Below are 56,442 nucleotides of genomic sequence, written 5' to 3'. Positions count from 1 at the left end.
ACGATAAAATCGGACACCATGGACGGCGCATTCTGGCGCACGGACTTGGACCTCGCCTTGTCGAACGGAATGCTCGCGAGTTTCAACGCTATGAGCTCCGGGCAAATTCCGAACCAGGAAAAGTTCGAGAAGTTTCTCACCAACGTCGCGTCGACTCCCCTGACCAACAAGACTTCAGCCGGAGAAGGTGCCGATGCGGCCCGCCAACGCAAGGCGATTTGCGGCACCCGCCTCATTCAGGCGACCGAAGCTAAGGACGCCAACAGTAAAGCCCCAGGTCTGTCGGTCCGTAAGACCTTCCGTTTCGATCCGGGAGATTGCCCCGCCGGCTTTAAAGAGCTCCCCGACAAAACGTGCATTTTGAGCGGCGAAGTCCTTCTCTCGCCGCTCCTCCTGGAGGGAGGAGCCGCGTCGGACGCCCTCAATCAGAACTCAATCGAAATCCGCACTACGCGTTTCAGGACGACAGCAGGAAAACAACCACAGAGCGGAGTCGTCTATCGCATCCCGGGCAGCGCCAATGTCGAGGTGTGCAGTCCAAAGTGCGATCAGGCGGGACGCACAATTGCGGCGAACACCTTCGTGGTACCGCAGTTCGGAGCCATCGGGGCAATCTCCGTGGAACGCCGGATGTTTTCGGATCGAACGGCCCAGCTAAAATTCGGCTCATGGGGCGAACTGACGGAAGCAAAGTTCGCCGACGCAGCAAGCGCCTCTGCAGACAAGAGCGGGAAATAAGCCTCGAATTCGAACGATGGGCCGTCGGCGCTTGGGCTTCCAAAGCCAGCTACAAGCCACGGCTGCGAAGCGTAGATCCCGAAAACGGCCACCGCGCATCTGCAAAGAACGGGGAGTAAAAAGGGGGGAGGTCGTCAAAGGCTCGTCGGAGCCAACTTTGCCGCACATTAGATTGCGGCCATCCCAGCTTCAGGATCGCAGGGGAAGCGCGTTACTTTTTGCGGACCGGCGGCGTCGCCGGGACTTCTTCGATTTCACGAAAATTGATCTGTGCCGAGAGAGCCTGCTCGTACAGATGGTAGCCGGGCATCTTTTTTCCCGCGATTATCGCGGGCGATTCTGCGAGCTTCTTGCCTCGTTCGGCAAGCTCCTCGACAACTTTGCGGGCGACCAAGATCATTCTAAAATCCTCGTAACATCAACAATTTAAGCATCGGCATCTTATCTTGCAACCCATTAACGCGGTCTGAACGCCTTCACAGGGCTCATTTGTAACGCGTCACTATGTCACTTTGCTGCTGATATCAAGGATATACACAACCTTTGCGTGATCCCCATCACGGAGCGGATGCTCACCGATTTGAGGGTTGGAGCGCAAGGTCATCCGGCCCGAGGACATCCGAGAATTCCTTTGTGATGCCGTTTAGGCACACCGGTCTGTGATGGGCATATCTCCAAGCGACTGCGCTGCGATCCTCCCGGCCATCCAACGATCGGTCGACGACCGGAAGGCCTGATAGCGTCAGACGCACCGCGTGGCAGTCCATCGGGCATTCGATTTCGATCGGGTTGTTTTGCTCGTCGTCGCGCCAGAGAGCGACGATCCGATCGGCACCACCTGACGACATGAATTTCCCCAGCCGATGTTGACGGGTCATCAGTCCGCGGGAAGTCAAGGTCAGCACCGCAGATCCCGGGTCCTCGGCCAGAATAGTCGCGTACCGCGCCGGCCACCTCGCCTTCAGTTGCGGGGCGTCCATGAGGAGAGCGAAAACGATGCTCGGCCCGATTGCCCTGATCACCTCCTGGCATGGATCGACTCGCGCAAGATCCTCGCAGATCATGGCCGAGATCACGGACGACTGCCTGATGACTGAGAAGTCGACGCGGCGACTGAGCAAGTCGATATCTTCAGCCCAGGCGAGAGATGGACTGAGACGGCCTTCCAATCCATATGCAAGGATCTCGTCGCGATCCAAGGTCCAGCGATGATGCTTTTCGCGGGTCGACAACATGACGATGCGGCTCGTTTGATCGATTGGACCGCTCGTCGCCGGCCCCCGCTGAAACACGACCACTCTTACGAAATTTCCGTGCCGGCCATTCTCCGCGGACACACCGCCTACGATGAATTCGAGCTCCGGAAAGGTGCTCGGTAGAGAGCTCTGAAGGTGCTCCCAAACTTCTTCGTTCAAGGCGAGCTCCGGAAAGATGATGCCGTGAATCGCATCGACCTCTCGACAGGACTCGACGACCAACGCCTTTACGAACTCCAGAAGCTTGTCCTTCGTCACCGACGAAAGCCAAGTCTGCTTCATGCCGAACGAGCCCCAGCGTTTGGCTCCCTCTCCGGCGTAGCCCTGCATGGGATCGAAAGCGTTTGCAGGTATCGTGAATGGGAACGGAACGAGGAGCAGGTTCATGTGCCGCTCGTCGGGCGGCGCCGGAAACCAATAAGGGGTCCAAGCCGCTCGTGCGATGCCCCTCGGCGGCAGCAAAGCCAGATGATGGGACAATGACCTCAACGTGCAGCCGACGGGGGTCGTTCTTGCTTTCGGGACGACCGATACGACATCTTGGTTCGCCGCTGAAATCGTGCTGACGCCGTCGAAGACTACGGTGGCACCGCGACCTTGCGAACCAAGCGTCTTCGCCTTGTTGAAATACACGTCGTCGGCGGCCGAGATCAGCCAAGGCCGATCCGGCTCCTCAGAAACAGTAAAGCCGAGATTTCGAGCGGCCTCATCCGCGGCTATGAACAGGAACAACGCGTCGACCCACCATTCGGCAGGCTGATCCTTCGACGACACTTGCTTGAATATGGGCGGAGATGGATGAACCCCGAAGATGCTGTCCCATGCATCGTAAAGCTTAAGAAGAGCAGCCCCCTCGCCCTCGATCCACGAGGCGAACACGGAAGCGTTCTCGTCGTCATGATGCGGCCCAGGCGTGAAATCGCGCCACGTCTTGGCAACCTCTCTGGCCGACCTGATGAAGTCGAGCGACACCTCAAGCTGTCGCGAAGAGCGCTTCGGCCTCCCCACGATCTCCGGAACGATATGATGATAGGCGCCGCTATGCTGCAGCAGATGACCGGCGACGGCGAATACGTCCGCCGGCATCAACGGCGGCATCTCGTACGGCGGCTTCATGACGCCATCTCGACCGGGCCAGGCGAAATACGGCGCGGCCGAAGACGGAAAAATTCGTTTCAGACAGTCGAGTAGAGTTTCTTCCATTATTGCGATCCCGAGCGCGAAAGGGATCGCTTGTCGCCGATTCCCAAGCCGGAACTTCCGTCACTTTCGTCAGGATGAACAACTAGGGATCGTCCTAGGATCTACGTACCGTTTATCTTCAAAGTAACTCCAGTTTCGGTGCCCACTTTCACTTCAAGCTCGAACGACTTTATCCCGTCAGGGAAGATGTAGGGCCTCCGGTCCGGTAGGGTCTTGCCGCCCTCCTTGGGAGTCAAGGCCTGGAGAGCGGTCGTCAGGGCCTGCGTGAACGGTTCGGCTGCTCTGTTACCCCCATAGTCGAGCCCGAAGGATACCCTTTCGGCGAGGTACGTCGTAGCCTCGGGCGGCAACACAAGACCCGCCTGAAGCGCCGTGACCTGCGCTGGGTTCGCAACGTTGCAATCAATGCCGACGCATTCCTGCGCAAACTGCCAGGCGAGCACCTCGCACCCCGTCGGAATGCCGGCTGGAACGGCATCTCTATCACTCCACTGCGGCGTAGCTACGCAACCCGTGTTTTTGAGATAATGAGCAACCCACAGACCGGCACATTCTGCGCCTCTCGTGACGGCATGAGACAAACCTTTCCAGGTCGCTGCCGAACTCTTGTTGCCGTAAACCGCCGGAGCGAATATCTCCGGACTTGCGTAGCCGCGAACGGCCTCGGACCAGCCGAAATAGTAGTCCGCGCTGAGCGGGTGTTCAGGCTCGACGTCCAGGAAAATTAATGTCTTCGAGCCCCGATGCGTCAGATATTGCAGGCCGAAGGCTTCGACGATGGCCGCTGCATTCCTTGCACCGTCCGTCCGCCCGTCTGCCTCCGACCCGCCGACGTGATTGGTCTGTCGCGCGATGCACAGTACCGGAATGCCGTGCGCCCGCAGGATCGGGTTCTCGATGGTGGCCTTATATTGAACCGAGCCGGTATCTTGCGGTCCCTTGAAATAACGCCCCCAGAAGGATGGCTTGCTGCCGAGCTGAGCCTCGGCTGCAGCGATCACCTTGTCGTTCACTACGTAGCTCGTATCGGCCCCCGTGGCGACCGCCTTGGTCTTCGGCATAGCTGGATCTCCTCTTGGCGTCAGGCGTGGGCTGTGTCTTTCGAATTGGATGGCTATTCGAGTGCCGCCTTCGGTTCGTCGGCTCCCTTGAACTGCCGCGCCGGCTCGTCGTCCTCCTCGAACCCTGCGACGCTGGCGTCCGGCCGCCTTATGACGACGGGCCTCGGGCCCGACATCGGAGGCATCCTGGGAAAGAGTTCACGCAGAGCCGCTTCGCCACCCCAGCCGTCGAAAGCTTGCTTCGCCTGCTGTTGGGTGGCTGAGACCGGCCAGGGAGGCGGCACCACGATCGCCGGAAAGACCAGATGGAAGATTCGCTTGTCCGATGTACCGCCTCCGACTTTGGGGAAGTACCTTCGGCTAAACGGGTTGATACTGAGCATCAGCGCCAGGGCAAGCGAAGCTTCTCCCACCGCTCGTCCTACGTCCGCGTAAATCGCCCCGGAATAAATGCCCGTCTTCGTATCTACGACAAAGGCAAGGCACCCCTTTCTCAGAGCCGCCGAGCCAGCAGGCAAGGGGAAGGAGGATCCCGTCAGCACCACATAGGGAATAGAGCTTGCATCGACATAGCACCTGGTGTCGTCGGCCGAGTGGTGCGCGGCGTCGGTGAGCGCAGTCCCGGAGATCACGAAGCCGGGGGCCGGTCCTACCGCGCCGTTCTGTCCCTGAATGCCGTGTCTGTCGCTGACGTTGAGGTTGTCCAGCCAGTCGAAACAGTCGTGATTATTGGCTGGATAGTTCTCACCGGGATAGTAACCCTTGGGAGCTCCATCGGCATCGATCGCCATCTTTGTCGTGAAGAAATAGGCGTTGGTACCCGGCCTTTGATACACAGCCGCCTGGGATGCGCAGCGCCCACGCTGGTAGTCCCATTCGTCGCAAACGCTTCCGATCTGGTCGGTCATACCCCCTCCTCGTCGCGCTCCGCGCACCTGATGTCCAGAAACCTGTCACGGAACGAGCGGCGCCCCTACTCGGGATGCGCCTAGGTGGCCGAAGAACATCAAGCCCTGCTCGCGCGGGCTTTACTAGGAAACTCCCTAGTGTTTCGTCGATCCTTGCAATCCTAAGGTCCTGGCGGTCGGCCTACCGCGGCCGCTCTGCGAGAAAACGGGAGTCACCCGCCTTGATGCGAGCCGTGGACCGACTACGATCGACGTCGAACAAGGGGGGGCATTCATGGCCAAGGGATCGAAGAAAGCGGCGCGAAAAGCGGTGACTGCCGCGGTCGCACGACTGACGTCAACGACGCGAAAGTTAACCGAAAAGACTAAGCTGGATAGCGTCGGTCTTAGCGGAGATCTGAGGAAGGTGCTCAACTCCTCGGTGCTGCTTCACGCGCGTCTTGACGGCGTTGCATTGAGCGGCCGCCCCAAGCAATTGAGTGGAAACACCATCGGCGAGCTTTCGGACAGCCTGTCCCAAATCATTGCCGATGGCCCAGCCCTCACCGCGACCAGATATCCAATGTCCGCCATCAAAGCGGACGTAAAGCTCGTGATGGCGCGGATCAAGCACGTCAATCCGATCGAAATCAAGGATACCGACCAACTCAAGGCCTGGAATTTCACCCGCATCGATTGCCGCGGCTTGGCTCAAATGCTGAACCTTTACTACTACAACGAGAAGAACATGGTCCTGACACCATGGATCCATCCCTCCGAAATCGACGATCCGGAGAAGACCGTCAGCGACGTAGCCGCCGTCGTCGACGCGCACAATCCCGCCAGACGAGGAGCCGGCGCAGGCTCGCCGTTTTGACGATTTGAATGCACACGACGGGGGACATGATGCCGGGCAGGAACATAAAGGTCATAGGGACGATATCAGTCGGTCTGTGCTGTCTTGTGGCGCAGCCGTCCTCGGGAAAGGATCTGAGCCAGCAGGATCTGCAGGAGCTCCTGCGCAACTATTCGGACCTCAGTCCGAAGGAGCGGGCCCAACTGATGGGACCAGTAGAGGCGGCGCTGGCTCGCCTCAAGAAAAAGCCCGTTGTTGCGGGAGCGGCCGCCGGTATCGCGAAGGAAGTGAGATCGGCGAATGCTGCTGCCGCGCCGAAGCCGATCGACCTAAAGAAGGATAACGACATAAGCACGGAATTTCTGATCCGCGAGTCCTATGCTCCGATCGCCTACATTACGCTCGACGGAGACATCTCAGATAACGGCGCCTCGTTCACATACACGCGCAATCTGGACGGCAAGTTCGACACGTTCGTCGGCAAGGGAGCCCTCATTGCAGCCGTGCACGGCAACACGAACCTGAACTACACGGGAGACCCCAACAAGCCGCGGATGACCTATTTCAATTTCGCGCCCGGCTTGGAATTCGACACGACCATCTCCAAAGGCAAAACGACCGGCTCGATATCCGGAATGGCTGGGTTTGAGGCCGAAATCCAGAGCGGAGGTCCTTTACCGATGCAATATCTTCGGACCAACGCCACCTATACCACGGACTACGATCAACAAGCCCGCATCTATGGATTGGAGTCCATGTGGCAGCCTTGGGCGCCGGATCTATACATCGGTTCGAGTTTCAGGGCGAACGAGACGCTCGGAATGTGGGTCAGCTTCTTCCCGACCCTAGCCTCGGATTACTACCGGGTAGAGAACGCCGGCACGTTCGATCAACTCAAGAACCGGGACTATTTCTGGGCCGGAACGAAGATGAGCGGGAACGTTTGGTTCGATAAGGGCTTCCTCAAGCCCGTGTCTCTCTACGTCCGCTACTACTATCTGTACGACATGCTCCATCCTAGCCATAACGACGTGAATTACTTTCAAGGTGGAGTTAAATACAAGCTGACGCCCGACGGGCGTATCGCGCTCGATTTTCGTTACACGAACGGAACGACACTCCGCACGCTCAATCGGGTCAACGAGTTCTACACTGGGCTCACGGTGAAGCTTGGAGAGCTCCAGAGCTCTGGCGAAGTACCTAAGTAGCAGCGGCATGCCGGCCCGATGCGCCCCGTCGATGAACGGAGACGGACCTCGGGCGGCTGAGCACAGATGCGATCCATCCTAGGGACTTCACGAGGTCTTCGCACGCAGGTGGAATTGTATGCTGGCGAGCGATCCAAATGAAGGAAGCCTGCCATGCCCCTCCTAAGCCCTCCGGCACGTATCGACGACTTCGCTCACTGCAAGGATCCGCAGGGGGCTGCGCAGAGGTATCATGACAAGGTCATCGGACGGTACGTCTCCGACGCGTTGGCAAGCTCGAAGAACTTCTTCTCTCCCCTAGATATGAAGGCTGGGGCTCCTGTGGCGGGAGTGCCGTGGAATGGCTTCCCGAAATCGATCGATCGATGGATGGAGGTCGTCACCCATGTCGGTGATGTCGCGAAAATGGAGGCAGCCGAAGCGGTCGCCGACGTCCTGCGTCCTCAGGCCTTCGTAGTAGGCGACACACCCGACGGCCCGGATCTACTCCAGGTGGATTTGGACGCCGTGCCGCACTTCCGAAAGGACGATCTCAGGTCTCAGGCTCGTCCGTTGCGGACAAAATCTGGAAAGAACGTCACGATCCGGATCCGGCAACAGGACGAGTATCTGGAATGGTACGCGAAGCGGGACGGCAATGGGGCCGTCGAGCGTATCGATCTCACCGCCGAACCTTATGATTACTGGCAGTTTCTCGCCAAGGAAGACATCGATCTCGTCACGAGATTGTATCAGCGTTTCGTGGACGGAAGCGTCAAGAAGGAGGAGCTGCAATTCCAGGAGGACATCTTGGTTTGGTATCCTCCGCAGAATACTTGGCTGACGCTCTACCAGAAAGACGCCTACAATCCGTACAATAAGTGGAACACTACCCATGGTGCGATGCACTTGACGCATCCGGCCAACTCCTTGGGTGCCGAGGTGAACCTGGCCGGTGGAGCATCCATCGTGTGGGATTCCGATGGCAAGCCACCGGATCCTGCCTTCGACAACGACCGGGCGACAACGCGCATTGCATGCGCCGGTTACGGGGACATCAACCGCAGCAGTGATCCATCGATCGGTGACGGAGTAGGACTGCAGGTCGCGGCTGGAAATCGCGTGACGTTGGTGGATCCGGTCGGCCTGTATATTCACGACATCGACCTATCCAGTCTGAGCGACCCGAAGGGCGCTCCCATTTCCGACGCTCTCACCATCCAACGTCAGGATGCATCAGACCCGCACAATCCTCGCATTTTGCGTGCCCGGATAGTCCTGCCGCAGAATTCGCCTCTCAAGCTGAGCGACTGCTCGTTGGACAACAGGCAATTGAGCCGCGGTGGACAGATCGCACGTGCCACTACGATGACGATCTACGCTTCCATTCTGGCGGGTGATGTCGATCGCGACGGGAGCGCCTGTCGAAATGTGCTGTACTGCAAACACCCCATACACCGTTCCTATTACGGCAATTGGGGTAAGAACCAGATCTCCTCTTGCGCCGATGTGACCGAGGACGACTGGAAAACCCAAGGGCATCTTGAAAGTGCGATCGGCGACGCGACCGGTCTCGTCCTCGATGCCGACCCGGCGAAGGAAATCCTTCCCTCAGGGGAAGTCCCGAGCAGTGCGTTCTCCTTCAAAAGAAAGACATCATGAGCGAGGACCAGCTCGAAGCCGACGACATCCAAGGCCACGTCCTTGTCGGCTTCGGGGGCGGTTATCAGACGATTCTTGGGCTGAAGCTGGTCGCTGGCGCCGAGGCAGAGGCGAAGCGCGCATTGCTTTCGCTATGCGATCGCGTGGCCACCACGCGTCAATTGATGCCGCTGAAGACGGCGCGGGCGCTGGCCCGCGCTGTCCAAGCCATCGAGCCGCTCCCCTCGAGCGTTCTCATGGCGATGGGTTTCACGAATTCCGGCTGCACGGCGCTGTCTTTCGCCGATTTACCTCCGGATGCCGCTTTCAAGGTCGGCGCCGCGCGGGATGCCCGGTCTTTAGGAGACGAATCCGATGCGCAGGGACGGCCGGTAGGATGGTCGTTCGGCACGACACCCGAGACGACGCCGGACGTCGTGTTCATCTTTGGAAGCGGCATGCCGGGCTTGCCCGACCAGGCCGCTGACGAAATCCGTCTTCTGGCAGCCAATTGGGCCACCGTAGTTTTCCGTGAAGTCGGCCAGCGACTCTCCTTCGATACCGAACATTTCGGTTTCGCGGACGGCATCTCTCAGCCAGGTACCCGCGGTATCTTGAACGACGGCAGCTTCCTCACTCCGCGGTCCTACCGCGAAGACGACCCGCTTTCCCGCTATTTTTCGCGCCCTGGCCAGCCGCTCGTTTGGCCTGGCCAATTCGTCTACGGCTACTCCTCGCTCGACCCCAGCGATGTGCTGACTCCCGGGCCGCGAAAGTTCGGCGATCGTCCCTTGCTGAAGAACGGTTCGTTGCTGGTGCTGCGCAAGCTTAGTCAAGACGTCGATTCCTTTCGCAAAGCCATGATCAATCTTGGCGACCAATTGGCGCAGCGTTTCGGCATTCCAGCCTCTTCCGATCTCGCCGGCGTGCTGTGCGTCGGTCGATGGCGGGACGGTACGCCCGTGACTCAATCTCCTGGCGGGCCCGATCAAGTCATCTCGGGCGCCAAGCTTCGGATCAACGGCTTCAGATACGATGCCCCCTTCCCGCCGGCAACACTGGATTACCAGGGCGAACTCGTCGAATTCCCCGGATCGCTGGCCGACCCTCTCGGGTCGGTTTGTCCGTTCTCAGCTCACATACGGAAAGTGAATCCCCGAGATCAGACGACCGACCTAGCCTTGCCCGCGGATACTCTCGCCACGCAGATGCTGCGAAGAGGAATTCCGTACGGCAAGCCCTTCGACGAAGATCCGACGGGCCAGCGTGGATTGCTGTTCATGAGCTACCAGACTTCGATCGACGGGCAATTCAGGCAGCTCATGCAACGCTGGGTAAAGAAAGCGGATGCGCCGAAGGCTCCAAGCTCGATCGACCCGATCATCGCGAGGGCGCCAGCGGAAGGGCGCATGATTTCGGTGACACTCCAGGGCAGGACCGAGAAATTCACGATTGCAGGCGACTGGGTTAGAGCCGCGGGCGCGGCCTACGTCTTCATGCCGGGTATCGACGAAATGCGATCGCTTCTGAGCGGTCCTACGGTCTGAATCGTCAGCGGGATGCCTATCCGGCGTCCGGGTTCGGGGTAGTCCTCGGGACTCTCCTAGTCCTCTGGAGAGGCATGTTGCCTTAGGATCGTCATGCGGACGTACGGTAGTCCGCTCGTGACGACACGGTTCGATCCGGAGATACGCATGGGCCTTCTCGCTACGCAGACGGTAGTTCCCGCCGCCAAACTGGACGTTCTGGGTATCGAGATCTGCCAGACAATTCAGAGCCCTGCGAACGACGTGCCTCTCGTACGCGGGAAGCGAACCCTAGTGCGGGTCTACGTAGGACCGACGGGCTTCACCAGCGGGACCGAAGTTCAGGGCGAGATCGAGGTCGCGCCGACCGCATCTGCTGCGGCCAAGTACGTCGCGTCGACTGGGACCATTTCCGTCAAAGCGAATGCCCATCCCGATCTGAATGCGCAGCGACGGGACATCCGTACGAGCCTCAACTTTAATCTTCCTGCCGACGTACTCTCCTGGTCCAGCCTGAATGTACGCGTAAAACGCTTGTTCGCGGGAGGCTCCGACATCCCCGTGGGCGCGAATCCGCCGGTAGCCGTTCCACTGGTCGACGCCGCTCCATTGCGTATCAAGGCCATCGGACTTCGCTACGTGCTCCAGACGCCTGGTGCCCCGCCGAAGCAGATCGCGCCGGCCGCCTATCACTTCGATCATCTTCGTTCCTTCCTCGACAGGGCGTACCCCGTTTCGACGATCGAATGGTCGCAGCTAGTGTTGCAGGCCGACGCGCGTCTGGCACCGCCTTTCTCGGGCCCGACGACCCCTGATGGCAACGACCCGTTGTGGCTGGGTAAGCTCAACGTCGCGCACAATCAGCTCTCGGCGATCCGAGCGAAGGACATCGACGCCGGGACGGATCCGCGCACCCACTACTACGGGCTGATCTCGGACGCTGACCAGGGACTGTTCTTCCGGGGGGCCGCAAAGGATATTCCTCAGCAGCCCAATCCTTCGATTGTAGCAGTCGGGCCAACTGGCAATCCGGCCCAGTACCCGTCGCTCTCATGGGACACCGAGCGGTCATATGGCGGCTGGTACGGGTCCCACGAACTCGGACACACATTCGGAAGATATCACCCGGGCTTCTGCAATCAGGATGCGAGCGACCCGCACTTTCCGTACGCGGACGGCCGGATCGGAGACTCGGCGAACGGAGACATGATCGGCCTCGACATGGGAGACCCATCCCTGGGAATTCCCATGAGGGTCATGGCGAATGAGAGTTGCCATGATATCATGACCTACTGCGACAACCAGTGGATCTCAGCCTACAGCTACCGGGCCATCCTGGATCGTTTGAGCGCAGAGGATACGCTCTTCGCACCAGTGGCCGGAGCATAGGAGGACGCGATGGGCGCCGGAGTGATCGACGGAAGCTTCGCTCACGTGAGCGGTACCTTCGACCTTGACCGCAAGAAGGGAACGATCGACTACGTCACGCCGGTCAAGACGGCGGTGCAGTCGGAAGATTTCCAGGACGAAGGGATCGTGTTGATCGGCCTCGACGGCGCAGACAACGAGATCTTCGACAAGAAGGTGAACCCTCAGCGCAATTCCTGCGCTCCGCATGCATCGTTCGGCACCTTCGACGAATACGTTCCTGTTTCGCCGCAATTGCGCCGTGTCAAGCTCATGATCAACGGGGTCGAGGCCGCGCAGTTCGCCCGGGCTGCTTCCGTTCCGGCCGGAGCGGTGGCGATGGGCGGCCCCAATCCCGGTTCGCCGAACCGTTTTAAGCTCGATGCAGCGCATACCCTCGCGCCCTCTCCCGGCGTCACCTACACCGTCCAGGCCAAAGCCGAGCACGAGCCTAATTGGCAGACCATAGCCGTAGGTCTTCCCGTTCCGAGCACGGACATCGATGTGAACCAGTTTCCGGGAGCCAAGAGCGTATCCGTTCGCGTCCTTCAGTCGGACGGCTTCTCAGAATCTAAGGTTTTCGAGGACAAGAAGACCTTCTAGCTTCTAGAGTCGGAAAGTGCCGCATAGGACGCCCGGCGTCCGCGTTCCGCGTTCTCGAAGGTGCGCCGGACGGCCTCAGAGTAGGCTCGTGCGGCAGGCTCTCCCATTCCGTTGTTGGAAACCACCGCACCCGCGACGGTGAGCGCGGTCGACAGTGCGTTCGCGATCCCTTGCGAGCAGAGCGGGTCGAACGAGGCAGCCGCGTCGCCGATGGCGGCCCATCCCGGACCAGCCGGCGGGAAGCAGAGCACAGATGACGCGTCCACGACTTGGCACCTCGATCCGCGTCCACCGTCTTTCGTACCCACGTGCCACCCCTCACATCTGCCGTCCGGTCCCGTCAGCCGGTAGCTCCAGCCAGCCGAATTGCCCTCAACCAGCAAGCGGCCCCGCGTGTCGTTCGCCAGGGATTGCGTCCCGTGCGCCAATAGCACTTCGTGAACCGTCCTTTGCGCGCCCATGCGGCGCGCCAGAGCAGCCGCTCGCCCCGATGCGTCGAGCATTGTACGAGCCGTCACCGTGATGTTCTGGCCATCCCGACGTACGTGCACACGGAACATGGATTCCTCTCGTTCAATCGCGATAACCCTGCCACGGATGAGGCGCGCGCCCGCCTTTTGACTCAGCCCTCGAACAACTGCGTCCAAGCGGCGCCGGTCGACGACGTAGCCTGCTCCGCCCCGATGACTGATGAATTCCTCGACCGAAACCTTGCCGCCCCAGTCCCGCCGGATACCGGAGCAAAAGCTTACCAGGTCGGGATCCCGTAAGAGAACCCCGAGACCGACCGCATCGAAGAGCCTGGCGGTGGAAGGGGCGATCAGCTCGAGCCGTTCGGTCGTCCTGACCAGCGGATCCACGACGGCAACCTTCATTCCGCCGTTCGAAATCAACGCCGACACGGTCGCGCCGGCGGGTCCGGCTCCGCAGACCAGCACGTCGAACATCAGATCTCGCCCTGCCGATACTGGCGCTTCGGCGCTTGCGGCACCTGCAAAACCAAGCCTCTGGACACTTGCGCCACTTGCGTTGGTTGATCGTTACGCAGATCTTCGACGAACGCGACGAGCCCCGGCTTCGGATCGGATCCGGGAAAATCGCGGTTTCGCCCCTGCTCGACACGCAAACCGTCGGGAAAATCCAGCGATGGATTCTTGACCGCGAGCACCATTCCCAATTCCCACCATTCTCCGACCATGTGGGCGATACGCGTATAGTAGTCGAAACCTCGGACATCTCGGAGCCAGTCGGAGCGGGCCATCAGGTATTTCGAGAATTGCTCTTCGTTCCCCTTCTTCCCAATCGCCGCCGCGATCAAATAGTTTTCGAACGACATCACCTGGTCGGGAACGCGAGCACCCCAGAACGTGGGCATGGACAGGAACGTGCTCGGACTATAGTCCGCGTCGGAGTTGCAGGACGCTCCGTCGGTTTGCCACGGCACGCCGAGAAATCGCGTCAACGCACCGGCGGCCACGCCGTCGAACGGTCCTCCAGGGCCGCAGCATACCTGGGGCGACAATTCCGGTCCGAAGTCCTGCTTGGCCGGATCGTCGGTCGGTAGCACCTTCAGTCGGTACGCGGCCGCCCAGATGTGCGGAATGCGCATGGTCCACGTCAACTCGATGCCCGGATGGAAAGGTCCTCCCAAGCACTCGTGCAGAGGCGCGCGGTTCAGATGGTCGATCTGCTCGGCCGGCGAGAGCTTACCGAATTCCGCGATCGCCGGAACATCGGTCCAGTCGTCGACAAAGTTTCCGGCCGCCCAACGCCCAAGATGCTCGAATTGCGTGCGCGTGACCGAAAGATAGTTGAGCGCGTCGGGAGGCGTGCCGCTTGGGTTCTCGCCATATGCATCTCCGAATATTTGCGGCAAGGCGGCTTCATCGAAGGCTCCCGCCGCCGCCGGATCGCGGAACAGCTTGAACACCCTCGCCCGCCACGGCGCCATCGCCGCGCCCGGATCACGCATTTTGGCGATCACCTGCACGCTTCGGGCGTCGAGAGCCGAACCAAATCCATGCATGACGAATAGGCCATGGTTCACCCACTGCAGCCCCGTCATCCGATCAAAGATTGGCCAAATGTCTTTCGTGAAAGAAGTCGAGGTCGGAGCTGAGATCCAGCCTTGGCTTCGGAAGACCTCTTTTACCGTGTCGTCCATCGTGACGAGCCCAAACGTCCCCGGCGCGAAGTTCGGTGGCGTGACCGCGACGTAGGCGGGCTGCGCTTCCTTGGACGAGCCGTCGGCGAAGGTGACGGTAGCGCGCACCGGTCCGTCGCATACGTCGTCATGCCAACCGTCATTGTTGGCGAAAGTCGTTGGCATGAAGCCCTTGCGAAATGGGCCGGAAGTGCCTCGGCCGCCGAGGAAGATCAGGCGCCCCGCATCGTCAGTTTGCAATTCGCCGAGATAGACCGGCATGGCGGCCCAGAACGTGCCGTCGTCGAGGGTGAACTCCGGACCCGACTTGTTGAGCCCTTCGATCTTTTTGGGTGTCGGAACGATGTCCAACCGGGCGCTTCGACCCGGCACCGGTATCCTTACATTTCGCTTCTGCGCAGGCTTGGAGATACCCCGTGGCAGATCCAACGCCTGATTGAATTCATACCACCCGGCCTTCAGATTGGCGACGCCGACCTTCCATTCGATTCGTATCCCATCGCGGGCAGTGACCTCAAAAATATCGCCGTCAGTCGATGTCGCATAGATGCGGAAACGGACTGCTTGGCGCTTGATCTTTCCGTCGGCTGTCCTGAAATCGGCTTCGTACATGGCGGCGTCGCCATTCGGTAACATCGGCCATCCGCCCACGACTTCCGACGCGATCACGTATTCGCCTTCGCCGTCCGCGTTTCCGACCCTGGCCACTCCCAATGGCGGGAATATCGCGAGAGAAGCGATTGTTGCGCTGGATAGCTTTGTTGAACGAGATGCTGCTTCGGGCGCGGCCATCAATGTCCCCTACAAGTTTTGCAGAACCGGTTGCGGCCGCGCTCCGCTGGCGGCCGCTCGCGTTTGCCAGATCGTGCCACAGGTGGAACGTTTACGCCCTAGGAGGCTCCCTAGGCGACAAGCTGTACCAGGCAGTTGTCCTGCTCTCAGCTCGTGCGACCACAGTCACATTTCCAAGCCAGGGAGCGAGCAGACCGGGCCAGACAGGACAGCACTTGATGGCCCCGAAGCCGAGAGGCTGATCGAGAGAGAACGTGCTGCGGTTTTGAGCAAGCTCAGCGCCTTCTCAAAATAGGCAGATTTTAAGTTTCCGGCGTCACTTCCTTCGCGACCCGGATGAGCTTCGCGATCACGTGCGCGTGCCGCCTGGTGCCATTCCAGACTGAGGAGACGGCGTCATCGATCAATTTGGCTCCGGCGGCATCTCTTTGCGAGGCTTCCTCAAAAATCGGAATACTCGCATATTTCCCCAGAAGCAGTACGGCCCTCGTAGGTCGCTTGAAGTTTCCCGCCAATATCCTGCTGATCCAGGATTGGCTTACAGATCTTCCCTTGTTTCTTTGCGCAATTCGCTTGGACAGCTCAAGTTCGGTGAGCCCCTGCTCATCCAGCCAGGCTCGCAGGTCCGATCCAATAAGATTGGGTTGCCGCATTCTCATTTGTGATTATAATTAGCATATTCGAATATTTGGGGATATACCTGTTTCATGCACAGCGAATGGATCTCAGACCGTACGGCTAAGAAGCGGCTGGACCAGTTGCTGGTGAACGTGCACGCGGGCGATCGCATTACGGCAAGCAAGTGGTTCGGCCGGATTGCGGAGGGCGATATCGCGCCTTCGAGCAACGTCGAGGCGCAGAACTTGCCTTTTCAAAGGTGGTATCGCTTCAAGGAGGCCTTCAGTCCCAGGTTCGTGTCGAGCGCTATCGGATCGTTGAGCCAGCGGCCTCACGCCTGTGTCGACCCATTCGGGGGTTCGGGGACCACGGCGCTCGCTTGCCAATTTCTGGGAGTTCGGCCGGCGACGATCGAAGTGAATCCGTTTCTCGCCGACCTGATCGAAGCGAAGCTTTGCCGATACGACGTCGCGGCGCTCACGCGCGACTATGCGCGCGTACTTCAAGCCGCCCGGGAGCTGCGGGTGGACCCGGTCAAGCTGCTCAAATCCGGTCCGGCGACGATGGTCGAGCCGGGGGTAGACAGCCGCTGGATATTTAACAAGAACGTCGCGAAGAAGCTGCTGGCTTACCGGGAGGCTATCGCGACGCTGGACGAGCCTTCCCACCGCCGTCTCTTCCGCGTTCTCCTGGGCTCGATCGCGATCGGCCTGAGCAACGTCGTCATCAGCGGAAAGGGGCGCAGGTATCGCTCCGGATGGGAGGATCGGCCCGAGCCCGTCGCTGCGGTCGATCGAGCCTTCAGGCAGGCCGCCGAACGCGCGATCGAAGACGTGGCACGGTTCGGCCGCCGCGCGGAGCATCAATACGTTCTTCTGCGCGGCGACTCCAGAAAGCTCGCAGGCTCGCTGCCCGAGGCCGAATTCGCATTGTTCTCGCCTCCCTATCCGAACTCGTTCGATTATACGGACATCTACAACGTCGAGCTTTGGTTGCTGGGCTACCTCACCTCGAGCAACGAGAACCGCTCGCTCCGGGAGGCCACACTCCGGTCTCACGTTCAGGTAAAACGCTCATATGACTGCGATCCGATTTCTTCTCCGCTGTTGCGGAAGACTGTTCGGGCCCTGAGGTCGAATGCCGCACGATTGTGGGACGGCAGCATTCCGGAAATGGTCCAAGCTTACTTCGGCGACATGGCTTCCATTCTGACCGGCCTGGCAGCGACGATGTCGCGACGCGCCGACATCATGATGGTGGTTGGAGACAGCCGTTACGCCGGCGTGCACGTCGACGTCGCCGAAATTCTCGCGGAGCTCGCCAAGGAGCTCTCCTTCGAGGTCAAGGCGGTCCGTCCCATCCGGGCGATGAGGGCGAGTGCGCAGCAGGGCGGACATCATGTCCTGAGTGAAAGCCTCGTCCACTTGCGACGCCGCAGATGATCTAAGACGGCACGGTCAGCTCTTGCCGAGTTCGGCCGCCTGGAGACTGCCCGTCGAGCGATGCATGAAGTACTTCCGGTAGCTCACGGAGCGGCTGGCTGCCAAGGCCTCAACATCGGGCATCTTCTTATCGGCGTCGCGGGCGTCGAACGCGCACAAATAAGCGACGGGAGCGCCTTTGTCGCAGCGGTAAAGATCCGCCTGCACGACGCCTTTCATCGCCCAATCATTATTTGACTTGTCGGAAACCTTCCGAGGTTTGCCGTCGTTAGCCAGGCGCTTATGGCGGCTGCGAAGAACCTTGACTTCGAGAACACAAGGTCCGCATCCAGGCGTCAGTACGTCCGAGCAGATGTAGACATCCATTCTGCCCGATGAACTACCGACCTCGGCCAAGACACTTCCCCGTTTGAGTTTGCGGTCGAGATCGTTAGCAAGCGCCTTGCTGATGCGGATTTCAAGCTTTTCGCCGGTGACGCCATCCGTAGCATTGAACCAGGGTTCGAGCACACCGGACGGAGTGCGAGTGTAGTCGCTATGGAAGGTCTGGATTTCTTTGTCGAGATCGACCAGATTCCAGACCGGTGCCCCCACGTTAGCCCTGACCTGTTGCTCTCTGGACACCCCGTTCAATCCCGCCTTGAGCAGGATCAGATTGGCTTCCGATGGCTCGAACACAGCAATGTGCCGATCGCCGAGGCTTAAAGCGCCGATCGCATCGAAAAGATCCTGTGCTGTCTCCACGTCCGCGACTGGAACGGCAATCGCGCGTTCGAGATTCACAGTCGTGAAGACGATGTGACTTTCGACATTCAGCAGCTTCTGGCTGTGGAAAGCTTGGTAAACTTGGCATGCTCCCTGTCCGGCCGTCTCAAGTTCCTTCTTGTCCTGCGAAAGAGAGCGCGACAGAACCATCGCGAATGGCTTTGCGGACTGCGCCGTAGTAGGCCTCCGCGAGATCCAATCTGCCGCATAGCGATAGACTTCAGCTTCGAATGCGAAACCCTCAGCGTCAGGATCCGCCGGCGCCGCCTGTACGCTGTCGCGCCTCTCGATCCGCACGCCTCGCGCGGCGTCGGGGTTCAGTAGAGATTCCGCTTTCTTCCGTTGGTCCTCAGGAGGCACGCCGTTGCTCCTGGGACAGATCCCACGCGCGTTCGAGATACTGGAAATACCGGTGCAGACGAAGCCGACGTACGTTCGGGGCGCCCTCTTCGATCAAGCTTTCCGCAGCCGCGGGAACGAGATTTTGATCGTCGTCTCCATAGTGGACTGGAGCATCGTCGGCAGCATTGTCATAATTCACGTCGGCCAAAGCGACGGCGTCTCGTTCGGTCGTCTCCAAGGAAGCGAATGCGAGAGCAACCTCACGCAAGTACACAGCCTTGGGAAGTGCGGTCTCAAGTTCGATTGCCGTGTCGACGGCCTTCATCCCTTTGCGGGAAAGGCTGTAGTCCGCAGAGATCCAATAGCCGATTTCGTCTTTAATTGGCTGCGAATTGGAGACGTCAACCAAGCCTTGCGCCACGAGGCGCCCGACGTCCCAGTGCACGACCGGAAAGAACGGGCCACGTCGGTATTTGAGAATGTAGCCGTCAGGCAGCAACAAATCGTAGACCGGCGCAAGAGCATTCGCCAGATAAACGAGCCGATGCAATCGCTCGACCGACAACGGCGCTACTCCGGCCCGCTCCGCCGCGTCCAAAAGCATCAGCAGCCAGACACGGGCGACCAGAACCGATCGTTGGGGTCTCTGGCTCATGGTTGTTCCTCGCCCATCGCCCGTCGGAACATCCCGGCATAGTAATTCCTGTGCTGGACGAGAGCAGCGTTCGGCGCGGCCAGTTCTAGTAAGTTGATAATTCTCTTCGAACGGTCGCGCTTCGGAACGACTGGAGCGACAAATCTCTTGGTCGGGGCAGGCCTCAGCTTGGGATTGGTCGGGCTCTGACGCTCGATAGCGGGAGTTCGATTGACGCCTAGAAGTGCGCTCAGCATCTCTTCGTTGTTCAGGTTCGTACTGGCGATGAAGACATTGTCCAACCGTTTGTCCTCAGCGTAGTGGCGGAATGCTTCACCAGCCATCCGTACGAATAGACTGTCGAGGCTCGATTCAGGCGTCTCCAAAACCAGCATGGATTCCGTCTTGCCGGACGTCACAGCACTGATGAGAGCCATCCGGAAAGCTATGTCCAGAAACTCGGCTTGGGACTCGGACACGGCTTCCGCGCTTTGACGCGTGCTCATGCTCTGATTGAAGACCCCCGAGGTCATCATCACCTCGAAATAAGGGAAATCGAACTTCGTCCCCTCTTGTCCGATCGAACGCCGTTCGCTGGCAAGATTGAGCTCGCACCTTTCGGCAAGTACGATACCTGCATACTCTCGAAAGCGCCGACGAATGGTCGCGACAGTATTGTCGATAACCGTCTTTTGCCTGCGGACAATGCGTCCGTACCGAGTTTCCGCTTCAAATTGATCCGTCTCAAGTCGGGCGAGTTCCTTCTCGCCCTCGGCAACGGTGGTGCGCAGGTTCTCGATGTCGGCTTCGTTCGGGATTTCGACGTAGCCGAGCTGATTCAACTCGAGCCTGAGATCTCTCAGTTTTCGCCGGTCCTCCTCTCTCCTGTCCGTAAGCTGTTCGAACTCGGTCTTGGCTTTGTCGGTCTCTTCCGAAGCGACCTGCAGTGCTTCTCTGAGCTGCTCGGTCTTGGCTTTGAGGCGTCTCAACCGGGCATGGCTAAAGTCCGCGGGCGTCGTCACCTTCTCATGACGTTCGGATGGGCTATCGCAGATCGGGCAACGATGCTCTTCGAGCTTCTTGCGCAGATGCTCGGCAACGTCCGGGCCCTCCGTTCCGCATACAAGACAGCCTCCGCCACCCAATATGTTCAAGAAAACATGCTGCGCTGTCTCGCCGATCTCGGGAAACAGGTCTTTGTAGTGTGCCTGCTCCTCGTATTCGAGCGCTATCCGAGCTTCCTGCAAATCAAGAAGAGCCCGCTCTCGACGAAGGCGCGCCTCCTCCATGCTCTCCCGAGCTTCCTCGATGAGCGCAGCTTGTTCGCGGTCCAGCTCTTCTGCCTGAGCGATGGATGCCTGCAAACTCCTGAGATGGGACGCTTCCGAATCCCCTGACGCCGCCTCCAAGGCGGCAAGTCGATCTCGATCGCGCCCCAAGACCGCCCTTCTGTTGCGGTATCTACTGTCGGCCGCTTGCGCGGCATCATAGGCTTCCGACGCTGCCTTTGCGGCTTTTGTGTCAAACAGCAAGACCCGCAGCATGTCGTATTGAGAACGACGATCCCAGATGAGCTCGACGCGATCTTCGAGATAGAACACGAGATATCGCAGTATCGCGAAGAAGTCGAAGAATGTGGCTACGCCCGAGAGCTTCACCACCGTGTCGCTGTATTCCTCGAGCGAAGCCTCCAATGGCTCTCCATCCAACGCAAGGTAGTCAACCTGTAGCGTGCTGAGGCGCCGGCGTACGGTCAGGAGGTTCTTCCCGAAGGCAATGTCCACTTCGACGGTGGCCTGTCGCGCTCCGTCTCTCACTCGGTCGCGGAAGTAGTTGCGATTTCGCCAGGCGCTCAGCTCATGTTGAGACCCCAAGAGACCCGCGTCATCGCTCTTGCTTTGATCGAACGGGCCCAAGAGAGCCCGATAGAGAACGTTGAGGAGGGTCGTCTTGCCTAGCCCGTTGATGCCCACGATCGCATGCACGCCGCGATCGAAAACATGAGAAATGCCTTCGGACTCTTCGTTCTTGAAGAGTTCGTAATTGTGCACCTCTAGACGCCGAATAATCGGAAATCGGATCAATCGAAACGTTTCCCTACACCCCGATCGGACCGGCGTCGGCCAAATCCAAACACTGCTGGCATGTGGCGCGCCGCCAGGAGAGAAGTTCTGGAGGGCGCCGCTGGAAGTTGTGAATATTGAACGACATCTTGCCGAACGATACTAGGGAGATCACTGGGCTTCCCCAGCAAGTTAATGAATTTTGCATGGCTGGCGCGATAGGGCAGGAATTACAGTCGCTTACGCGGGTAACCATACCTTGAAATCGTGCAAGCCCAAGGCTCCTTTCGTCGGGGGTCCTGTCCGCGGCTGGGCACTCGTTCAAGCGGTCCTACTGGGGTTTATCCTAGGGTACCGCCCGATCGCCTGGAGTTAGGATCGCGCTCGCAGCCGGGCGTGTCGCGACACGCTCATTCAGGAGCGCGCAGATGGCCGTCGAGCAGCAGTATCCAGAAATCGTCGAATATCTCGACACGTCCGACAACTACACAAACACGGGAGCCGAGTTCAAGCTTGGCAACGACCGCTATCTCTTGGTCACTCAGAAAGGCGTCGATGGCCAGCAGCTTCTGTTCAAGTGGAACGGCACCAAGTTCGACTTCTGGGACAATGAAACGATAATTGATAGTCGACAGGCTCTCGCGGGCTTCTCCCCTGTGCCCGACATCACAGTCGCCGGCACGATCGCGACCTGTGGGCCAAGCAGCGCGACCGACCACGACAACGTCTATCAGTACGCGCTGACACAGGTGAACGTGTTCGATTCAAGCTCTGGTCCCGATGGTGGAAACCTAGCTTGCTGCTGGACCGTCAGGCACATCGTGTACAACGCCCTCAGACGTTGGATAACGTTGACGGACGGCACTCAGGTTTTTGGGCAAGAGCTGCACGCCTGCTTCCACGCGGGATCGGATGAGGGCCAGGTGCCGCCTGGCGGGATCATTATCTCTCCTACGCAAAACGTTCCTGGTTCGAAGCGCAGAAACATCGGACATGTCGGTATTCTCGGGACAGGCGCTGGCGACCAACGGCTGGTGTACTCGAACTCTTCAAGTCTGGCCAAGTTCGAGCAGAACTACACCGTAGGAAGCTGGAAGCAGAGATATAAGGTCACGAAAGGTCTCGACGTGCTCTTCTACTCCCTGCCGGTAAAGTCGCTGCCGGCAACGTCGTGACAATCCCTAGCGTGGGCTTTCGCTTTGGAGCAGCTCGGCGACCAAATTCGGTTGCCCAGGAGCCTGTCATAATGACGGGCCTTTGGCATTGACCGTGAAATTCTCGCGGAGATCACATGTCCAGACCACATTTCATCGCATTAGCTGCACTGGCCATCCTTGCAGGTCCGGCCGATGCCGAGACGGCTACCGTGTACCGCGAAATGTGCGATGCGTCTGCTGCCGTCGCGCTCGATAAGGACCACTTCGTAGTGGCGGACGACGAACTCAACGTTTTGCGCATCTACCGGCGCGGCCAACCCGACTCCGTCGCTCAGGTTGATTTATCTTCGTTCCTCGGGACGAAACCGGACAAGGAGTCTGACATCGAGGGTGCCGCTACGATCGGCAACACAATATTCTGGATCTCGTCCCACGGTACGAACAAGGAGGGAAAAGTCCAGGACCGTCGACGAAGACTGTTCGCAACTGAAATCGTCGCGGGGTCCGTGCCTTCGGTACAAGCGGTCGGCAAGCCTTACTCCAGCCTCATCGAGGACCTTTCGACAGATCCGGGGCTCGCCAAGTACGGCCTGGCGGAAGCCGCAAAGAAGCCGCCCAAGTCGAAGGGCGCCCTAAATATAGAGGGATTGGCGGACACAGTCGACGGCAAACTCTTGATCGGGTTTCGCAATCCCTTGCTGCCAGGCGACAAGGCTTTGGTGGTCCCGATCGAAAATCCACAGGATGTGATCTCAGGCGCGTCGGCGAAGCTCGGCCCGCCTATCGAGATCAAGCTCGGGGGTCGAGGCATTCGCAGCTTTGAACGAGTGGGCGCCAGTTATCTGATCGTCGCCGGGCCAATCGATGGCAACGGAGGCTTTGACCTGTACCGCTGGTCGGGCGACCCGAACGATGACCCAACGATCGTCGCGAACGCGGGATTGGCCGGTCTGATTCCAGAGGCTTTGTTCGCAATCCCGGACACCGTGGAGGTGCAAATTCTTAGCGACGACGGCACGGTCGACGTCAGCGGAAAGGAATGCAAAGATGCGCAGCGCGCGTCTCAATCCTTTCGCGGCGTGACGGTCAAGCCATAGTCACTTCCGGCTGCAGGTCCCGCCCTTCGACTGCTCTCACTCAGCTCGGCACGACGGCGTCGCCTACGCGGCGGCCAGCAACGAAGTCCGGCAGTCCGTTGCGGAGCAATCTGGAGTCGGATACCGACCCTCCATCGCTCGTTAAGCGGAGCCGAGACAATGCAACCACAGTATCGCTACCTGGCAAAGGAGCGGCTCGAAAAGGCGGGCGAACTTCTAGATACAGGTGACGATGACAGCCTGATCTACGCGTGCCTTGAGCTTCGGAAGTGCCTTGAAGCGCTCTCGTACGAACTCCTAATGGGGTACTTGAGCGAGGTGCCTCTCAAGGCCCTGGAAACCTGGCAGCCTGACAAGGTGATGAGGGAATTGCTTAGGACGGACCCCGGTGCCGACCACAGCTCGGGGCTCCGCATGCGTAGAGAAGGCGCCGACGGCGAACCTGAAGGTGATTGGATCGACCTCGGGGAAGATCGCCGCTTAAAGGCCGACTGGAGCGCCAAGGCTTACCATCAGCTTGGCAGCTATCTTCACGTCCCTACGATCAAGCAGTCGCGCTCAGGTCTATCGCCTGACGTCGAACCGATTCGACAGCGGGTGGAAGCCATACGAGTGCAGTTGACGTATGTTCTGGACACCTCGATCTGGAATGCGAACTTTTCGCTGTCAGTCACGCTTGCTTGCACCGAGTGCGAGGCTCCTATCAAGCGCAGGTCTTCAGTGCTTGAGAAGGGCGCGCCTGTGGAATGTGGCAACTGCGGCCAGCTTTTCGACGCCGAGCCACGGCCCGACGGCACATATTTCTTCGTGCCCCACTCCTATAGTTGGAGCTGCAAGAACTGCAACGAGCCGCGTTCGATTTTGCAAGTCAAAGCAAAGCCGAACGTGGATGTGAGCTGTCCGAAGTGCGGCGATCGCGCGACTTTGCGTATGGATCAACGTTTTATCCTCATACGCGAAGCAGAGAAAGACATCCCAACGACGGACTAGCCGATCGGTCGAACCAGCAATTAGCTGCTCTGCGAGGCGGCGCGATAAACTTTGGATCGCGATTACGATCGCGCGATTAGGGTTCCAGACCTTTGCACGCGAGCCAGTTTTCAAAGGCGCTCAACTGAGGGCGAGCGGATACTTGTAATAGTGCGGGCTCGAAAGATCGTAACGATCTTGCCCATATTGAGCCTTGGCCCACCTCGCCCAGTCTCGAATTTCGGGGCTCGTCGCTTGCTGGGCGTTCAAAAGCACTTTGAGGCTCCTGGGGTCACTGGTGTTGCCCAGAGCCCACACGATATTTGCTTTGATTCTTGGAGAGCCTTCCGTGCGGTACTTATCGTGCAAGAAGGGAACGTTTTCACCGTCCCGCATCTCGCCCAGCGCGTCCACGATAGAGTTGCGAAGATAGATGTCAGACTTCGCGTAGAGCTTCTGCAAGACCGGTCCATCCTCGACGATACGCTTCTCCCCGATCTCTTCGATGATATATCGCTTTATCCAGGTTGGTGTGCCTTGATCCAGCAATATCTGGTGCCTTCGGGATCGATCGGCCAGCAATTCACGCCGGAGCTTGTGCCACTTCCACTTCTTACGGTCAGAGATAGCCGCGCAAGTTTCACCGAAAAAATAGCGATCGTCGGGATTGGGACTCCGGTTCAGCCGTGTTCTCAATACCCCCTCCGCCGCCGTGTGCTGGCGCATACCGATAATTTCGGCACCAGTACGTCGGGCACGGGCATCCTTGCTGTCGATTAGCGCGATGGCCGTCGGCAGCGCAGAAGGCGAACGCAGCTTCCGAAGCGCCCAGAGGGAGATCCTCGCCGTGTCCAGATCAGGAGAGGCGATGCCGTTGAGCACCGCATTTAAGGCGCTTTGAATTTTCTGAAGGCCGATCGTCTCGATAGCCGAGTAGGTAAGCTCACCTTTCGTCGAGCGGACACAGCTCGCAACCGCGTTCTGCAGCTTCCTGGGCAGTCGAGGGCCGTATCCAGCGCACTTTAGCGCAACCCGCACGGTTTCGACATTCTTGGAACGCAGTGCGTGCGGAAGCAGTTCTCCAAGAGCCGACGATTTTGTGGCCAACGCAATCCGAAGTGCGTTGATCATTATCCAGCGAGATCTCGTTTGGCTTTGGCGGGCGATCTTGATCAAAGTTCGCCAATCGATCCGCTGGTCAAGCAGCGATATGAAAAAGATCGTCTCGGAGCTCAACGGGCCCAGGGAAATCACGCCGGGTCGCGCCAGCGCCAAGTCGGCTATCCACGCGTCAGCCAAAAAGAAATGATAGAACGATTGGTGGGAGAAGCGGAACCTGTCGTCGCGTCGTTGAACCAGAAGATCGGCGGGCGCCTCACCAGGGATTGATGCAAGAACTGCCAATCGTTCGGCATTCAGCCTTCGGCTAAAGGCCACCATATCCTCCGAAGCGATCCAGGCGTCCTGCTTCTTGAACAGCTCGATTGCGAGCAATCTGCAGGATCGGTGCAACTCCGCTGAGGGAATGGACACCTGCTGCGCTCTTCTCTTCAAAAGGCCTGCCGCATACTCTGAGTAGAGGGCACCTAGGGGAATTCGTCCCTTTCTGCTCCTCCGCAAGGTTTCCCCGATCATTCCGAGGAGCAACGGCCGCGCGGCAAGCTCAGCCAACCCGTAGGTGCGCTCGATGTCCCCCTTGAGCTTTGCAGCGTCCGGCCCAAACCGCCGCTTCAGATAGCGAAGCTGCTGCGCCGGCGTGAACTCCAGCAACTCTGCAATTTGAAAAAAGGGCGTGATTAGGCCGGACTCGGACTTGCGATCAACCGAAGGAGCGCCCCATACCTTGTCGAGACGAGCGAACATATTCGATCGACCAGCCAGAACAAGGCGAGGATGCCTGAGGGAAAGATCGCCGATCGTCTGAAATACGCGATCAAGATCGCCTACCCCGCGTAGGCTCGGCACTTCATCGATCTCATCCAGTATGATAACTCGATCTTCGCGATCGATAACCTCCCGCCAATCACCATCCCTGGCAAGCAACCCAGCCTCTGCCAGTCTGGCCCTAAAGTAGCCATGCAAGCCGCCGTAGGCTTTGAGCTCGCTCAACGAGAATAGCAAAGGAACGGGAGACTTGGCGTCGCTTAGGCGGGCCTTTGCCAGTTCGTAGGCAAGCCTCCTACAAATGTAGGATTTTCCGGACCCATACTCCCCTAGAAGCAGCAGCGGCGGAGAGTCCTGATCGCGAGCCCAGCCGAGAAGATAGTTGATCGCGTCTGCCGAGGCCCTGTCGACGCGCAACCTGGCTGGAACGTAAAATCGAGAATCCATCTCCAGTTCGTGCGACTCGATCAGCGAAGTCAAAAAGCTGGTCGATGGATGATCCTCGTTTGGCACCGCGGACGACATCCATGCGCTACTTGTGCGCTGCGACGCAAAAGTAAAAGCCGCGCCGAGGAAGAAGCTTCGCCAAGTCTCCGTCTATCTGATGCAGGGTCTCATTGAATCCGCTCTTAAAGCCATCCAGGACCAAGTTAACGTGCTGATATGAGGCAAAGTCCACGCACGCCTTCGTTCCGACACAGGCACCATGTCGAAAATGAACCTTACTCTTCGATCGCTTCGGGTCGTTCGTCGTCAAGCGCGCCAAGTATTCCTTTCGCGCGCTGCCGTATAGAGCAGGAAAGGTCTCGATCGGCGCAGTACTTTTTACTGGCTTGAAACCGACCAGGCTGATCAGGCCTTCCACGTCATCTGGGTGGAACGTGAAGCAACTGATGTATCTATCTCCCAATCGCATTGTATTCTCATCCCGGTCGATGCTGATCGCGAAATGGGACGCCGGATTCCCGAGCTTCCCCCTTATCATTTCGTCAAATTCAAACGTGATCGCATCACGATTGTAGCCATTGAACGTGACCAGGCCACCGGGCTTCAGGACGTTGTAAACGTTGGGAAGCGTTTTGTGGGTGTTCGAGAAGCACAGGATGCCGAAGCTTGCGACTACGATGTCGAAATAGTTCGCCGGCCAACGCAGATCTTCCGCAATCCGGCGAACGAAGTTTATCTTGCTGAACTCCGCCTTTGCCAGAAAGTGGGGCAAACGGCGTTTTGCCATCCCAAAATACATCGGAGCAAAATCGACGGCGGTTATCGTTGCGATCTTTTGATTGATTTCGCGGTCGGTCAGTAAGAGCTCTTCGAAGCGCCCCGTTCCGCAACCCAGGTCCAGAATATGGAGCGGTTGCGACGCGGTACGGATGTGCTCGCGCACATGCCTGAGGACGAACTCGTTCTCCCATAGGACCGCGCTGACCGTCGCTGGGCTTCCGAGCTCTTCCTCGTCGTAACCCGTCGCAAATTCGTTCTCGACCCGCAGTGTATTGATTAGATACGGGAGGGCATCGAGCGCCGCCTCCAGATCGACCATCAGAGTATCTTCGTTGAGCGGGATGACCCCTGCCCTGCCCATCGCCCAATTCTGCAACGGGTCTTTTACATTTGAGTTCGCGATCAGGGGCAATCCCGCACCCAACACCGACGAGATTATGTTGCCTGCCGGCGCTGGAAGTTCGTCGAATATGGAGTCGGAAATGGAGATCTTGTCCTTCCCCTGCTTTGACTTAAATTCCGCATCGATGATCACGGCATGGGTCTCGATCGAACCATCTGCCAGTCCTATGATCTCGCTGACGATCTGCCGCAGCCTGTCCTTCAGCGAGATCTTGCTGCGAGCCTGCTCGTTGATGTGAAATGGCTTGATCAGGTATGTCGGCGCCAGAATATGCTGGCACCGGTCGATCAGCTTGGCATCGGCCGACACAACGGCGATGTTCCAGGTACTTGTCATTTGTGACCCTAGTCCGAGATCTTCGCGATCGCTGCACTGGTGGCGGACGCCAGCTCGAGCGGATTGATATTGATACCGAGTTTGAGGTTGCCGCTGCTGACATTTATAATCGAGTGCTTCGTGAGGCTCTCGTCGACAACGACGGCCACCTTCTTATTGACGAGGGCAATGAGGGGCGTCACCGCGCCCACCTGCAGACCGATCGTCGCTTCGACATGCGATCGCTCGACGATCTGAACCTTTTTCCCGTTCAGATGCCTTTTGATCTGCTTGAGGTCCGCACGCCGGTCGCCCGGTACAACAGCAACGAGAGTTGAGCCATCCCCGATTCTAAGAAGCATTGCCTTCGCCACCTGGCTCAGACTTATGCCGAGCGACTTGGCCACGCCGTCGGCGGTGAAAATCTCGTCCGAGAACGGTGTCTCCTGAAACTGGAGCCCCAAGGCAGATAGAGCCGCTAACAGATCAGTCATCACTTCTTTCCGATTGCAGCAATGGAGCCATCACAGACCGCGGCGGCCGGTCGATGCCGCCACCCCAGAATTCCCGCGCGCCCATGCAGAAGAACCTGCCGATTTCCGCAATAATTCAGCTTCCCTGCATACGAGCGACACGACCGAAGCTATCAGCGGGTAAGTCGGCGGCTACTCGGGAACTCCCTAGGCGCATTCTTCGCTCGAAGTGGTTTGCTGGGGGCAAAGGGTCTCATCGAGCCGCGCCCGATCAGGATTCCCGCTGGCGGGCTGGCGTGGCGGCCTGGGAAAGTCCTATCGTACAGTCCCCGGTAGGCGGAGACTGGCGAGCCGGGACTGTAGTCTGAGCACGGAGGCGCTCTGGTTGCCTTGGACCCGCGGCCCTCCCGGCTGATGCCGATGCGGGGCGATCGTTGCCGAGGGGAAGAGATATGGATCAGCAGCAGGTAACCGACTCAGTCTCGATCTTTCTTTACGCCGCACGGGAACAGGAATTGAAGTCGATCAGCGCTTACCCTGAGCTGGTGGAGGCGTTAGATCGATTGAATGCGGTGTTTGACGGAATTCCGTCGGTACCTATAGCCGGTCCCGCACTCCCTCCACTGCTGCTCTCCCAGGCCCATAGCTCGTTCTTAGCCGCCGTGAGAATGAGTCTCGCAGGACAAGTGCACGTGGCCTATGGCGCTTTGCGCTCCAGCATCGAATGCGCTCTGTACGCCCTCATGATGCGGCATCAACCGTGGACGCAGGAAGTCTGGATCAACCGGCAGAGCAATCGACGGGCCTGCCGGGACACTTTTACATTCGGCGCTGGGTTGGCAATCCTGAAGAAGATGGATGCTCCTCTCGCTCAGTTGATCCAAGAGCTCTACGACGCAGCCATCGACAATGGAGCCCATCCAAACATTCTGTCGCTCGGTAGGCACCTCGACTTCAGTGACTGGGACGAAGCGAACGGTTTAAGGAACATCCTACTCTTGCCCGAGGACGACCAATCAGTCGATGGCGTCCTTCACTCGTGCCTGCTAGTCGGCGCTGCCGTGGCGTCCATTTACCCGTACGTGATGCCCGAACACGGTCCGGCGATCGCGGCTCCTCAAGATGCCAAGCTGACGCTTCAGAGCGTGATTGCATCAGTTACCGACTAGGATGTCCCGGCGCATCGTTTGGTGCGGAAGCAAGGAGCCGTGTTTCGGCTATTACAGCATTAGCTTTCCCGTCGACCAGGGGCAAGGAAGATGGCCGATTCGTTTGAGGTAGATGTCGAGCAAATAGCAGCCACCGTGCTGTCCAACTCCGAAATCACCGGAGTGAGGCTTTCGGCGTTGGCGATGCGCCTCTTTGCAGAGGCCGCCAGACTGCTGCGATACAAAAAATCGGAGCAGGACCAACTGTCGTCCACGACCTACACGCTCGCCGCGTATCTATATGGACGAAGACTTCAGTACGAAACCGCTTCCGACGAGCAACGAGCGCTGAAAAAAGCGATACAGGACCTGAACTCCGAAGTTCTGGACGAGATCGCGGAATCGTTCTTCACCAGCGTTCCCGACGTTCCAGGAGACTCCTCCGATTATCCGACCGCGGACGATCTGGGCGATGTAGTGCTGGGAATTGGTACCAGGGCCTTGATCGCTGGGCGGCCGAGCGGGGAGCTGCTAAATGCCGACGTCTTACTTCGGATGCTGCTAGACAACCCCAGCACCGGGGTTTACCGCCGGGTGCACGAGGAACAGGGCCGCTCGGTAGAGCAGCCTGGGGATGCCCCGGGACAAGAGGTCGAACCGCCCAATCTCGAGGATAGATCCGGGTCAGGCCGGCACGTGAAAATCGTTCGTGAGGCGACCCTAGAAGAACTGGGGCTAAATGCCCTTGATTATGCCAAAGCACTTGCCACGATTCTGCGTGTTTCTGAAGGAGAGTTCAATTTTGCCCTGTTTGGAAAATGGGGCAGCGGAAAGACGACTCTGCTGCGATTGCTCAAACCACTTCTCGAAGATTCGTCGGAATACAGGAAAAATGTTTCCGTGCCGAGAACTGAGCGCTATGCGGATCGCGAGTACAAAGTCGTGGTGCACAACGCGTGGAAGTACAGGAAACCACCGGAATCATGGATATTCCTTTACAAGAGCCTTGCCGCCGCCGCAGCGAGCTCTGCCGGGCCGCTAGAACGATGGACATTAGCCCTTCGTTCAAATAGCGGGCGACACGGTCGCGGCGGCCTGCTCATTTCTTTGGTTCTACTGGCTATCGCCCTGGCCCCGATGGAGGCCAAGCTTCAGCTTGCGAGCTTGCTCGTTTCGGCTTTGGGCCTTTCTACCGTGTTTTATCTCGTGATGATCACGACGAGCACGCACAAGAAGGTGAAGCAGCTCTTCGATCGCAACTTACGCCTCGTCGGCCCTGAAGAAAATCTTGGGATGCTGGCACTGATAGGTGACGATGTTCGCGCGCTTCTGAAAGCATGGACAAAGGAGCCTTCCGCCGCGAAGCAACGACAGGAGTATCCTATCTGGCCGCTCTTCGGCCTCGCGGTCGTATCGCTGCTTTGGGCAACGTCGTTGTGCCTAGGCTCAATATTCGAACTGCCAGATTCGATAAAGGATGTCGTCACAAAGATTTGGCCGCGCGAGAACGGGCCGCACCTCATCGACTTCACGCATTGGATGGTTTGGGCGCTTTGGACGGTCTGCGGAGTAAGCCTCCTTTTGTTGCCCTACATAGCGAACTCCCGTCGACCCGACAGGATCCTACTCGTTATCGACGACCTAGATAGATGCGAGGCTTCCGAAATGCTCAGTGTCATCGAGAACGTTCGACTCCTTCTCGACGATCAAGACATCAATGAGCGCATGCAGGTGCTGATGCTTGTAGACGAGGGCGTGCTCAACCACGCAGTCGCACTCAGATATGAGACCATGATAACGGAGCGCGCGAAATCTTCTGACTATCAAGGAGCGACCGATCCGCATAGCGCTGCCTCGGCGGAAATTGTAGCCGAGCAGATCGAGAAGCTGTTCGCATGCCATCTCCGACTGTCGCGTCTGTCTGACGACGACGTCGTCCAATTGGTGCGGAAACTCGCCGGACATGAAAACGCACAAAGAAAGCTGAAAGAGCAAAGGGAGCGACGACGAGCTGCAAAGGCGGACCTCGACAAGGCCATGCTGGAAGAAAAGTACGAGAACGAGCAATACAACGCCATGGCTTGGGGAAGACCTTTACCCGGCCGGCAGCAACGGCCGATGCAATCAAGGTTGCGTGTATGGATCGATCATGTGACGACAACGGGAACGGCAAAGAGAAGAGCCGAGAAAGAGAACGAGCCTATCGATGACAGCAGTCGGAGGATCGCCGGCATGAGCGAAGAACAAAGGATGGCTCGGCATCCGGACGACAGAGCGGCGCTCACGAGGACTCGGGCCCAAACGAGCGAGATGCGGCGCATTTACGACAGCCTACCCGCCGAGAGTGATTCTGTTACCGTGAACGCGTTCGAGGCTCCCTTCGAGGCGAACGACGTCCGGTTTTCGGACGCCGAGGTCGAAATCTTGAGTGGGTTCATGCCATCCTATTTCCGGACGCTAAGTCGGCGACCCAGCCCGCGGTCGATCAAGGCGCTATTGTTCAAACTGCAGCTCGCGCGACTTCTGATGCAATTGCGGTTTCCGAATCATTCCACCGAGCAATTCGACAAGCTGCTCCAAGCCTTCCAGCAGGAGGCGCTTGGAGCTTCGGCCGACAATGGACCGCACGCTCTCATTGTGCGGCAGGTCATCTAACCTGGTGAAAAAGCCAAGGGCCCACCGGCACCGTCCTCGCGACCATGGAGGGGTGTCGCAGACTGGCCGAGCCGACGACCTTCTGCTCGGGCCCTCAAGCCTCGACTCAAGGCACCGAGGGTGTCCGCGGTCGCTGTGGCCAGCGATGCTGATTGGAGCCACGCCACGGTGAGGAGACCATCGTGCCTCGTCCACGGAGACCGCCCAAAGCCAGAAGAGGTAAACGACGCCGTGTTTGACACGTGGGATCGTCAGCTCGCCAGTAAGGTTTGTGACCCGAGAGTGACCCAAGCGCGCAGACGCAAGCCGCGTCTTCGCGAGGATCGTCCAACCTAAGATTTCTCTGAGAGATTGGTGGGCGCACCAGGGCTCGAACCTGGGACCCGCTGATTAAGAGTCAGGTGCTCGAATAATCGATTGTGCGCAGGTCTTCCCTAATGCGAGGTCTCTCTGACATCTAGGTACCGATTGGCCCCGCGACGCCCTTACAAGCCCCATACCTCTCGGCAAATGGATGCAATTCGTCCTTTTTGCACGCCACAGCTACCCGGCAGCTATGCTTAAGCTCTGGACCTCTTTGTTCCTGGAGAAGTCTGCGCTTCTATTGCCTCCGCGGGTCACGGTTCGGACGCAGGCATGGGCGGGAAGACTCCGATCGAGGCATTAGGGGCGCCAGATGGTGGCAAGAAGCTGCACGCTACGAAGCGGCCACGCAAAAACCGTGGCATGCCGCCGCCCGCGACGTTCGACGTCGATACTCTGCCCGGTAGCTCCAATTTGACGGCATTAGAGACGGCCGCGGTCATCCGGCGCACGCCTGGCGCGCTGGAGCAGTGGCGGCGCGATCCGAACCACCCGCTGAAATGGCGTTACGTCGATGGTCGCCCCCTCTATCGTGTCGATGCGGTGCGCGACTATCTGGCCATGTACGATAAGACCACTAGGACGCCTCAGCCGCATAATGCTCACGGAGCCGGCCGAGGAGCTCGGCCTTGATCGGGTCAAGCGGATTCGTCCGTTGTAGGCGCACGATTTTGCCGACCCGTTTCGCGCCGACCAACTCTGCAATGTAATCGTGGGCCGCTTCGAATGCCATCTTGCGGATGATCCACTGTTCGTCGTGATTGTAGACCTGATCGATTCCGCTGGGCTTTTGCCCAACACACAGTCGCTGGATTTCGTTGTCGTAGCCACAGCGTGACATGATGGTGCGCAAGCTGCGCCTTAAGTCATGCATGGTGAACTTGGCGACGCCTGCTTCCTTGACCAGGCGGTTGACCATCTTGGTGAAGCCGGACATCTGGCCGCCAGTCTTTGGTGACGGGAAGACATAGTCGGAGGTTGCCCGCTGGAAATTTTTCGCGGCCGTGAGCACCTCGTCAACTAGGTGAGTGCGCGGCACATCGTGGTGCAGCCCCATCTTGGTCCACGCCGCATCGAAGGTGATGCGGTCGTCAATGATGTGCTTTCGCCACTCGATCATGGTAGGCTCGCTGCGGCGCGGGCCACCGAGCAGGCACATGCGTGCCAGGAGACCGAAAGCGCCGAGCTTGCCGGATGCATCCCAGACCTTGATGATTTCCTCATCGGTCAGCGCGCGGCCCTTCGTTCGGCGTCCGACCCTTTGAGCGCGGGTCTCCTTGGGCGCGCGATAGCCGGCGAGCACGTTGTGCTCGACGTAACCTTCGCCGACGCACCATTCGAGGAAGGTATGCACGTGCTTGCGCAAGTCCTTGGCTGCGCCGCGCTTGCCGGTCCTTGCAATCTTGTCGACCGCAGCCATGATCTGCCGTCGCGTCAGGTCCCTCACGCCGCTCTCGGCGTGATCCTTGAGCCCGCGCCGCAGCGCCGACACTGCTGGCTTCCAGTTCACGACTTGACGTTCGGTCAAGGACGTCTGGTAGGGACCATCTTCAACAATGAGCGTCGCGAGCGTGGTGCGTTGCTTTTCGGCTGCCTGTTGCCGCCTCGCCTCGCGCTTCGCATCGTTCGGGTCCAAGCCCTTGACGACCTCGCCTGCGGCGATGGTGGCGGCCTTGCGCGCGGCCTTCTCATTATATTTGGGCCACGCGCCGAGGGTCTTGCGCTGGGTCCCCCTCACCCCCGGCTTGGTGAAAAGGTAGACCCAGGTCCGGCCGCCGGTGGCGCGCATGCGCAAAGCGAGGCCGGGCAGCTTGTCGTCGTGGAGATAATGCTGCGCCTTCCCCGGCGGCAGCGTCGCGTTGCGGATCACCGCGTCGGTGAGTGTCAGCTGGTTGGCCGGCTCCGTCATGAATCCTTCCCTCTCTCTGTGCCCGGTGTGCCCCGCAAGAACGACGGTCAGTCCTCGAAGAGAACCGGGTCTCAGACCTCCCCCCATTTTGTGCCCCAAGGGAAAACCCACGGCGGGCACAATGGGGGCATACAAAATGTAGTAAGGTCACCTATGGGCTCTTATGGTCGCATAAGGTAGCAACCTACTTTAATTAAAGGATTTTTTACATCTCAACTATGGCCGGATTTGGTTGGCTCGGGCCTACGGATTGCGGTTCACACGGGAGAGGTCCAAGGTTCGATCCCTTGTGCGCCCACCATCCATCTTCCTGAACCCTGCTGATTGCGGACCCATCGTCGACGCTTGGCGGCGTGTCGGGACCCGCCTCAATCAAAAATGTCGAAAACAACCCCATGCACAGTAGCCGACCCCAGTCGGATCAATGGGTTACGCCTTTCCCGAATGTCTTGATTCGTCGGGTACCACCGGCGTGATGGGACCAGCCGCGGCGATCGAAAGCTGCCTCGCCCTTGCTTGAAGTCGCGGGCCAACTTATCTTACCTTGGTCTTACCAGGGGGGACCTCATGGCTTCCGACAAGCTGACAACGACCGTCTCGACCAAGGGCCAGGTCGTCCTGCCGAAAGCAATCCGTGATGAGCGCCGCTGGCGTGCGGGCACGCAGCTCACGATCGAGAGCACGCCGGACGGAGTGCTTCTCAAGCCGGCCTCGCTGTTCCCGCCCGCCAAGACGGCGGATGTCTTCGGCTCGCTACCCTATCGGGGCAAGCCAAAGAGCGTGGAAGAGATGGAGGCGGGTATCGCCGCAGAGGCGCGACGACGTCATGCTCGCGATTGATACCAATCTCGTTGTTCGCTACCTCACGGGCGATCATCCTCAGCAATCGAAGAAAGCCAAGGCCGTCATCGACGGAGAGGAAGTCTTCGTCAGCACGACGGTGATGCTGGAAACCGAATGGGTCCTGCGCAGCGCCTATGGTTTTGACGCCACCCGCGTGTGCAAGGCGCTTCGGGGTTTCGGTGGGCTTGCAAACGTCGCGTTCGAGGATCCCGGACTGGTCGCGTTTGCTCTGGATCGAATGGACGACGGCATGGATTTTGCCGATGCGCTCCACTTGGGACGAGCTGCTTCCTGTGATGCCTTCCTGACCTTTGATCAGCGATTCGTCAGATCAGCAAAAGCGATCGGCTTGGCGAAGGTCCGTTTGCCGTAACCGCGCCTGCGCTGCGCGAGACGTCACCGCGCGATGCGCGCCGACCGGATACGCCTTTTCCGAATCAGCTTGCGCCGTCGGGCAAAACACCGGCATGATGGCATCGTCGCGGGGCTGAAGTCTGATGGCGGGTCAAGCAGCCCGCGCCGGCCGCCAGGCTGCGTACAGACCGACCAGGGTCCCGATGGCGACCAGTGCTGCGGCCAGCAGCAGCTGCAATTCTCCGTCGTCGGTGGTGCCTACGGACGACACAAGTCTGGTCACGACGACGAACAGAATGCCCACGGAGGCTGCTGCGCCCACGCCGAGATAGGCGAGCTCGCGCGTCAGGTTACGGCCGAGAAGTCCGAGTGCCGTGAAATACATCGCGCAGGCGTTGGGATGAACGAACAGGGCAATGCGCGCGTAAGGACCGTAGGCGTCGAGGAGGGACTCACAGCGGTTCAGGGCCGCCTTTGAGGCAACCCGCTGCAACAGCGGTCTGAAAAAACGAGCCTGTCCGTAACTCAGAACGGCGCCCACGATGATGGCCAGCCACGCCACGATGAAAACGGAAACATCCGCGGGCTTCGGATTGAGCGCCACGGACATCAGGATAAGAGCGGTTCCGGGAAAATAGCCAAAATACGGGAAGACCGCCTCCAGCAACACGCAGACGAATATGAAGACCGGAAACCACGCCGAACCGGTCGCATCATGGACGATGGCGTTCAGGTCGAAGAGGTTTGTCCTGTAAAGGACGAGATACATGCCCATGGCCAACCCGGCCAGCGCGTAGAACGGCAACGCTCCCGACAGAAACCGCCTCATCCAGCTAGCGCGCTTTGTTGCGCGGACACAGCGGAAACCATCGATAAACGCCCCCTACCCAATCGACAAAATCTCGATCTCCTGCGCACCCGATCCCACGACATCCCCGACCGCCTTCCCCATCAACGACTTTGCCACCGGCGCCACGAACGAGATCGAGCCGGCCTTGGGGTCGGCTTCGTCCTCGCCGACGATGCGATAGGTTTGCACGCGGCCATCGGCGCGGCTGAAGGTCACCGTGCTGCCGAAGGCGACGATATCGGTCGAGGCCGGGGCGGGAATGACCTGCGCCGTGCGCAACCGTTCGGTGAGATAGCGGGCGTCACGCAAGGGCACCGCCGATTGCCGACGCTTTTCGTTGACATCCTCGATGGCCTGCGCGGCTTCATAGGCCTCGCGCGCGTCCTGAAGCTGCCTTTGCAACGCCTGCAAGCCTGCTTCCGTCACGAGGTTCGGATGTGGCGAGATCGGCCGATCCGGCAACAGCGTCTCAGCGGCGGTTTCCGCGCTCTCTTCTTTGGTAAAGGCAACGCTCAAGTCGAAAATCCTGTCGAACTGTTCGGGCTCACGGCCACGATCATATCTCAAGTACGACGAAACGGCGCAGCTTGAAGACGATGTCCGGCATGGCCTGGCGGAACCGGGTGGCATCGCGGAACGTGGTCGAGAACGGTGCGAAGGTGATCATCGCGTTCCAGTGCCTGTAACCGTAGACCGTCACGGAGGCGCCGGTCGCCGGAAAATTCTCAAGCTTGCGCAGCTCGCCCAGGACGAGATCGGCGATCGCTTCAGCAGGCAGCAACTGCTTGCCATCAGGCGTCGTGGCGATCTTCGCCGGCGGCTCGATCGGCTTCGCGGGGGCCAGCGTCGCATCGGGCGCGTTCTCGGAGTTTCTTTCGGGCTTGTTCTCTGGATTGTTCTCCGGCTTGGCCGGCGGCGTATCGGGGGCGGGCTCGACCAGCTCAAATCCGTTCATCGGCGCTATCGGCGGCGGAACCTCGATGAGCGGCGGCGGCGCAACGCTTTCTGCGGCGCGCTTGTTACCTCCCAGGATGCTGCTGATCATGGCCACAAGGCCAGCATCCCTCACGTCGTCACTCATAACTCCCCCCAGGCTTCGGCCTACTCTAGCACCGCTCGCGCGGACCGCCACCGGGGATGTATGGCCGGATTTCGCCCGGCCAAGGTCCTATTTCAAGACGGTCACGCGATGGCACCGGCGGCGCGACGCCCGATCACGCCGCGCCGCCGTGCGATCCGTCACTGCTTATCGAACGGAACGTATTGCTGGTACTGCTTGGGCACCGAGCTGCGGTAGCGCGCGGGCACCGTGCCGCTGTCGACCGAGTGATCGATCTCCTGCTGCCGCGTCATCTTCTTCTTCGCCGGCTTCTTCGACGCACTCTTCTTGGAGTCGGTCGGCTGGCTGGAAGCGTCGTTGGTTGCGCCCGGCGCGGTCGTCGTCGCTGCCGGCGCGGCGGTTGTCGCAGCAGGCGCCGCGGTTCCGGCGGCGGCCGGTGCGCCCTGCGCCAGCGCGAGCGGTGTCTGCATGAGAAGCGCCAGCGCTGCTGTCGCAGCCAGCAAGTATGATTTCTGCATTAGAACCTCCAAAATTCCTGATCCGAATAAGGCAAGCGTAGTTCTCCGGGATCGACGCGTGCAAGTCCGCTCACGATAGGCCGGAACCCCGTCGTGAACTGTGGCCGAGATCACATTGCCGGCGGCAGGCTGCGTCATGATGTGCCTTGTCGCGAACGCAAGGCATTCCTGCGACACCAATACAGGCATGACTGCGCAACAGACGAGCCAGGCTCGTTGACATTCCTACCCACTCGCTCTCGAAGGAGACTGACATGCGTCGCACCATCCTCACTCTCGCATCGCTCGCGGCCCTGCTCGCCGTAGCATCCCCGGCCGCCCAGGCACATCCTGCGAACGATCGATATTGCATCCAGGGCCGCTCATGGGGTTACCCCGGCAATTGCCAGTTCGCCAGCTACCAGCAGTGCCTCGCTACCGCGTCCGGCACGTCGTCCTATTGTGGCATCAACCCGCGCTACGCGTTCTCGCAGCAGCGCGACTACTGACGAATTGGCGGCGTGCGCGCATGACGCGCGCGCCGCCACAATTTTTACGTGAAGACGATCCGTTTCGCCGAAGATCCGGCGAATTGAATCCGTGCGAAGCCGCATCCGTCCGTCGATGACGAGAAAGTTATCCGTCGTCGCCACGGAGAAATTCACGATGCGCAGCCGTGGCTTGCGGGCAAGCCGCACCTTCCGAAAAATTTCGATGCCGGGCAATTGTGATCCATCTCGCTCGTGGCAGGCGCGATCGCGCCTAGGCTGCAAACCCCAGCGCGAGAAACTTGAGCCCGAACTGTTTCATTCGACTTTTCAGGAAGGTGTTTCAATGAGCAGCCGTCACGCAATTGTTCCGCGCGGTCTGAACGCAACGCGTTCGCCGCTTTCGCAAGGCCGCTTCGGCCGCATGTTCCGCAAGCTCGCACCGGCCAAATTCGGCCCGAACGATTCCGACACGATCGCAAACCTGTCGGCGCTCGCCGACAAGATGGTCGCCGGCTTCGATGGGCCGAAGGACGGGCCGGACGCGGAAGAGAGCGGCATTCCCTCGCTCTACACTTACTTCGGCCAGTTCATCGACCACGATATCACCTTCGATCCGGTCAGTTCGCTGACCAAGCAGCAGGACCCCGACGGTCTCGTCGACTTCCGCACGCCGTCGCTCGACATGGACAATCTCTACGGCCGCGGTCCGAACGACCAGCCCTACATGTATGACGGCATCAAGTTCCGGCTCGGCGAGAAGGTCACGGGCGCGGGCGTGCCCGATGCGGTCGACCTGCCGCGCTTCAAGGGCCGCGCGCTGATCGGCGATCCCCGCAACGACGAGAACAGCATCGTCTCGCAGTTCCAGGGCCTGATGCTGCGCTTTCACAACCGCATGGTCGACGACAATGACAGCCTGTCATTCGAAGACGTGCAGCAGCGCGTTCGATTCCACTATCAATACGTGGTGCTGAACGACTTCCTGCCGCGCATCGTCAACGCCAGCGTGCTGGACGAGCTGAAGACCGCAGGTCACTACGACCGCAGCAAGCTCGCTTACTACCATTGGAAGACCTATCCGTTCATGCCGGTCGAGTTCTCGGTCGCGGCCTACCGGCTCGGACACTCCATGATCCGCCCCGGCTATCGGTTGAACGACGCGCCCAACATGCTGCTGCAGATCTTCCCCGATCCCAACAATCCCGACCACAACGCACTGACCGGCTTCCGTGCCATGGGACCGGGACGCGCCATGGACTGGGGCCGCTTCATCGATCTCGACACACGACCCTATGGCGTCGAGGACGACGACACCAATCCCGACAACAAGAGGCGGCTGCAGTTCGCCTATCGCATCGATTCCTCGCTGGTGGACCCGCTGCGCAAGCTGCCGCCGGAAGTCGCCTCTAATCCGGCGTCGCTGGCGCTGCGCAATCTCGAGCGCAGCTGGCGGCTCGGACTGCCTTCGGGCCAGGCCGTTGCCAGGGCGATGAACCTGACGCCGCTGAGCGACGACGAGATCATCATCGGCAAGGCCGTCGACGAGCCCGGCGCGGGCGATCCGCAAGTCAAGATCGCGAGCATCGCGAACGGCGTGTTCGCCGGCAACTGCCCACTCTGGGCCTACATCCTGGCCGAGGCGCGGCAAAACATGACTGACATGCCAATCTCCGCCACCGGTGGGCCCGCCACGGTCAAGACACCGCAGCTCGGGCCGGTCGGCGGTCGCATCGTCGCCGAGGTCTTCCTCGGCATGATGTTCGGAGATAATTCCTCCGTGCTGTCGCTCGACCCGCAATGGACGCCGGTGACCGGCTCCGGCTTCGCGCTGAAGGACCTCGTCGCCTACGCGCTCGGCCAGGGCGATCCGCTGCATTGAGCGGGTGACGGACAATGGTGCAAGGCCGCTCGTCGTGCGAGCGGCCTTGTGGCCCACTCGCCTCGACGCGCTGGCGGATGGATCCTGGCAGGCGTGCTTCCCTAACGCAAATCTGTCCGCTTCCTGTTGACTCGCATCTCGAATGGAGAAATCCTTTAGCAACAATTGCCATTGCCAATCTCAGCGGTACGAACTTCGGCGCCCTCGGTTTTGTCGGCGCCATCTGACCAGATTTATTCTGAACAGAAAACGGAGGGGCCGATGCGCGCGCTCGCCTTGAGAACCATTTCTCTTCTCGCCCTCGCTACCCTAGGCTCGATTTCCGGCACGCCTACCGCACGCGCGGAGGACGGGGCCGATGAGCAATTTGGCAAGGTGCACTTCCAGACGTCCTGCAACGAGGTGGCGCAGCGCCGCTTTGATCGCGGGATGCGTTATCAGCACTCGTTCTGGTACCGGCCCGCAAAGGAAATTTTCGAGGAGACGCTGCAGGCCGATCCGGAATGCGCGATCGCCTATTGGGGCATTGCCCTGAGCCTGCTGTACAATCCGCATTTTCCCGCGCCGAAGGAAAACCTCACCGCAGGCCTCGTCGCGCTGCAGAAGGCCAAGGCACTCGGCGCCAAGAACGAACGCGAACGCGACTATATCGACGCGCTGCTGGCCTTCTATACGGGCGACGAAAAGACGACGTTTGGCCAGCGCGCGCAGGCCTATCTCAAGGCAACCGAAGCCGTCGCCGCGCGCTATCCCGATGATGACGAGGCGCAGATCGCCTACGCCATCACGCTGAATGTCACGGCGTCACCAAACGACAAGACCTATGCCAACCAGCTCAAGGGCGCTGCTATCCTGGAGCCGATCTTCAAGCGCCAGCCGCGGCATCCCGGCGTCGCGCATTACCTGATCCATCTCTACGACTATCCGGCAATCGCAGAGCAGGGACTCGACGCTGCCAAGCGCTATTCCGAGATCGCGCCGGCGGCACCGCACGCCTTGCATATGCCGTCGCACATCTTCACGCGCGTCGGCTACTGGAACGAATCCATTGACGCCAATGGCCGTTCCGCCAAGGCTGCCAAGGAGGGCAAGGACCCAAGCGAGCAGCTGCATGCCGACGACTATATGGTCTACGCGCTGCTCCAGCTTGCGCAGGACAGCCGAGCCAGCGAGGTCATCGCGGACATGATTGCGACCACTGGCTATGCGCCGGCTGTCCGCGCCGGTCCCTACGCGATCGCGGCCAGCCAAGCGCGCTATATGGTCGAGCGCGGCGATTGGCAGGGTGCTGCGGCGCTGAAGGTTGAGCCGAGCCGGTTTGCCTACGTCGACGCCATCACCTATTTCGCCCGCGCCCTTGGCGCCGCGCGCTCCGGCAATGCGGACGCGGCAACGGCGGACATCGTCAAGCTGGCGGAGTTGCGGGACAAGCTGCAGCAGGACAAGGACGCTTATTGGACCGAAATCGTGGACATTCAGCGGCAGGTCGCCACAGCCTGGCAGCTCAACGCTCAGGGAAAACAGGCGGATGCGCTGGAAGCGATGCGCCTTGCCGCCGATGCCGAAGACAAGACCGAAAAATCCATCGTGACGCCGGGTCCGCTTGCCCCCGCACGCGAGCTTTACGGGACCATGCTGCTCGAACGCGGCATGGCGACGGAGGCATTGGTCGCGTTCGAAAGCACGATGCGCAAGGAGCCGAACCGCTTTGGCGCGACGATCGGCGCCGCTCATGCGGCCGAGAAAGCGGGGGATACTGTGAAGGCCCGCCAGTACTACGCCAAAGTCGTCGAAACGGCGAGAAACGGCGACTCATCGCGGGAGGACCTCGCGGCCGCACGAAAGTTGATGGCTCAGAATTAGCAAAGGTGCCGCGGCAACTTCCATGCGCCCGATAAGCAAATTCGTTGCAATCAGCGCAGCCAGTGCGCTGCTCTGCGCAGCCGCAGCGCTCTGGATATTGCGATCCGGCGAACCGGCACCCGCAACAGCGGCTTCCGGCGAGGTCCGCCCGGTGTGGACGGAAATCGACTGGCCTTTCGGCGCGGATCCCTGGGGGAAAGGAAAGGCATTTCGCTGCAACGCCGAAGATTGCGGCGGCGAGGTCCAGCTCTACGTTCGCCCCAAGCTCGGCTTTTGCAATTGCGCCACCGGCGTTGCCGACGACGGCGACCTCGAACAGATGGGTGACCTGGCGCTGATTGGGAAGGCAACGCCGATGGCTGACGGCCGAGCGATCGTCGTCGGTCCAATGCGCGGCCGCAGCCGGGCATATCGCGTTGAGGGAAACCCGAAGGCCGCGCTCTCACTCGCCTTCAATCAGCGCTGCGACATGGTGGCCGCGACGGCCTTGCTCGCACCGGGCGCGACCGCGTCACTGGAACCGGCGGTGCTGTCATTCCTTAATAGCGACCGCATGCTGAAATGGGCCGAGATCGCCCTTGGGTTATGACTCAACGCAACAGCTGAATTAAAGGCGGCAATCTCGGCACGCGCCTTACCGCGCAGCCCCGAGGCTGATCTCCGCGAGCCGCGTCGCGAACCAGCGCGACAGTGGCTGATCGAGGACGCCGCTGACATAGACTTCCGAGATCGTCACATGGTCCTTGTCCAGCACCAGCAGCACGCCGATCCAAAAGGCGAACCAGACATGCGCATCGGTCAGCGCCATCAGCTTGTGCTGGTCGTGGTCGAGCGCGGTGTGATTGCTCGCCTTGCGGATCTCCACGGTGAGCAAATTGTTCGGGATCTCGCGCTGATGCACGACGACGTCAGGATAGATCGACTTGCCCAGATGATCGTCGGTCGAGATGATGGTGCCGTGCGGCAGATGCAGCGTGCGTTCGCCGAGCCGGTCGTAGTTGCAATCGACCGACCAGCCGGAGAATTGCTTCTCCAGATGCACGGCGAAGCGGTGCGTGATGGCACGCTCGCCGATGTCCTTCGCGAACAGGAAGGCTTCGTGGGCGTAGAAGTCCCGGAGCGCCGCAATCACCTTGTTCAGCTCGGTCTGCATTTTGCCCCCCGGCCCTCGGCGCTCCTGAAGCGGTGCCCTACATCTGGACTTCGATCAGCCGCGGCCCGGGCTCGGCGACGGCCTCCGCCAGCGCCTTGTTGAACTCGTCCGCGTTGGTGACGGCGCGGCCGGGGACGCCCATGCCCTTGGCCAGCGCCACGAAATCCAGCGTCGGCCGGTCGAGGCGAAGCATGTCGTTGGCGCGCTGGCCGGGCTCGCCGGCGCCGACATTGTCGAACTCGCCGCGCAGGATCTGGTAGATGCGATTGGCGAACACGATGGTGACGATGTTGAGGTTTTCGCGCGCCTGCGTCCACAGCGACTGGATCGTGTACATCGCGCTGCCATCGCCGACCATGCAGATCACCTTGCGGTCCGGGCAGGCGATCGCAGCACCAATCGAGAGCGGCGTCGAGAAGCCGATCGAGCCGCCCATGTTCTGGAGCCAGTCATGCGGAGCAGCCGCCGCGGTCGGCGGGAAGAAGGCGCGGCCGGTGGTGAGGGATTCGTCGACCAGGATCGCATTCTCGGGGATGGCATAGGCGATCGACTGCGCGATCGAGGCGTGGGTCAGTGCGCCGGTCGGCTTGAGCAGCTCGGCCGCGGCCTGCGGCTTGACGTCGTTCGCGCTGGCCTTCACCGCGCCGGCGAGCGCTTCAAGTGCAGCGACCGAATTCTCGCCCCAAGAGGTCATGCGATGCACATCGCAGCCCTCGGGCTTGAGGATGCTCGGCTTGTTCGGATAGGCGAAGAACGCCACGGGATCGTCGGACTCGACCAGCACGATATGGCGGAACCTCGCCAGCATCTGCAGCGCGTTGTCGATCACGTAATGGATGCGATCGATCGAGAAGCGGCCGCGGCCGCGCGCCATCCTGGGACGGAAGGTCGGGCCCATCACGGTGCAGCCGGTCTTGGCGGCGATACGCTCGGCCAGCGCCAGGCCCTGCTCGCTCAGCGCACTGCCGGTCATCAGCAGCAGCGTGCCCTCGCCGTCGCCATGCAGGATCTTTGCGGCCTGCTCGACGGCCTGCGGCGAATAGCTCGCGCGCTGCTGCTCGGCCGGAACCTCGGCAATGCCGTCCGCTTCGTTCCAGGCGGTGTCGGCGGGCAGGATCAGGGTCGCGATCTGCGGCGGCGCGCTCCTGGCGGCGGCGATCGCCGCGGCACCGTCGGCGGCGACCGATTTGGAGTCCGGCGAGGTCCGGACCCAGGACGACATCGGCCGGGCCAGGCCCTCGATGTCGGAGGTCAGCGGCGCGTTGTAGCCGATGTGGTAGACGGCGTGCTGGCCGACGATGTTGACGATGCCGGAATTCGCCTTCTTGGCGTTGTGCAGATTGGCAAGGCCGTTGGCGAGGCCGGGACCGAGATGCAGCAGCGTCGAGGCCGGCGTGCCCTTCATGCGGAAATAGCCGTCGGCGGCGCCTGTCACCACGCCTTCGAACAGGCCGAGCACGCAACGCATGCCGGGCACGCGGTCGAGCGCTGCGACAAAATGCATCTCGGAGGTGCCGGGGTTGGAGAAGCAGACGTCGACCCCGCCCTTGACCATCGTCCGCACCAGACTTTCCGCACCGTTCATCCGTCAGCTCCCGCAACCGGCAATGTTCCAACAATCCGTCCGATCAATCATTGTTCGCTCGTCTCGTCAAAGCAATAGCCGGCATCGCCGCCCTGCGATGCGCCGCGATGCGCCGGTTTGGCTAACGCTTTTCGCCAAATTGGCGCGGTTGCCGATTTGGTAACTTCCTTCATTAAGGATGCCTCCCTCACGGTGCCGTGGCTTGCGGAAAGCTCGCAAATATGGCCTGTGACTTCAGTTGAATCGATTTTTTGCTGGGGGAAACTATGATCCGGTATTTTGCCGCGCCGATTGCCGCCATCGCACTGCTGTCGGCTACCGCCGGCGGCGCCTTCGCCGAGGAATTCGACTCCCGCGACATCATGGGCGGCGGCCCGAATTTCTTCCGCGGCGGCTCGAGCCCGGTCCCCCGCACCACCGTCATGTATAACGGCAATTACGCCCCCGGCACCATCGTGGTGAACACCTCGGAGCGGCGGCTCTATCTGGTGCTTCAGAACGGCCAGGCCCTGCGCTACGGCATCGGTGTCGGCCGCGACGGCTTCCGCTGGGGCGGCGTGCACAGGATCACCGCCAAGAAGGAATGGCCGGACTGGACGCCGCCGTCGCAGATGCTGGCGCGCCGGCCGGACCTGCCGCGTCACATGAAGGGCGGCGTCGAAAATCCGCTCGGCGCGCGCGCGATGTATCTGGGCTCGACGCTCTACCGCATCCACGGCTCCAACGAGCCGGAGACGATCGGCCAAGCGGTGTCCTCGGGCTGCTTCCGCATGACCAACGACGATGTCACCGACCTCTACGGCCGCGTCGGCGTCGGCACCACCGTGGTCGTGCTGAACAATTAGCAGGAACCCACGGGCGCGTGGATATGCGGTCTTGTGCGTCGGTTCCGAATACGGCAGCGTCGCCTGGCAATGAGCGCATTGGCCCCGCCTTCGTCCGGCTTTCGCATCGCCCTGCTGGCGCTCGCCACCGTCGCGTTCGTCCCTGACACCGCTACCATCGCCGTCGCGGGCGAATTGCCTGCAATCGCCTCGCGCCAGCGCGCCGAGAAGAAGAGTTTTACCGACGGCGAGATCGTCGATGGCTTTCTGAAGACGGCGTTCGGCGCCGAATACCATCTTGCCGGCCGCGTCGACCGCATCCGCAAGTTCGACGGCCCGGTGCGCGTCTTCGCCGAGAGCGACCGCGCCGACCGCAAGGCGCAGCTCGCGAAGGTCGTGGCCGACATCGGCAAGCGCGTGCAGCATCTCGACATCGCCATGATCGACTCCAGCGAAGCGGCGAATGTGCGGGTGAAGCTCGTGCGCGACCGCGATCTGTTCCGCACCATCTCGAGCTTCTACGGTGCGGAGAAGGCCCGCGAGATCCGCACCTCGCTCGATCCGCAATGCCTGTCAGGCTTTCGCAAGAACGACAATTTCGAGATCGAGCATTCCGACGTCATCCTCACCGTCGACAACGGGGATTTCACCTTCCTCGACTGCGCCTATGAGGAGCTGCTGCAATCGCTCGGCCCGATCAACGACACCGCGAGCGTGCCCTGGACCATGTTCAACGACAACGTCTCGATGGGCTATTTCGACGTCTACGACCAGTACATCCTCAACCTGCTTTACGATCCCCGCATCAAGGCCGGCATGACCGTGGCTGAGGTCAAGGCGGCCCTGCCCGACGTGCTCACCGATGTGCGCGTTTGGGTGAGGCGCGTGAACGATCTGAAGGAATGAGGCTTTTCCTTCTCCCCTTGCGGGAGAAGGAAAAAGGCACCAGCGGTCCTGGCTACTTATCGCAGCCTGCTCACGCCTTCCTCGCCTTCGTCATCAAGAATTGCTGGCGCATCACGTTGTTGCTTCCGTCGTAGTATTCGGAAATCAGCGCCTCGAACTCGTTGCGAAAACTCCGCAGCCTATCCGGCTCGTCCTTGTACTGGGCAATGAGCTTGATCAAAGGCCCGATCGTCGTTTCCATGGTGCGGCGGAAATGCTGCGGGCTGAGTGCGGAGGGCGTCATGATGTCCATGTCGAAGGCGATGTCCTTCACTTTCCCTGCGAGACGTTCGGACACGATCTTCGGATCGCCCCACGACACCGGTGATGCCACGCCCTCGGGCGGCGGCAGATGGCGGCCGATCAGCGCGAACATCCGTCCGACATAGAGATGCGGCGGCCAGGTGGAGAAGGCGATGGTGCCGCCGGGCTTGAGCACGCGCAGCATCTCGCCGATGGCGACCTCGGGACGCGGCGCGAACATGTGGCCGAACTGGCTGAGCACCACGTCGAACTCGTTGTCGCCATAGGGCAGGCTTTCGGCGTCGCCTTCGGCGAAGTCGACATCGAGGTTCGCCAGCTGCGCGTGCTCACGGGCGCGCTCGATCAGGACTGGCGACAGGTCGAGGCCCCGGACCTTCGCACCGCGGCGCGCCGCCGTGATCGCGGCAACGCCGGTGCCGCATCCGACGTCGAGCAGCCTTTGACCGGTTGCGACTCCGGCGAAGCTGACGAGCTTGGCGGCCGAGGGTGTCGTGAACACTTCCATCGGCGTGAACAGCGACCAGGCTTCCTTCTGGACGGCCTTGAAACCAGCAAACGGGTCTTGCGCGGTCATGGAACTCTCCCTTCGCTCGATGTCGGCCTTCATGAGGCTGACGACGGATGCCAAAGGTTCAACGCGGTCCCATGGCGGCTTCGCCTCCTTGGCGCTCCTATTGCACGAGATCGGCGACGATGGTCGCAGCCTTGAGGCCGGTGCCGGTGAGGACCGCGACGGTGGTCTCGTTCGCCTTGATGGCACCGGTGGCGGATAGTTTGTCCAGCGCGGCGGCGGCACTGGCGCTGGTCGGCTCGGCGAACAGGCCCTGCCGCGCAAGACGCCGCAGCGCGGCGACGATCTCGTCCTCGGTGAGCGCGACGGTGCCGCCGCCGCTCTCGCGCAACGCGGCGATGATCTCGCGCAGGCGCAGCGGATGCTTGATCGCGGTGCCTTCGGCGACGGTCTTGTTGACCTCGCGGGCGACAGGCGTGTCGACGCCCGCCTGAAAACTTGCATCGATCGGCGAGCAATTGAGCGGCTGCGCCGCAAACAGGCGCGGCAGCCTGGTGATCTGGCCGGCTTTCAACAGCTCACGGAAACCAAAGGCGCAACCCAAAAGGCTGCTGCCGGCACCGACGGGGACGATGACGTTGTCGGGGGCGCGGAAGCCGAGATCTTCCCAGATCTCATAGGCGAGCGACTTGGTGCCTTCGAGAAAGAACGGCTGCCAATTGTGGCTGGCATAGAAGGTCTGGCTCGACTGCCGGATCGCCTCGGCCTCCGATTCCTCGCGCGGGCCCTCGACGAGCTGCACCGCAGCGCCATAGGCGCGGACCTGCGCGATCTTGGCCGGTGACGTCGATGCCGGCGCGAGGATCTTCACGCGCATGCCGCCGGCGGCACCTAACCCCGCCATCGACGAGCCGCCATTGCCGGACGAGTCCTCCAGAATGGCGTCGACGCCGATCTGCCGCAGGAAGGACAGCATTACGGCGGAGCCCCGGTCCTTGAAGCTGCCGGTCGGGTTGAACCATTCGAGCTTGAAGAACGGGCGCAGCTCGCCCCAGGCCTGCTGCACCAGCGGCGTGCAGCCTTCGCCGAGCGTGATCGGAGTCTTGATCTCGACCGGCAGCGCCGCCCGGTAGCGCCAGAGCGATCGCGCCCGGCCGTCGATGTCCTCGCGCGACATCCCGGCCCCCGGCGTCACCAGCAGCGGCGTGCGCTCGTCCGAGCACCAGCGCGGCTGGCCCAGCGGATAGAGCTTACCATTGCGGGGGTCGATGTAGGCGGCGGCAGGCATGGCGGTCTCCAAGGAAGACGATGTGGCAAAGGCGATCTGTAGGTTGGGTTTGATGACACGTTTTGTCCGGAAACTCGACGCCCGGCGCGGAAGCCGTGCGGCGCCTCTTGAAAACGTGAAAACCATAATTAGTTCATTAGCTTACTTCGATGGCGGTGAGGTCCGCCAGTGCGGTGGCGTGGCACTCGGGCAAGCGCTGCCGGATCGCGGGATGACGGGAATTTGGCCGCGAGCCGCCCTGCCCGGCGCAGCACGATTAACTTGTCTGTCGCGACTGCCCGCTACAATATGTTGGATTGAGCTCGCGCCGCCGGTGTTCCGCATCGGCAGCGCGACGAGCCAAGGCCCGTCCGAGCGGCGGGCCGTTGGCTTTTTAGGAGTTTGGTCATGAGCCGCGCGAACCGTACCGACCACATCCGCCTCACCTCCCATCCGGAGCCGGGCAGGACAGCCGCGTTCCCGATCCACTGGGGCGCCGCCGACGCACGCGCCCGCGGGCCGATCATCGGCACGGTGTCGCGCGCGGGGGATCGCAACGTGATCGGCAGCCATGGCGGCTCCTATGCGATGTACCGTGCGCTCGCGGTGTCCGCCGGCGCGCTCGATCCGATTCGTAGGCCCGATCTCACCAACACGTTTCCCGCGGCGACCATCGGGCCGTTCCCGCAATGGAGCGATCCCGCCAAGATCGTCGCGCTCGATCCCTGGGGGCATCTCGTCGCCGAAAATTTCGGCAAGGACATCGCTGAGGGCATCGACATCAGGCCGAGCATCGCGGTGACGCGGGCGCGGCTGGACCTGCCGGAGATCCGCGAGGCGCTCGCCGCCAAGCGCCTGCGCGCCGACGGCGACGTCGTGCATGCCAATGGCAGCGTGTCGGTGGTGAAGATCGCGATCGATCCGGTCTGGTATCTGCCCGGCCTTGCCGAACGCTTTGCGACCAACGAGACCGAGCTACGGCGCACGCTGTTCGAGCAGACCGCCGGCATGTTCCCCGAGCTGGTGACCCGGCCGGACATGAAAGTGTTTCTGCCGCCGATCGGGGGCACCACGGTGTACATGTTCGGCGATGTGACAAAACTGCCGGACCATCGCACCAAGATCACCTGCCGCGTGCATGACGAGTGCAACGGCTCCGACGTGTTCGGCTCCGACATCTGCACCTGCCGTCCCTATCTCATCCACGGCATCGAGGAATCCGCGCGTGGCGCCCAGGAGGGCGGGCTCGGGCTCGTGATCTACAACCGCAAGGAAGGCCGCGCGCTCGGCGAGGTCACGAAATTCCTGGTCTACAACGCGCGCAAGCGCCAGGAGGACGGCGACGCCGCCGCCGCCTATTTCGAGCGCACCGAATGCGTCGCCGGCGTCCAGGACGCGCGCTTCCAGCAATTGATGCCCGACACCATCCACTGGCTGGGGCTGAAGCGCATCGACCGCTTCCTCTCGATGAGCGACATGAAGCATGACGCGTTGACCTCGCAGGGCATCGACATCGTCGAGCGCGTGCCGATCCCGCCCGAGCTCATTCCCGCCGACGCCTATGTCGAGATCGCCGCGAAGAAGGCCGCCGGCTATTACTCCACCGACATCGCGCCCGAGAAGGACGTCGACGGCGTGGTCGGGCGTTCGCTGGAAAAATACTGATCGATTGATGGCAGACGCTTTGGAATTGCAGGCCCGTTCGCTGCTCAGCGCAGCAGCGGTTCGCGCGCGTGCCGGCGAGATGTTCGAGATCGGCCTGAACGGCGGGCTGACGCATTTCACCATCGATCTCGATCGCATGGATGGCGTTGCCGACGCCGTTCTCGCCGTGACGCGCGAGGCCTATCCGACGCTGGAGATTCCGTTCCATGCGCGATGGCGCCATTTCGTGCTTGGCGGCGTCGACCGCTGGGCGCGGCTTGCGGATTCGGCGTCATGGCCCGATCGCGCGGCACGGGCACGCGCGGAGTTCGACCTCGCCATCGTCAGCGTGCTGCTCGATGCCGGCGCGGGCGCGGCGTGGCGATATCGCGATGCCGCGACGGGACAGAGCATCGGCCGATCCGAAGGACTCGCGATTGCAAGTCTCGACATGTTCGCGAGCGGTCTTTTCTCCCGCGATGCCCGCGCGCCCTTCAGGGCCGATGCGGACATCCTTGCTAAACTGCCCCTCGCCTCCCTCACCTCCGCCTTTCAGGTGAGCGATGCCAATCCGCTGCTCGGGCTCGAGGGGCGGACCGATCTGCTGCGGCGTCTGGGCAGGCTGGTGGCTGAGCGTGGGGACGTGTTCGGCGCGCACGACACGCCGCGGCCGGGCGGGCTGTTCGATCACATCGCGGCACAGGCCAAGGACGGCGCGATTCCGGCACCCGCGATTCTGTCGGCGGTGCTGAACCAGCTCGGACCGATCTGGCCGTCGCGACTGGAGCTTGCCGGGATTCCGCTCGGCGATTGCTGGCGCCATCCGGCGATCAAGGCCAGCGATGCGACCTCGGGCCTCGTGCCCCTGCACAAGCTGTCGCAATGGCTGAGCTATTCGCTGATCGAGCCGCTCCAGCGCGCCGGATTTGACGTCACCGACATCGACGGCCTGACCGGGCTTGCCGAATATCGCAATGGCGGCCTGTTCGTCGATCACGAGGTGCTGCGCCTGCGCGACGCCGCCGACGCCGAGCGTGCGCATGCGGTGGATTCGCTGCTCGTCGTCGAATGGCGCGCGCTGACCGTGGCGCTGCTGGACCGGCTTGCCGAACTGGTCCGCGCCAAACTCGGCCGCACTCCTGAGACATTGCCGCTCGCCAGCATTCTGGAAGGCGGCACCTGGGCCGCGGGCCGCGCCATCGCCTTCGCGCGCCGCCCCGATGGTTCGCCGCCGCTCCAGGTGATCAGCGACGGCACGGTTTTCTAAACCCTCTCCCCCTGTGGGAGAGGGTGGCTCGCCGCGACAGCGGCGAGACGGGTGAGGGGTTGCTTCCGCGAGAGCATCTCTCACAGGAGTTCGCGGAGACGACCCCTCATCCGGCGCGCGTTGCGCGCCACCTTCTCCCACAAGGGGAGAAGGAAGAAGCGCCGCCTCGTCGGTCAGGAGCATCACATGCAAGGCGTCACGATCGTCGATCATCCGCTGGTGCAGCACAAGCTGACCCTGGTGCGGGACAAATCGATCTCGACCAAATCGTTTCGGGAGCTGATCAAGGAGATCGGCATGCTGCTGTGCTACGAGGTGACGCGCGACCTGCCGCTCGCCGATACCGTCATCGAAACGCCGCTGGCGACGATGCATTCGGCCAAGATCGCGGGCAAGAAGCTGGTATTCGTACCGATGCTGCGGGCCGGCACCACCTTCGTCGACGGCATGATGGATTTGGTGCCGACCGCGCGCGTCGCGCATATCGGGCTCTATCGCGAGCCGCACAGCTTTGCGGCGGTCGAGTACTTCTTCAAATCCCCATCCGATCTCGGCGAACGCCTGGCGATCGTGGTGACGCCGGTGGTTGCGACCGCCAACACGGCTGTGGCCGCAATCGACCGGCTGAAGGAGCGCGGCGCCAAGGACATCCGCCTCGCCTGCCTGATCGCCGCCCCCGAAGGACTCGAACGGCTGCGCGGCCTGCATCCGGACGTCCCGATCTGGACGGCCGCCGTGGACGAAGGTCTCGACGAGAACGGCTTTATCCTGCCGGGCCTCGGCGACGCCGGCGACCGCGCCTACGGGACGCGATAAGCGTCGGCCTGCAAACCGCGTCACGTTAGGAACAGCTTCGCCCGCGCAAGGTTTTTCCTGCTCTACGATGGAGAGCACGATGACCTATCAGGATGACCGCAGGGCAGACAGAGCACGCCGCAACAGCCCGGTGGGCTGGGCGATCGGCGCGATCTTCGTGATCGCCGTGGTCGCGGCCGTCTTCTTCTACAATGGACGCGACGTCGGTCCCCAGACGACCACCACCAGCCCGAACAACACGCCGAGCGTCACCACGGGCTCAACCAATCCGGCCGCCCCGGCAAAGTGATACGAGGGCCGATCCGTCAGGTCGGCGGCCGCGGCGGCAGATCCTTCGCATCCGCGGGCGCGGGCTTCTCCTTGAGGTCGGCGATCAACCGTTCCATCTCGCCGATCTCCCGCACCTGGGCTTCGATGATGTCGTCGGCCAGCTTGCGAACGCGGGGATCCCCGATGTGCGCGCGCTCGCTGGTGAGCACCGCGATGGAATGATGCGGGATCATCGCCTGCATATAGGCAACGTCGGTCACGGTCTGCTGGCTACGAACGAGCCAGAGCGAAACCGCAAACACGACGGCGCTGGCCGCCAGAATGGCGATGTTCGCCGTACGGTTCCTGTACATGCCCCACATGAAAGCGAGCATCACGGCGGCCATGACGGCGCCCATCAGCAACGCCATCCACGTCCGGGTCTGGCTGTACCAGACGTGATCCAGAGCGAAGGTGTTGAGATACATCAGGCCGAACATGATCACGGTGGAAGCCGCGATCATCGTGACGAAACGACCGTAAGCCATCAGGAACATTCCCGCTGTCTATCGGGGGATAACCACTCCCCGACGGATCGTTCCTCGCCGATGGATGATTTGGCGCGGGGCCAACGCGTCGGCGGCAAGAGTTCAGATCTTGCCGCTGCCGCAGATCCCCTTCAGTGACCGCCACTCTGCATCCGTCAGCAGCGGCGGGCCGCTGGCGGGACGATCCTCCTTCGTCATGCGCGCGAGGCGGTCCTCGGTCAGCGGATGGCTCGCCAGGATCGACGTGAGACCGCCGCCTTCCTTGCCGGTGATGCGGAACATCAATTCGGCTGCGGGCTTAGGGGAACGGCCGAGCTTGTGCATGATCTCGATGGCAAACGTATCCGCGGCGGTCTCGGCTTCGCGCGAATAGGAGGCTTCGACCACGCTGCGCGAGGCGAAGATCACGGCGCTCGAGCCGGTGACATCGCCGAACAACAGGCCGATCAGGAACGAGGTGCCGCCGTTATAGATCAACCCGCGCATGTTGTCGTAATGCTTGAGATGACCGAGCTCGTGGGCGAGGATGCCGGCGAGCTCGTCGGGGTTTTCGGCTTTGTCGAGCAGGCCCTTCAACACGAACACCTTGCCGCCCGGCAGCGCGAACGCGTTCGGCACCGGGGTCGGCAGCACGCCCGCGGTCATGGAATCGTCGTCGAGGCCGGCGGCATCGCGTAGCCGGTTGACCAGTTTGACGAAGGCTGCCTTCCCCGCCGCATCCTCGCACGCATTGCGGCCGAAGATGGTCTTCACCTGAACCTCCGACGCATCGCCGATGCGCCGCTCGATCGGTTTCGGCACCAGCGGCGCGAGGCGGTCGGCCGCGAGCGGCACGCCGAACAGCACGACGCAAACGATGGAGACGGCGGCAGCCATCGACCAGCCGACGATCTTTGCGACGCCACGGCGCGAGGTCTGGTGGTCGTCGAGCCGCATGCAGCGCGCGGTCAGGTCTGAGGCGAGCAGAGCGTCGCGGATTTCCAGCCGGGCCAGCGGCGGCGCGGAAGCGCAGGCGAGCCGCAAAATGCCAGGCGGGCTGTCGGCGCGGCGGATGTCGGCATAGGCCCAGCGAACGGGCGCCCCCTCTTCGAGGATCTCGAGCGCGTCACTGAGCGTCAGCGTCACCTGCCGCCTGCGGCTCGACACGCCGTCGAAGAAGATGGTCGGCTTTGCGGATTGCGCCGGGGCCTCGGCGAATACGTCACTCACAGCTCAGAATCCCGCGACATCGAGTCCATCGGCAAAGCCTTCGCCGAGCGCGCTGGCAAGCTCGGCGCTGCCGCGCACATCCGCGGCGGCCCCGATATTGTGCACGTCGACCGTCTCCAGCACCTTGGCCCAGAGATCGCGCTGGAGATAGACCCGCATGACGATGTTGAGGGCCAGGGCGAGTGCGAGATAGCCGACGACCATCATCACCAGTGTCGGGATGCTCTTGCCGGCATTGCCGGGCCCCAACGCCTGCTCGACCGAAAGGCCACTCAGCGTGACCACGAGCATGGTCGCTCCGCCGATATAGGCGGCGAAGATGGCCGAGAGCAGCGTCCACCAGCCGATCACTTTCCAGTACAGGCCGTAGAATGCGTTGTGCGGCAGTTGCGAGGACAGGCTGACGTCGCCGATGCGGATACCGTCGAGCCACCAGCGCCACTCGCGCGCCTTGAATTCGGCATAGAAGAACGGCGCGAGCGGAAAGATCACCATTGCGATCGGGCTCAGCAGCCACAGCCACCAGGCGCGCTTGAAGAACGTCCAGCCGTCAGCTTCGAAATCCCCGCGCAAATCGCCGTAATGGGTGTGCCGCATCTTGTAGCGTTCGAGCGAGGCCTCGCGCCACGGCAATGCGAGCCCGAGCGTCAGGAACACCAGCAAGCCCCACAGCATGGCGCGGAATGAATAGGCCCAGCCCGATCCGTCCATCCAGAACCGCACGCCGCGCCAGACCGTGCGCGTCAGGCGATAGCGCCGCGCGCGAAAGATCGCAAACTGACCGAAGGCGTAGAAGCTGATGAACAGCGGCGTCGAGGCAAAGCCCTGCCAGCGCTCGAACTCGATACCGACGAGGAAGTAAGCGAGGTAGATCGGCACCAGGATCGCGAGCGCGAACAGGAAGCCGACCAGAAGCTCCTTGGCCCGTCCGGTATATTCGGCGGCGTCGCCATCAACCGCGGTGTTCGCCCACAGATGGCGGCGGATGTCGGTGACGAGCCAGAACCGGTAGAAGCCGAAGGTGACGAGCTCCAGCATGGCACCCTTGGTGACCAATTTGCGAAACTCGGTACGGTTGCCGGTGAAATCGACCCGCGTGGGCGGCAGCGGCGGGGGTAAGGGTTCGGAGCCGATGGGGGCCCATTGCATGTCGTTCACGGCGGCAACCTCGGGGTGCGGACCTGGTTCGATCAAACTTATAGATCAGAGATTAGTCGATCCCCAAGATTGGCGGGTTCGATTTGGCTCGATTCCGGTCGATTTCTGGCACGATTCCACGGCCGAGGGCGTGCGCGAGATCACGTTCGCGAATGTCCCGTAGCCCGGATGGAGCGCAGCGCAATCCGGGAGAGCGGCAGTGGCGGACCGAATCCCGGATTTCGCTCCGCTCCATCCGGGCTACATCACACCCATGTGGCAAAACTCGCCCTTGCTCCGGCGCAGACAACCGGCTGTAATTGCAAATCAAATACCGCAGCGCAGAATTCAACGAGAACGCGCGGTTCATGTCAGGGAGAGCGGTCATGCATGGGACCATC

General features: G+C 61.0%; 53 protein-coding genes and 1 tRNA gene (2 of these 54 cut by a window edge). 27 read left to right on the top strand and 27 right to left on the bottom strand.

All coding sequences use genetic code 11. The features are described from left to right. A protein-coding gene (locus tag AC0L20_RS08555; RefSeq protein WP_473288177.1) for a hypothetical protein crosses the window boundary here: on the top strand, positions 1–738 show its 3' portion. 333 nt of this gene lie to the left of the window's left edge; only the last 738 of its 1,071 coding nucleotides appear in the window; its start codon lies beyond the left edge, outside the window; it ends in the stop codon at positions 736–738. Positions 739–949: 211 nt separating this feature from the next. Here the strand turns inward: AC0L20_RS08555 and AC0L20_RS08550 are convergent, their stop codons facing one another. The 4 genes from AC0L20_RS08550 to AC0L20_RS08535 form a co-directional block, all read right to left on the bottom strand. Beyond that, positions 950–1,138, bottom strand: a complete 189-nt coding sequence (locus AC0L20_RS08550) for a hypothetical protein (protein ID WP_456767943.1) — start codon at positions 1,136–1,138, stop codon at positions 950–952. A gap of 172 nt (positions 1,139–1,310) precedes the next feature. Continuing rightward, positions 1,311–3,197: a hypothetical protein gene (locus AC0L20_RS08545; RefSeq protein WP_473288176.1), complete on the bottom strand. Its 1,887-nt coding sequence runs from the start codon at positions 3,195–3,197 to the stop codon at positions 1,311–1,313. 101 nt (positions 3,198–3,298) lie between these two features. After that, positions 3,299–4,258 (bottom strand): glycoside hydrolase family 25 domain-containing protein, encoded by a 960-nt coding sequence (locus AC0L20_RS08540; RefSeq protein WP_473288175.1) that lies wholly within the window; start codon positions 4,256–4,258, stop codon positions 3,299–3,301. A 53-nt stretch (positions 4,259–4,311) separates the two neighbouring features. Beyond that, the gene (locus AC0L20_RS08535) at positions 4,312–5,166 is read right to left on the bottom strand and encodes a hypothetical protein (RefSeq protein WP_473288174.1); all 855 of its coding nucleotides are present in this window, start codon (positions 5,164–5,166) and stop codon (positions 4,312–4,314) included. A gap of 274 nt (positions 5,167–5,440) precedes the next feature. Between AC0L20_RS08535 and AC0L20_RS08530 the strand changes: the two genes are divergently transcribed. The 6 genes from AC0L20_RS08530 (at position 5,441) to AC0L20_RS08505 (ending at position 12,365) form a co-directional block, all read left to right on the top strand. Further along, positions 5,441–6,022, top strand: coding sequence for a hypothetical protein (locus tag AC0L20_RS08530; RefSeq protein WP_456767939.1), 582 nt, complete (start codon positions 5,441–5,443; stop codon positions 6,020–6,022). Between the two features lie 26 nt (positions 6,023–6,048). Beyond that, positions 6,049–7,209: a hypothetical protein gene (locus tag AC0L20_RS08525; RefSeq protein WP_473288173.1), complete on the top strand. Its 1,161-nt coding sequence runs from the start codon at positions 6,049–6,051 to the stop codon at positions 7,207–7,209. Between the two features lie 153 nt (positions 7,210–7,362). Next, complete coding sequence (locus tag AC0L20_RS08520; RefSeq protein ID WP_456767937.1) at positions 7,363–8,850, top strand: hypothetical protein; 1,488 nt, start codon at positions 7,363–7,365, stop codon at positions 8,848–8,850. Next, complete coding sequence (locus AC0L20_RS08515) at positions 8,847–10,376, top strand: Dyp-type peroxidase (RefSeq protein ID WP_473288172.1); 1,530 nt, start codon at positions 8,847–8,849, stop codon at positions 10,374–10,376. Before AC0L20_RS08520 ends, AC0L20_RS08515 begins: the two co-directional genes overlap by 4 nt. A gap of 147 nt (positions 10,377–10,523) precedes the next feature. Next, positions 10,524–11,744: a hypothetical protein gene (locus AC0L20_RS08510; protein WP_473288171.1), complete on the top strand. Its 1,221-nt coding sequence runs from the start codon at positions 10,524–10,526 to the stop codon at positions 11,742–11,744. 9 nt (positions 11,745–11,753) lie between these two features. Further along, the gene (locus tag AC0L20_RS08505) at positions 11,754–12,365 is read left to right on the top strand and encodes a hypothetical protein (RefSeq protein ID WP_473288170.1); all 612 of its coding nucleotides are present in this window, start codon (positions 11,754–11,756) and stop codon (positions 12,363–12,365) included. Here AC0L20_RS08505 and AC0L20_RS08500 read toward each other — a convergent pair. From AC0L20_RS08500 to AC0L20_RS08490, 3 genes are all read right to left on the bottom strand, one after another. Beyond that, positions 12,362–13,312, bottom strand: a complete 951-nt coding sequence (locus AC0L20_RS08500) for an NAD(P)/FAD-dependent oxidoreductase (protein ID WP_473288169.1) — start codon at positions 13,310–13,312, stop codon at positions 12,362–12,364. The genes AC0L20_RS08505 and AC0L20_RS08500 overlap by 4 nt on opposite strands. Beyond that, the gene (locus AC0L20_RS08495) at positions 13,312–15,321 is read right to left on the bottom strand and encodes a LodA/GoxA family CTQ-dependent oxidase (protein WP_456767932.1); all 2,010 of its coding nucleotides are present in this window, start codon (positions 15,319–15,321) and stop codon (positions 13,312–13,314) included. Before AC0L20_RS08495 ends, AC0L20_RS08500 begins: the two co-directional genes overlap by 1 nt. Positions 15,322–15,623: 302 nt before the next feature. Continuing rightward, complete coding sequence (locus AC0L20_RS08490) at positions 15,624–15,974, bottom strand: hypothetical protein (protein ID WP_456767931.1); 351 nt, start codon at positions 15,972–15,974, stop codon at positions 15,624–15,626. A gap of 54 nt (positions 15,975–16,028) precedes the next feature. Between AC0L20_RS08490 and AC0L20_RS08485 the strand changes: the two genes are divergently transcribed. Next, the gene (locus AC0L20_RS08485; protein WP_456767930.1) at positions 16,029–17,381 is read left to right on the top strand and encodes a hypothetical protein; all 1,353 of its coding nucleotides are present in this window, start codon (positions 16,029–16,031) and stop codon (positions 17,379–17,381) included. Positions 17,382–17,396: 15 nt separating this feature from the next. Here AC0L20_RS08485 and AC0L20_RS08480 read toward each other — a convergent pair whose 3' ends face one another. Genes AC0L20_RS08480 through AC0L20_RS08470 form a run of 3 tightly spaced genes read right to left on the bottom strand, consistent with a single transcriptional unit; the run spans position 17,397 to position 21,206 of the window. Next, positions 17,397–18,506, bottom strand: coding sequence for a hypothetical protein (locus AC0L20_RS08480; RefSeq protein ID WP_473288168.1), 1,110 nt, complete (start codon positions 18,504–18,506; stop codon positions 17,397–17,399). Then, positions 18,496–19,143, bottom strand: a complete 648-nt coding sequence (locus AC0L20_RS08475) for a hypothetical protein (RefSeq protein ID WP_473288167.1) — start codon at positions 19,141–19,143, stop codon at positions 18,496–18,498. Before AC0L20_RS08475 ends, AC0L20_RS08480 begins: the two co-directional genes overlap by 11 nt. After that, positions 19,140–21,206, bottom strand: coding sequence for an AAA family ATPase (locus AC0L20_RS08470; protein WP_473288166.1), 2,067 nt, complete (start codon positions 21,204–21,206; stop codon positions 19,140–19,142). Before AC0L20_RS08470 ends, AC0L20_RS08475 begins: the two co-directional genes overlap by 4 nt. A 407-nt stretch (positions 21,207–21,613) precedes the next feature. Between AC0L20_RS08470 and AC0L20_RS08465 the strand changes: the two genes are divergently transcribed. From AC0L20_RS08465 to AC0L20_RS08455, 3 genes are all read left to right on the top strand, one after another. Beyond that, a complete protein-coding gene (locus AC0L20_RS08465; protein ID WP_473288165.1) occupies positions 21,614–22,360 on the top strand; it encodes a hypothetical protein in 747 nt (248 codons plus the stop codon). Between the two features lie 116 nt (positions 22,361–22,476). Beyond that, positions 22,477–23,439, top strand: a complete 963-nt coding sequence (locus tag AC0L20_RS08460; protein ID WP_473288164.1) for a DUF3616 domain-containing protein — start codon at positions 22,477–22,479, stop codon at positions 23,437–23,439. 159 nt (positions 23,440–23,598) lie between these two features. Then, positions 23,599–24,429, top strand: a complete 831-nt coding sequence (locus tag AC0L20_RS08455) for a hypothetical protein (RefSeq protein ID WP_456767924.1) — start codon at positions 23,599–23,601, stop codon at positions 24,427–24,429. A gap of 120 nt (positions 24,430–24,549) precedes the next feature. On the opposite strand, the gene AC0L20_RS08450 is transcribed toward AC0L20_RS08455, so the two are convergent. Genes AC0L20_RS08450 through AC0L20_RS08440 form a run of 3 tightly spaced genes read right to left on the bottom strand, consistent with a single transcriptional unit; the run spans position 24,550 to position 28,731 of the window. Further along, complete coding sequence (locus tag AC0L20_RS08450) at positions 24,550–26,817, bottom strand: NACHT domain-containing protein (RefSeq protein WP_473288163.1); 2,268 nt, start codon at positions 26,815–26,817, stop codon at positions 24,550–24,552. A 7-nt stretch (positions 26,818–26,824) separates the two neighbouring features. Beyond that, positions 26,825–28,258: a class I SAM-dependent methyltransferase gene (locus AC0L20_RS08445; RefSeq protein WP_473288162.1), complete on the bottom strand. Its 1,434-nt coding sequence runs from the start codon at positions 28,256–28,258 to the stop codon at positions 26,825–26,827. Positions 28,259–28,266: 8 nt separating this feature from the next. After that, entirely contained in the window at positions 28,267–28,731 is a 465-nt protein-coding gene (locus AC0L20_RS08440) for an aminoacyl-tRNA deacylase (protein ID WP_456767921.1), read from the bottom strand. A 431-nt stretch (positions 28,732–29,162) separates the two neighbouring features. On the opposite strand from AC0L20_RS08440, the gene AC0L20_RS08435 reads away from it, so the two are divergent. Together AC0L20_RS08435 and AC0L20_RS08430 are read left to right on the top strand one after the other, a co-directional pair. After that, positions 29,163–29,879, top strand: a complete 717-nt coding sequence (locus tag AC0L20_RS08435; protein WP_473288161.1) for a hypothetical protein — start codon at positions 29,163–29,165, stop codon at positions 29,877–29,879. Between the two features lie 90 nt (positions 29,880–29,969). Continuing rightward, positions 29,970–32,513 carry a P-loop NTPase fold protein gene (locus AC0L20_RS08430; protein ID WP_456767919.1) on the top strand — a complete coding sequence of 848 codons (2,544 nt, stop codon included), beginning with the start codon at positions 29,970–29,972 and terminating at the stop codon, positions 32,511–32,513. 352 nt (positions 32,514–32,865) lie between these two features. On the opposite strand, the gene AC0L20_RS08425 is transcribed toward AC0L20_RS08430, so the two are convergent. After that, positions 32,866–32,998: transfer RNA gene (locus AC0L20_RS08425), tRNA-Lys, on the bottom strand. Between the two features lie 455 nt (positions 32,999–33,453). Further along, positions 33,454–34,785, bottom strand: coding sequence for a tyrosine-type recombinase/integrase (locus tag AC0L20_RS08420; RefSeq protein ID WP_456769816.1), 1,332 nt, complete (start codon positions 34,783–34,785; stop codon positions 33,454–33,456). Between the two features lie 567 nt (positions 34,786–35,352). On the opposite strand from AC0L20_RS08420, the gene AC0L20_RS08415 reads away from it, so the two are divergent. Together AC0L20_RS08415 and AC0L20_RS08410 are read left to right on the top strand one after the other, a co-directional pair. Further along, positions 35,353–35,625 carry an AbrB/MazE/SpoVT family DNA-binding domain-containing protein gene (locus AC0L20_RS08415; RefSeq protein WP_473288160.1) on the top strand — a complete coding sequence of 91 codons (273 nt, stop codon included), beginning with the start codon at positions 35,353–35,355 and terminating at the stop codon, positions 35,623–35,625. Beyond that, a complete protein-coding gene (locus tag AC0L20_RS08410; protein ID WP_473288159.1) occupies positions 35,612–36,001 on the top strand; it encodes a type II toxin-antitoxin system VapC family toxin in 390 nt (129 codons plus the stop codon). Before AC0L20_RS08415 ends, AC0L20_RS08410 begins: the two co-directional genes overlap by 14 nt. Positions 36,002–36,133: 132 nt before the next feature. Here AC0L20_RS08410 and AC0L20_RS08405 read toward each other — a convergent pair whose 3' ends face one another. The 4 genes from AC0L20_RS08405 to AC0L20_RS08390 all read right to left on the bottom strand — a co-directional run bounded on the left by AC0L20_RS08405 (position 36,134) and on the right by AC0L20_RS08390 (position 38,410). Beyond that, a complete protein-coding gene (locus tag AC0L20_RS08405; RefSeq protein WP_473288158.1) occupies positions 36,134–36,811 on the bottom strand; it encodes a hypothetical protein in 678 nt (225 codons plus the stop codon). Between the two features lie 54 nt (positions 36,812–36,865). Beyond that, complete coding sequence (greA, locus tag AC0L20_RS08400) at positions 36,866–37,348, bottom strand: transcription elongation factor GreA (protein ID WP_027520196.1); 483 nt, start codon at positions 37,346–37,348, stop codon at positions 36,866–36,868. Between the two features lie 40 nt (positions 37,349–37,388). Beyond that, complete coding sequence (locus AC0L20_RS08395; RefSeq protein WP_473288157.1) at positions 37,389–37,913, bottom strand: hypothetical protein; 525 nt, start codon at positions 37,911–37,913, stop codon at positions 37,389–37,391. 158 nt (positions 37,914–38,071) lie between these two features. Next, positions 38,072–38,410 carry a hypothetical protein gene (locus AC0L20_RS08390; protein ID WP_247282441.1) on the bottom strand — a complete coding sequence of 113 codons (339 nt, stop codon included), beginning with the start codon at positions 38,408–38,410 and terminating at the stop codon, positions 38,072–38,074. A gap of 254 nt (positions 38,411–38,664) precedes the next feature. Here AC0L20_RS08390 and AC0L20_RS08385 point away from each other — a divergent pair, with 254 nt between their 5' ends. The 4 genes from AC0L20_RS08385 (at position 38,665) to AC0L20_RS08370 (ending at position 43,211) form a co-directional block, all read left to right on the top strand. Further along, positions 38,665–38,898, top strand: a complete 234-nt coding sequence (locus AC0L20_RS08385; protein ID WP_007596464.1) for a DUF3551 domain-containing protein — start codon at positions 38,665–38,667, stop codon at positions 38,896–38,898. Positions 38,899–39,223: 325 nt separating this feature from the next. Further along, positions 39,224–40,759: a peroxidase family protein gene (locus AC0L20_RS08380; protein WP_473288156.1), complete on the top strand. Its 1,536-nt coding sequence runs from the start codon at positions 39,224–39,226 to the stop codon at positions 40,757–40,759. 261 nt (positions 40,760–41,020) lie between these two features. Beyond that, positions 41,021–42,622 carry a hypothetical protein gene (locus tag AC0L20_RS08375; RefSeq protein ID WP_473288155.1) on the top strand — a complete coding sequence of 534 codons (1,602 nt, stop codon included), beginning with the start codon at positions 41,021–41,023 and terminating at the stop codon, positions 42,620–42,622. 22 nt (positions 42,623–42,644) lie between these two features. Next, on the top strand, positions 42,645–43,211 hold the full coding sequence (locus tag AC0L20_RS08370) for a hypothetical protein (RefSeq protein WP_473288154.1): 567 nt from the start codon (positions 42,645–42,647) through the stop codon (positions 43,209–43,211). A 45-nt stretch (positions 43,212–43,256) separates the two neighbouring features. On the opposite strand, the gene AC0L20_RS08365 is transcribed toward AC0L20_RS08370, so the two are convergent. The 3 genes from AC0L20_RS08365 to AC0L20_RS08355 are packed head-to-tail and all read right to left on the bottom strand — an operon-like array spanning position 43,257 to position 45,533. Next, entirely contained in the window at positions 43,257–43,775 is a 519-nt protein-coding gene (locus AC0L20_RS08365) for a hypothetical protein (protein ID WP_473288153.1), read from the bottom strand. A gap of 37 nt (positions 43,776–43,812) precedes the next feature. Continuing rightward, a complete protein-coding gene (locus tag AC0L20_RS08360) occupies positions 43,813–45,360 on the bottom strand; it encodes an acetolactate synthase large subunit (RefSeq protein ID WP_473288152.1) in 1,548 nt (515 codons plus the stop codon). Positions 45,361–45,407: 47 nt separating this feature from the next. Beyond that, positions 45,408–45,533, bottom strand: a complete 126-nt coding sequence (locus tag AC0L20_RS08355) for a hypothetical protein (protein WP_473288151.1) — start codon at positions 45,531–45,533, stop codon at positions 45,408–45,410. A gap of 93 nt (positions 45,534–45,626) precedes the next feature. Here AC0L20_RS08355 and AC0L20_RS08350 point away from each other — a divergent pair, with 93 nt between their 5' ends. Beyond that, positions 45,627–46,205, top strand: a complete 579-nt coding sequence (locus tag AC0L20_RS08350) for a L,D-transpeptidase (protein ID WP_007596474.1) — start codon at positions 45,627–45,629, stop codon at positions 46,203–46,205. 69 nt (positions 46,206–46,274) lie between these two features. Next, entirely contained in the window at positions 46,275–47,090 is an 816-nt protein-coding gene (locus tag AC0L20_RS08345; RefSeq protein ID WP_473288150.1) for a DUF2927 domain-containing protein, read from the top strand. 70 nt (positions 47,091–47,160) lie between these two features. Here the strand turns inward: AC0L20_RS08345 and AC0L20_RS08340 are convergent, their stop codons facing one another. Both AC0L20_RS08340 and AC0L20_RS08335 read right to left on the bottom strand, forming a co-directional pair. Then, entirely contained in the window at positions 47,161–47,967 is an 807-nt protein-coding gene (locus tag AC0L20_RS08340; RefSeq protein WP_473288149.1) for a class I SAM-dependent methyltransferase, read from the bottom strand. Between the two features lie 97 nt (positions 47,968–48,064). Next, a complete protein-coding gene (locus AC0L20_RS08335; protein ID WP_473288148.1) occupies positions 48,065–49,192 on the bottom strand; it encodes a threonine synthase in 1,128 nt (375 codons plus the stop codon). Between AC0L20_RS08335 and AC0L20_RS08330 the strand changes: the two genes are divergently transcribed. From AC0L20_RS08330 to AC0L20_RS08310, 5 genes are all read left to right on the top strand, one after another. Beyond that, positions 49,191–49,583: a hypothetical protein gene (locus AC0L20_RS08330; protein ID WP_473288147.1), complete on the top strand. Its 393-nt coding sequence runs from the start codon at positions 49,191–49,193 to the stop codon at positions 49,581–49,583. The genes AC0L20_RS08335 and AC0L20_RS08330 overlap by 2 nt on opposite strands. Beyond that, the gene (locus AC0L20_RS08325) at positions 49,580–50,836 is read left to right on the top strand and encodes a GTP cyclohydrolase II (RefSeq protein WP_007614497.1); all 1,257 of its coding nucleotides are present in this window, start codon (positions 49,580–49,582) and stop codon (positions 50,834–50,836) included. The genes AC0L20_RS08330 and AC0L20_RS08325 overlap by 4 nt, the downstream gene beginning before the upstream one ends. Positions 50,837–50,843: 7 nt before the next feature. Then, positions 50,844–52,082 carry a URC4/urg3 family protein gene (locus AC0L20_RS08320; RefSeq protein ID WP_473288146.1) on the top strand — a complete coding sequence of 413 codons (1,239 nt, stop codon included), beginning with the start codon at positions 50,844–50,846 and terminating at the stop codon, positions 52,080–52,082. 186 nt (positions 52,083–52,268) lie between these two features. Next, the gene (upp, locus tag AC0L20_RS08315) at positions 52,269–52,898 is read left to right on the top strand and encodes a uracil phosphoribosyltransferase (RefSeq protein WP_027520210.1); all 630 of its coding nucleotides are present in this window, start codon (positions 52,269–52,271) and stop codon (positions 52,896–52,898) included. Positions 52,899–52,977: 79 nt separating this feature from the next. After that, the gene (locus tag AC0L20_RS08310) at positions 52,978–53,187 is read left to right on the top strand and encodes a hypothetical protein (protein WP_473288145.1); all 210 of its coding nucleotides are present in this window, start codon (positions 52,978–52,980) and stop codon (positions 53,185–53,187) included. A 16-nt stretch (positions 53,188–53,203) separates the two neighbouring features. On the opposite strand, the gene AC0L20_RS08305 is transcribed toward AC0L20_RS08310, so the two are convergent. The 3 genes from AC0L20_RS08305 to AC0L20_RS08295 form a co-directional block, all read right to left on the bottom strand. Further along, positions 53,204–53,695 (bottom strand): DUF305 domain-containing protein, encoded by a 492-nt coding sequence (locus tag AC0L20_RS08305; protein WP_473288144.1) that lies wholly within the window; start codon positions 53,693–53,695, stop codon positions 53,204–53,206. A gap of 102 nt (positions 53,696–53,797) precedes the next feature. Then, positions 53,798–54,904, bottom strand: coding sequence for a M48 family metallopeptidase (locus AC0L20_RS08300; RefSeq protein ID WP_473288143.1), 1,107 nt, complete (start codon positions 54,902–54,904; stop codon positions 53,798–53,800). 3 nt (positions 54,905–54,907) lie between these two features. Further along, a complete protein-coding gene (locus AC0L20_RS08295; protein WP_473288205.1) occupies positions 54,908–56,053 on the bottom strand; it encodes a YjgN family protein in 1,146 nt (381 codons plus the stop codon). A gap of 374 nt (positions 56,054–56,427) precedes the next feature. Between AC0L20_RS08295 and AC0L20_RS08290 the strand changes: the two genes are divergently transcribed. Further along, positions 56,428–56,442: the start of a cytochrome P450 gene (locus AC0L20_RS08290; RefSeq protein WP_219683050.1), read on the top strand. Its footprint extends 1,251 nt past the window's final position; only the first 15 of its 1,266 coding nucleotides appear in the window; it begins with the start codon at positions 56,428–56,430; its stop codon lies beyond the right edge, outside the window.

Source organism: Bradyrhizobium sp. Kon58 (assembly GCF_055807455.1).
Note: the sequence above shows the minus strand (reverse complement) of the source record. Positions and strands in the feature narration are given on the sequence as shown.

Bases quoted from the DNA above. Each gene is read 5' to 3' on its own strand.
- AC0L20_RS08435 (WP_473288161.1), top strand. From the start codon at position 29,163: ATGGATCAGCAGCAGGTAACCGACTCAGTCTCGATCTTTCTTTACGCC.
- AC0L20_RS08375 (WP_473288155.1), top strand. From the start codon at position 41,021: ATGCGCGCGCTCGCCTTGAGAACCATTTCTCTTCTCGCCCTCGCTACC.
- AC0L20_RS08345 (WP_473288150.1), top strand. From the start codon at position 46,275: ATGAGCGCATTGGCCCCGCCTTCGTCCGGCTTTCGCATCGCCCTGCTG.
- AC0L20_RS08360 (WP_473288152.1), bottom strand. From the start codon at position 45,360: ATGAACGGTGCGGAAAGTCTGGTGCGGACGATGGTCAAGGGCGGGGTC.
- AC0L20_RS08325 (WP_007614497.1), top strand. From the start codon at position 49,580: ATGAGCCGCGCGAACCGTACCGACCACATCCGCCTCACCTCCCATCCG.
- AC0L20_RS08385 (WP_007596464.1), top strand. From the start codon at position 38,665: ATGCGTCGCACCATCCTCACTCTCGCATCGCTCGCGGCCCTGCTCGCC.
- AC0L20_RS08545 (WP_473288176.1), bottom strand. From the start codon at position 3,197: ATGGAAGAAACTCTACTCGACTGTCTGAAACGAATTTTTCCGTCTTCG.
- AC0L20_RS08365 (WP_473288153.1), bottom strand. From the start codon at position 43,775: ATGCAGACCGAGCTGAACAAGGTGATTGCGGCGCTCCGGGACTTCTAC.
- AC0L20_RS08450 (WP_473288163.1), bottom strand. From the start codon at position 26,817: ATGTCGTCCGCGGTGCCAAACGAGGATCATCCATCGACCAGCTTTTTG.
- AC0L20_RS08520 (WP_456767937.1), top strand. From the start codon at position 7,363: ATGCCCCTCCTAAGCCCTCCGGCACGTATCGACGACTTCGCTCACTGC.
- AC0L20_RS08440 (WP_456767921.1), bottom strand. From the start codon at position 28,731: ATGACTGATCTGTTAGCGGCTCTATCTGCCTTGGGGCTCCAGTTTCAG.
- AC0L20_RS08510 (WP_473288171.1), top strand. From the start codon at position 10,524: ATGGGCCTTCTCGCTACGCAGACGGTAGTTCCCGCCGCCAAACTGGAC.
- AC0L20_RS08535 (WP_473288174.1), bottom strand. From the start codon at position 5,166: ATGACCGACCAGATCGGAAGCGTTTGCGACGAATGGGACTACCAGCGT.
- AC0L20_RS08505 (WP_473288170.1), top strand. From the start codon at position 11,754: ATGGGCGCCGGAGTGATCGACGGAAGCTTCGCTCACGTGAGCGGTACC.
- AC0L20_RS08530 (WP_456767939.1), top strand. From the start codon at position 5,441: ATGGCCAAGGGATCGAAGAAAGCGGCGCGAAAAGCGGTGACTGCCGCG.
- AC0L20_RS08500 (WP_473288169.1), bottom strand. From the start codon at position 13,312: ATGTTCGACGTGCTGGTCTGCGGAGCCGGACCCGCCGGCGCGACCGTG.
- AC0L20_RS08460 (WP_473288164.1), top strand. From the start codon at position 22,477: ATGTCCAGACCACATTTCATCGCATTAGCTGCACTGGCCATCCTTGCA.
- AC0L20_RS08420 (WP_456769816.1), bottom strand. From the start codon at position 34,785: ATGACGGAGCCGGCCAACCAGCTGACACTCACCGACGCGGTGATCCGC.
- AC0L20_RS08550 (WP_456767943.1), bottom strand. From the start codon at position 1,138: ATGATCTTGGTCGCCCGCAAAGTTGTCGAGGAGCTTGCCGAACGAGGC.
- AC0L20_RS08415 (WP_473288160.1), top strand. From the start codon at position 35,353: ATGGCTTCCGACAAGCTGACAACGACCGTCTCGACCAAGGGCCAGGTC.
- AC0L20_RS08330 (WP_473288147.1), top strand. From the start codon at position 49,191: ATGGCGGTCTCCAAGGAAGACGATGTGGCAAAGGCGATCTGTAGGTTG.
- AC0L20_RS08485 (WP_456767930.1), top strand. From the start codon at position 16,029: ATGCACAGCGAATGGATCTCAGACCGTACGGCTAAGAAGCGGCTGGAC.
- AC0L20_RS08540 (WP_473288175.1), bottom strand. From the start codon at position 4,258: ATGCCGAAGACCAAGGCGGTCGCCACGGGGGCCGATACGAGCTACGTA.
- AC0L20_RS08475 (WP_473288167.1), bottom strand. From the start codon at position 19,143: ATGAGCCAGAGACCCCAACGATCGGTTCTGGTCGCCCGTGTCTGGCTG.
- AC0L20_RS08320 (WP_473288146.1), top strand. From the start codon at position 50,844: ATGGCAGACGCTTTGGAATTGCAGGCCCGTTCGCTGCTCAGCGCAGCA.
- AC0L20_RS08410 (WP_473288159.1), top strand. From the start codon at position 35,612: ATGCTCGCGATTGATACCAATCTCGTTGTTCGCTACCTCACGGGCGAT.
- AC0L20_RS08445 (WP_473288162.1), bottom strand. From the start codon at position 28,258: ATGACAAGTACCTGGAACATCGCCGTTGTGTCGGCCGATGCCAAGCTG.
- AC0L20_RS08310 (WP_473288145.1), top strand. From the start codon at position 52,978: ATGACCTATCAGGATGACCGCAGGGCAGACAGAGCACGCCGCAACAGC.
- AC0L20_RS08350 (WP_007596474.1), top strand. From the start codon at position 45,627: ATGATCCGGTATTTTGCCGCGCCGATTGCCGCCATCGCACTGCTGTCG.
- AC0L20_RS08380 (WP_473288156.1), top strand. From the start codon at position 39,224: ATGAGCAGCCGTCACGCAATTGTTCCGCGCGGTCTGAACGCAACGCGT.
- AC0L20_RS08395 (WP_473288157.1), bottom strand. From the start codon at position 37,913: ATGAGTGACGACGTGAGGGATGCTGGCCTTGTGGCCATGATCAGCAGC.
- AC0L20_RS08490 (WP_456767931.1), bottom strand. From the start codon at position 15,974: ATGCGGCAACCCAATCTTATTGGATCGGACCTGCGAGCCTGGCTGGAT.
- AC0L20_RS08335 (WP_473288148.1), bottom strand. From the start codon at position 49,192: ATGCCTGCCGCCGCCTACATCGACCCCCGCAATGGTAAGCTCTATCCG.
- AC0L20_RS08340 (WP_473288149.1), bottom strand. From the start codon at position 47,967: ATGACCGCGCAAGACCCGTTTGCTGGTTTCAAGGCCGTCCAGAAGGAA.
- AC0L20_RS08355 (WP_473288151.1), bottom strand. From the start codon at position 45,533: ATGAAGGAAGTTACCAAATCGGCAACCGCGCCAATTTGGCGAAAAGCG.
- AC0L20_RS08390 (WP_247282441.1), bottom strand. From the start codon at position 38,410: ATGCAGAAATCATACTTGCTGGCTGCGACAGCAGCGCTGGCGCTTCTC.
- AC0L20_RS08465 (WP_473288165.1), top strand. From the start codon at position 21,614: ATGGCCGTCGAGCAGCAGTATCCAGAAATCGTCGAATATCTCGACACG.
- AC0L20_RS08430 (WP_456767919.1), top strand. From the start codon at position 29,970: ATGGCCGATTCGTTTGAGGTAGATGTCGAGCAAATAGCAGCCACCGTG.
- AC0L20_RS08455 (WP_456767924.1), top strand. From the start codon at position 23,599: ATGCAACCACAGTATCGCTACCTGGCAAAGGAGCGGCTCGAAAAGGCG.
- upp (WP_027520210.1), top strand. From the start codon at position 52,269: ATGCAAGGCGTCACGATCGTCGATCATCCGCTGGTGCAGCACAAGCTG.
- AC0L20_RS08370 (WP_473288154.1), top strand. From the start codon at position 42,645: ATGCGCCCGATAAGCAAATTCGTTGCAATCAGCGCAGCCAGTGCGCTG.
- AC0L20_RS08515 (WP_473288172.1), top strand. From the start codon at position 8,847: ATGAGCGAGGACCAGCTCGAAGCCGACGACATCCAAGGCCACGTCCTT.
- AC0L20_RS08295 (WP_473288205.1), bottom strand. From the start codon at position 56,053: ATGCAATGGGCCCCCATCGGCTCCGAACCCTTACCCCCGCCGCTGCCG.
- AC0L20_RS08495 (WP_456767932.1), bottom strand. From the start codon at position 15,321: ATGGCCGCGCCCGAAGCAGCATCTCGTTCAACAAAGCTATCCAGCGCA.
- AC0L20_RS08305 (WP_473288144.1), bottom strand. From the start codon at position 53,695: ATGGCTTACGGTCGTTTCGTCACGATGATCGCGGCTTCCACCGTGATC.
- AC0L20_RS08525 (WP_473288173.1), top strand. From the start codon at position 6,049: ATGATGCCGGGCAGGAACATAAAGGTCATAGGGACGATATCAGTCGGT.
- AC0L20_RS08405 (WP_473288158.1), bottom strand. From the start codon at position 36,811: ATGAGGCGGTTTCTGTCGGGAGCGTTGCCGTTCTACGCGCTGGCCGGG.